The organism is Candidatus Poriferisodalis sp. (assembly GCF_965208555.1).
GTDB lineage: Bacteria > Actinomycetota > Acidimicrobiia > Acidimicrobiales > Poriferisodalaceae > Poriferisodalis.
The window spans coordinates 1,029,989-1,086,540 of record NZ_OZ242342.1 but is presented as its reverse complement, the minus strand read 5'-3'; the positions used below and the strand labels follow the sequence as shown (position 1 = coordinate 1,086,540).

Genomic DNA, 56,552 nt, shown 5'->3' with positions numbered 1-56,552 from the left:
CCAGCCCGGCACCGGCGGCAATGCCGAGCAGGTAGGGATCGGCGAGGGGATTTCGGAATGCCGCCTGATAGGTCGCTCCGCTCATGGCGAGCGTTGCTCCGACGAGCAGTCCCAGCACAACCCGGGGCAGTCGAATGTCGGTGACGATCGCCTTGTGCGCGTCCTTGAGGCCGGACTCGACGGCGACGCCGGGCAGCAGATCGACCAGCTCCATCAGCACTCGATGAGCTGAGATCCCGACCGGGCCAATGGTCAGCCCTGCGACAACCGCGATGATGACGGCAACGAAGCCAGCAACGAGCGCTGGTGCCCGCAATCGCGAAGCCCCCAGCTCAGTGGGCATCGGTCAGCTCGCTGCGCCGATCGAGACGACGGCATCAGAGATCGCCGCGATGAACTCCACGAGCCGTGGTCCCCAGCGCGACACAATGTCGTCATTGAGCTCGACGACCCGGCCGTTCTGGACGGCGCTCAGCAGATCCCAGCCCGGTCGGGCAGCGATCGTCTCGGCGTTCTGACCGCAGCACAGGGTGTCCGCCAGGAAGATCAAGTCGGGGTCTGCGTCCACGATGTACTCGTCGCTGAGCTGCGGATAGCCGTATGAGCTTCCGTCCGAATCGGCAGGATCGGCAATGTTGTGCAGCCCGAACAGCGAGTACACCTGCCCGATGAAGGTGCTGCTGGTCACCGAATACAGACCATCGGTGAGCTCGTGGTAGTAGGTCAGCCCTGAAGCATCGGGAGCGGCGTCGATGAGAGCGGCGATCTCGCTGCTCATCTCCGAGATCACACCAGCGGCTTCGTCGGCCTGTTCGGTGACGTCGCCGAACTGCGCGATCTGCACATAGACCTCGTCGAAGGTGGCGGGAGCGTCGATGGGAAGCACGGCAATCCCCAGCGATTCGAGGTTGGCCTGAATGTCGCCATCGCTGCCCATCACGACGAGATCGGGGTCGTACGACGCAATGGCTTCGACGTTCGGTTGCCAGCCGCTCAGGTCGGTGACCGGGGCCTCGGGCGGGTAGTACGAGAACTCATCGACAGCGACCACACGGTCGCCGGCACCGATCGCGAACAGGATCTCGGTTCCAGTGGGGGAGATGGAAACGATCCGCTGGTAGCGATGCTCGGGCTCTGCGGGCGTCGGCTCAGTGTCCTCGGTCTCTTCGGCGTCCGCAGCCGCTTCTTCAGGTTCGTCCGCTGGCGCAGCGGCTTCGGTCGTGGTCGTCGGAGCCTGTGTCGCTGCTGGCGCTTCGGTGCTGGCAGCGGCGTCCGTGGCCGGCGCAGCTGCCGGGCTGCTAGTGGTGTCGTCACTGCCGCAGGCTGATGCCAGCAGGAGCAGTGCTGCCAGTGCCCACAGCAGGCGCAACGGCAGTGCGGTTCGTCTGGTCGGGGTGCGGTTCATGGTGTTCTCCCTTCTGCTCGAGTTCAGGGCCGAGCAGCGGGAGCACCCACCGCACGAGCCGCTCCTTACCTCGAGGAATCGGTTCGCGTGATGGCGGCCGGGAGGCGACCGGACTCGTCCCCCGGAGGGGCATCACCGTTGCGGGACAGTGCCGGGATCTCACCGGCTTCGCTCACGACAACCGGGCGTGAGTCTAGGAGCTGCCCCGTCGCCGTGTTGCCTGGCGGGCTGCGGCAAACGAGCCGGCCCTGCGCATGCGCCAGTAGCTGACGGTGATCGGCACCGTCAAGGTGACCAGGATCACGAAGTTGACCCGTCCGGTGATGCCCGGCGGGTACACCGGTTCCACGAGGTAGTTCGAGATGAAGCCGGTCTCATAGGGCTCCCGCCCGGCTTGGCGCAGGAACCACTTCTCCCACACCGTCAGGGGACAGTCCGAGCCGGTGATGTTCACCACGGCGGCGGCGCCGATGGCGCCGAGGTGCCACTTCATGAGCTTCGGCCAGCGCTTCGCCATGAAGCCGCCGACCAGCAGGAACGCGATGTAGCTCAGGTGCGAAGCAGCCACAAGATGCGCCAGCCCGACAGCGACCATCGCCGCGACGCTACTGGCGAACAGTCCCTGGTTCGGGCCTGCGCGGACGCTGCGAAGCGGCTGCGGAGCGCAGCCAGAACGCGAACAGGCAAACTTTCGGCATGGGCACGGCGATGATGACCGACCTGTACGAGCTGACCATGCTCGACGCGGCACTGCAGTCGGGGGTCGCGTCGCGTCGATCCTGCTTTGAGGTGTTCGCCCGGCGGCTGCCGCCCGGCCGGGGTTACGGCGTGGTAGCGGGCCCGGGTCGCCTCGCGAAGCTCCTCGCCGACTACCGCTTCGAGGCCGACCATCTGGACTACCTCGCTGGCCAGGGGCGGTTCAGCGACGGCCTGCTGGAACACCTGGCGACGTTCCGCTTCGACGGCGATGCCTGGAGCTACCGCGAGGGCGATTTCTACGTGCCCGGCAGCCCGGTGCTGCGGGTCGATGCCTCGGTCGGCACCGCCCTGCTCGTGGAGACGCTGGTGCTTTCGGTGCTCAACCACGATTGCGCCGTGGCGTCTGCAGCCGCTCGCATGCACGATGTCGCCGAGGGCCGCCACCTCATCGAGATGGGCGGTCGCCGCACCCACGAACTTGCCGCCGTCGCCGCGGCACGCGCCGCTTGGCTGGTGGGCTTCGATGCGACGTCCAACCTGTTGGCCGGCGAGCAATACGGCATTCCGACAGCCGGCACTGCGGCGCACGCTTTCACGCTGGCCCACCACGACGAGGAAGCTGCATTCGAGGCACAAATGCGTGCCCATGGCCTCGAGACCACCTTGCTGATCGACACCTTCGACTTGAGAACTGGGCTCGAACGGGGTCTCGCTGCGGCGAAGCGTCTTGGCGGGGTGCCAGGTGCGGTCCGCATCGACTCGGGAGATCTCACCGTCGAGGTGCCCCGGGTCAGGCAGTGGCTGGATGACGCAGGCGCCGAATCGACCCGCATCGTCGTGTCAGGCGATCTCGACGAGTACCGCATCGCCGACCTGGCCGATCTGCCGGTCGACGGCTACGGCGTGGGCACCCAGCTCGTGGTGGGCTCGGGCCATGCGACTGCCGGCATGGTGTACAAGGCGGTTGCCATCGCTCGGCATTCCGGCACGTTCGAGCCGGTGGTTCCCGTCTACAAGGAATCAGAGGGCAAGGCCACGCGTGGCGGCGTGGTGCGGCCCTACCGGGTGGTGCGCGATGGCGAGGCCAACTCGGAGACACTCGTTGAGCAGGATCGCCCCGGACCCACCAACAGCCGACCGTTGCATGTTCCGCTGCTGCGTTCCGGCGAAGCCGCCTATCCCTACACGCTCGCGCAGGATCGTGTCTTCCATCAGCGGGTCAGAGCCGAATTGCCGGCATCCATGCGGAGCTTGGACGGTGTACCCGCCTTCGAGGCCGAGGTCGTCGCCGAGTCAGGCGGGAACTAGGAGCCCGGCTGCGGCACCAGCCTCAGGTACGGCAGGGGGGCCTCCCAGCCGTCGGGGTACTTCTCGGCGGCGGCCTCGTTGGAGACCGCAGGCACGATGATGACGTTCTCGCCCTGCTGCCAGTTGGCCGGGGTGGCGACCTGCTCGGCCGCCGTGAGCTGTACAGAGTCGAGCAGGCGCAGAATCTCGGCGAAATTGCGACCGGTCGTCATCGGGTAGGTGAGCGACGCCTTGATCTTCTTGTCGGGGCCGATGATGAACACCGTGCGGGCCGTGGCGTTGTCGGCCGCGGTGCGGCCCTGCGAGGTGTCGCCCGCATCGGCGGGCAGCATGTCGTAGAGCTTCACCACGTTCAGCTCGGGATCGCCGATGAGCGGGTAGTTGGCCTCGTGACCGGTGGCAGAGGCGATGTCGGCCTTCCAGGCCACGTGGTCGCTCACGCCGTCCACGCTGATGCCGATGATCTTGCAGTTGCGAGCGGCGAAGTCACCTGCCAAAGCGGCAACAGCGCCCAGCTCGGTGGTGCAGACCGGGGTGAAGTCCTTCGGATGGGAGAAAAGCAGCGCCCAGCCGTCGCCGATCCAGTCGTGGAAGCTGATCTCGCCTTCGGTGGTGTCGGCGGTGAAATCGGGGGCGGTGTCGTTGAGGCGGAGTGCCATGTGTGTCCTCCGGGGAGAAGCTGTGCCAGCGCTGGCACGGATCGTCGGGGCGAGCCTAGCGCCCTTTGATGATAAATCCGACCGGATTAGTCAGGAATTAGGCGAACACGCCGGCCGCAGCACCCAGCTCCAGCGCCCGATCCACGTCGACGACGCGAGGCCCGTCCCGCTGCACGACTGCCGTGGCGGTCTCGGTTTCGCCGATCGTGCGCTCCCGGTCGCCATCGAACGACAGCACCGTCGGCCCGCCCAGCTCCACGGGGGCGCCCAGATCGATGCTGCAGTGACTGAGCACCGGCACCGTCCGGTACAGCCCGGGCGCCAACGCGACTTGCATCGGCTGACCACCCGGCCCGCACTCCACGAGCACGCCGGCGTCCTCGTCGAACGGGCACGGCCGCAGCAGGCCAGCCAGCGAGCTAAGTCCGATGCTGGCGGGATGGGCGCGCGACACCAGCACCTGGCGCATCCGGTCGCCGTCGGCGGGCATGCGGTTGCCGACGAAGTCGTCAGCCAACGTGACGGCGTCGATGAGCGCTATGTCGGTGCTGCCGTCGAGGGTGACGTGGATCATCTTCGAGCGGGGCGCACACACCGCCGGATCGACGACGCCGCTGGCCACCAGCCCTGCTGCGGCACCTGCAACGGTGGGCTCGGTCAGGCTGGGGAAGACGTTGTTGGTGCCGGTGGACATCGGTATCAGCGTGGCTTCGGGCCAAACCCCGGCGATCGTGCGGTTGGTCCCATCCCCGCCCAGCGTGACCAGCACGCTGATCTCGCGGGCCCGCATGGCCTCGACTGCACGGATGGTGTCGGACGGCGAAACGGTTGCCCCCACGTCAATGATCTCGACCTCGGCGTCGATGCGCAGGTCGGCTAGGGCTCCCGTGGCGATGCCGAATGGCTCTGCCATTGCCACGATCCGGGTGGCACCTGCCGTCACGGCGCCGATCACCGCCCTGGCGATGCGGTTGCGCTTGTCCTCGGTGGTGGACACGGCGCCCCGTGCCGCAACCCGCCGAACGTCGCGCCCCGAGACGGGGTTGGCGATGATGCCGACGGTGCCGCCGAGGGCATTGCGGTCGCTGCGGGTGTCACCAAGTCTCGAGTGCTCAAGTCCCGGCGCGGATCCTGCCATCGCCCGCCGACGCTAACCAAGCGGTCTGGTGACTGCCGCGCGGCGTTTCGAACTGTTGTACTTGGGACGTGACCGGTGGAACCAGCAGCGAGCATCTCGATGCGCCCGGACAGCACGCGTGGGCGCCCACGGCGCTGACCATCGCAGGCGCCGATTCCTCGGGAGCCGCGGGCCTTGCTGCGGACCTGCGAGCGTTTGCGGCGGCCGGCGTCCACGGGACCTTCGCGCTGACGCTCGTCTCGGCGCAGAACACCGTCGAGTTCCGCGAGGCGCAGCCCGTGGATGCCGAGTTGGTGACAGCGCAGATTCACGCCGTGCTCGACGATATGCCCGTTGCGGCTTCCAAGACTGGACTGCTGCTCACCGCAGAGACCGTCGCAGCCGTTGCATCGGTGGCTGCCCGCCGCCTGCCCCAATTGGTCGTGGATCCGGTGCTGGTCAACGGGGCCGGCGAGCCCATGCTCAGCGCGGAAGCTGAGCGAGCCGTTGCGACGCGTCTGCTGCCGGGCGCCCGCGTGGTGACGCCCAACCATCTCGAGGCAGGCCGACTGGTGGGCAGAGACCTCGGCGACGAGGTCGAGGCATGGATCGAGGCGGCGCGCGAGCTCGCTGCCACCGGTCCCGACGCCGTTGTCGTCACCGGCGGCCGGCTTCGGACGGGCACCACCATCACCGACGTCGTGGTCCGGGGCGGCGCCGTCCGGTTGCTGTCGGCGCCGCGCATCGAGACCCGCAACGTCCGAGGATCTGGCGACGTCTTCTCGGCCGCCATCTGCGCCGAGCTGGCGAAGGGCACGGAGATTGATGCTGCGATCGACGCTGCCCGCGAGTTGACGACGCGCGCCATTTCGGCGGGGGCGACTCGCCGTCTCGGCAGTGGGCAAGGACCCGTCGACCCGCTCACCGGATAGAGGCTCATCGCGCAGCCCGGCGATTTGCAACGCATGGTGACGGCAGCCGCGGCCTGCGGCCCGGTGCGTGCCTACACTGCGAGCGCGAATGCGACACGGGTGCCGAGATCGGATCAGCACCGACGAGGCTCCCCAGGACAGGAGACGCCTGGTGACACGCGAGCGCTGGCAAGCGGAGTTCGACGCCAACCCGGTGCGCGACGCCGATTTCGAGACGATGAGCGGTCTCGAGCTCGATCCGCTGTACGCGCCCGACGACGCAGAGCCCGGCTCCGATGTCAGCTGGCCCGGCCAGTTCCCCTACACGCGTGGCGTGCACGCCAGCGGCTACCGCGGGCGCCTGTGGACGATGCGGATGTTCGCCGGCTTCGGGACGCCGGAGGACACCAACAAGCGCTTCCACGAGATCCTTGAGGCTGGCGGCGGCGGCCTGTCGACGGCATTCGACATGCCCACGCTCATGGGCCTCGATTCCGACGACGTCATGTCACTGGGCGAGGTGGGCCGCTGCGGTGTCGCCGTCGACTCGATCGAGGACATGGCGACGCTGTACGACGGCATCGACCTCGAAGCGACCACGACATCCATGACCATCAACGCGCCTGCGGCGACCATCTGGGCCATGTTTGTCGCCAACGCCGAAGAGCACGGCGCACACCGCAGCAACCTCGGCGGCACCCTGCAGAACGACATCCTCAAGGAGTACCAAGCCCAGAAGGAATGGGTGTACCCGCCGCGTCCGTCGATGCGCTTGGTCGCCGACACCATCGAGTTCGCCACCCAGGAAATGCCCCGGTGGAACTCGGTGTCGATCAGCGGTTACCACATTCGCGAAGCCGGCTCGACGGCTGCACAGGAGCTGGCCTTCACGCTGGCGAACGGGTTCGCCTACGTCGAAGCCGCGGCCCAGCGGGGACTGTCCACCGACGAATTCGCACCGCGCCTGAGCTTCTTCTTCAATGCCCACATCGATTTCTTCGAGGAAATCGCCAAGTACCGGGCGGCACGGCGCATCTGGGCGCGATGGATGCGCGACCGGTACGGCGCACAGAGCGAGCGGTCGATGATGCTGCGCTTCCACACGCAGACCGCCGGGGTATCGCTCACCGCGCAGCAGCCCGAGATCAATATCGCCCGCACCGCCATCGAAGCGCTCGCCGGCGTGCTGGGGGGCACCCAGAGCTTGCACACCAACTCCATGGACGAGGCTTTGGCGCTGCCGACCGACAAGGCAGCCCGGATCGCCCTGCGGACGCAGCAGATCATCGCTCACGAGACCGGGGCGGCCAACGTCATCGATCCGCTCGGAGGCAGCTGGTTCATCGAGGAGCTGACCGACAAGCTCGAAGCCGAGGCAACCGAGATGTTCGCCCACATCGACGCAGCCGGTGACGGCTCGATGCTCGAGGGGGCTTTCCGGCTGATCGACGACGGCTGGTACCAGTCCGGCATCGCCGATGCGGCGTATGAGTTCGAGAAGAAGGTGAACGCGGGCCGCCGGGTTGTGGTGGGCGCCAGCGCCTTCACCGAGGGCAGCGAAGACGACGACATCGACCTGCTGAAGATCACCAACGACGATGAGCAGCGCCAGATCAAGCGACTGCAGCAGGTCCGCGCCGATCGCAGTCAGGCTGCCGTTGACGAGGCACTGCTGTCGCTTCGCCGGGCGGCCGAGACCGACGCCAACCTCATGCCGCACCTCATCGACACCGTCCGGACCCGGGCGACCGTGGGCGAGGTGACCAACGCCTTGGCCGACGTGTTCGGCCGCTACCAGGAGCGACCTTTCATCTGAGCGAGGGTTCGCCTAGGTTCGGCAGAACAAGGGCTAATGTCCCGTCAGCCCCACCTGGAGGTCGCTGAATTGATTGGACCGCCCGCGTCGGAGCCGACCTGCGTGCGCGGGCGTTCGTTCAGGTTGCAGCGATGCAGGAGCGGGTTGTCGCTGGTCGCGCTGGCCGTGTCTGCGGCGGCTGTGCTGGCGGCTTGCGGCGGCGGTGCCGATCAGTCGCAGGTCGAGCGCGAGGTGCAGGACTACCTGCAGAGCGTGGTGGCGCCGGCCGAGATCGTCGACATCGACTGCCCTGAGGATGCGCCCATCAGGCCGGGTTCAACGTTCCTGTGCGACGGACTCGTGGAGGGGGCGTTCTACGAGGCACAAGTGACGATCATCGACGAGCAGGGCCGCCGGGAGATCCGGCCGCGGCAAGCAGTGATGCAGGTCAACGCCACCGAGACGGCGCTGGGCGCCGAAGCGGCGACCGCGTTGGGCTTCGGCGTCCAGGCCGACTGCGGCGACGACCAGTATCTGGTGGTGTCAGTGGGGCATACCTTCCTGTGCACGCTCGAGCGCTCCGACACGGGAGCGACACAGGACATCGAAGTCGAGGTCCAGAACGAGATCGGTGCCATCGAGTGGAGGCTGAAGGGCTGAAGCTCGGTCATGGGCAGACACTGATATGACGCGGCATCGATACGACGCGGCGGGAAACCTGCGCCCGTTGCGCCAGCGCAGCCCCGGACTGTGGTGGACAGCGGTGCTCGTGGTGGCCGCGATGCTGCTGACCGGTTTCGCGGCGATTGCCTCGGTGCTCTAGCCCGGCGCCCCGTCAGACGCGCACATCGACAGACGCGGCGTCAGGCGCGCACGTCGACAACAGTGCGCCCCTGTACCTCACCGGCCAGGATCTTCGGCCCGAGAGCGGCCAGGTCGCCGAGACCCACCGTCGTCGCCATCGACGCCAGCAAGTCTCGATCCACGAGTTCGTCCAACCGCTGCCATGCCGCCGCGCGCGGCTCGTAGGGGCACATCACTGAGTCGATGCCCAGCAGGTTCACACCCCGCAGCAAGAAGGGGATCACCGTGGTGTCGAGCCCATTGCCCCCGGCAAGGCCGCACGCAGCCACGCTCGAGCCGTACGACATCTGCGTCAGCACATTCGCCAGCGTGGTCCCGCCCACCGCGTCCACGCAGCCGCCGAATCGCTCGCTGCCGAGCGGCCGCTGCGGCGGGTCGGACAGCTCCGTCCGGTCGATGATCTCAGAGGCACCGAGGTTGCGCAGGTAATCAGCGGTCTGCGGCCTGCCGGTGCTCGCGGCGACCTCATGGCCGGCCGCCGAGAGCAGGTGCACCGCGACGCTGCCGACCCCGCCGGCGGCGCCCGTGACCAGCACCGGGCCCGATCCGATGCCGTGGTTCTCCAGCGCTTGGGCGGCCAGCATCGAGGTGAACCCGGCAGTACCGATGGTCATCGCGTCGAAGGTCGACAGCCCATCGGGCAGCCGCACCAGCCAGTCACCGTCCACACGGGCCCGCTCGGCGTACCCGCCCCAGTGGGTCTCGCCGACTCGCCAGCCGGTCAGCGCCACCCGATCGCCCGCCGTGAAGCGACTGTCGTCTGACGACTCCACAACGCCGGCGAAGTCGATGCCCCCCACATGCGGATACGTGCGCACCAGCCTGCCGATCCCGCCGAGGATCATCCCGTCCTTGTAGTTCAGGGTGCTGTGCTCCACGGCGACCGTGACGTTGCCGTCGGGCAGCTCGCTGTCGTCGACGTCGGCCAGTTCGGCTGAGACGGTTCGATCCTGTTCATGCAGCATCAGCGCTCGGAATGACATGGGGTCCCCTTGGTGCGTGTTGCCCCGCGCCGGCGGGGCCCGAACCCGCGGGACACTACCGCCCTTCGCGAATTCACGGCTGAGAGCGCCCACGGCGACGTCCGATGCCGTCAGTAGGCTGCCAACATGGCCCTGAGTGACCAGATGGCTCCCGCTGATGCGATGCGCGAATCGATGATGGAGACCCGCAGGGAGACCTTTTCGGTCACCCCTGCGGCCCTGGAGAAGATCCTCGAGCTGCGTGCGAGCGAAGTCGACGGCGAGCAGCTGGCGCTTCGCATCGAGGTGACCGGCGCTCAGGGCGTCGATTACACCTACGACCTCGCCTTCGAGCTGCTGGCCGAAGCCGATGCGTCGGACGTGCCGTTCGCGGTCGGGGAGGGCCTGACGGTGCTCATTCCTGATCGGGACGTCGCCAAGCTCGACGCTGCCTCGCTGGACCTGCCGTCCAATGCGAACCAACCGGGTCTGGTGCTGCGCAACCCGAACCGTCCCGATCTCGGACCCAATGCACAGCTCGACCTCGACGGCACCGTGGAAGACAACGTCCGCGAGGTGCTGACCAAGCGCATCAACCCCTCGATTGCCGCTCACGGGGGCTTCGCGGAACTGGTATCAGTCGAGGGCGACACCGTCGTCGTCAAGCTGGGCGGCGGCTGCCAGGGCTGCGGCATGGCCAACGCAACGGTCACCGCCGGCATCGAGCGCACGTTGCGTGAGCTGATTCCCGAAGTCGAGCGGGTGGTCGACCTCACCGACCACGCCTCAGGCGAGAACCCCTACTTCACCTAGGCACTGCGTCCCAGCAACGGCATCGCATCGCAGCAACCCCTCAAGCGTCAAAGGCAGTGGCTGTGGGCACGATCCTCACCGATCAGGGCGACATCGAAGCGCCCGAACGGGCCTTGATCATCGTGGCTCATCCCGATGACATCGACTTCGGCATGGCGGGAACCGTCGCCGCACTGACCTCGGCCGGATGTCACGTGGCGTACTGCCTGACCACCAGCGGCGAGGCGGGCGACGACGACCTGTCGCACACGCCCGCCGAGCTGGCCGCCATGCGCCAAGCTGAGCAGACTGCGGCGGCAGCGCAAGTGGGCGTCAGCGATCTGCACTGGCTCGGCCATCCCGACGGCATGGTCGTGGCCGACCTGGGCTTGCGCCGCGACATCGCACGGGTGATCCGCATCCAGCGACCCGAGGTTGTGCTGTGCCAGACCACCATCCCCAACTGGGACCACATCTACATCTCCCACCCGGATCACTTGGCTACTGCCACGGCGGCGCTGGCGGCCGTGTACCCCGACAGTCGCAACCCGCGTGCCTTCCCCGAACTCCTCGACGAGGGCCACAAGCCCCACAACGTCAGCGAGATCTGGCTCATCGGCACGGAACCGAATCGTTACGTCGACATCACCGACACCTTCGAGAACAAGGTTGCAGCGCTGCGCGAGCACCGCAGCCAGACCGAGCACATGGAAGACCTTGACGGCCGGTTGCGCGAATGGTCCAGCGAGACGGCCCGCGCCGGCGGCTTGCCCGAGGGCCGGCTTGCCGAGGCCTTCCGCGTCGTCGCTGCCGGCTGACTCAACACCCGACGGCGCATCCTCGTAGGCTCCTGCGCTGGCTGGGGTGAGCCAGACGGCCGTATGTGCCGGCCGCATCGGAGCCCGGCTGAGGATTCGCATCGGGGAGAGACAACATGGCGGAACGAGGGATCATCGGGTACGGCACCTACGTGCCCTACTGGCGGCTCGACCGGTCGAGGATCACCGCGGCCATGGGTGCCGGCGGCGGCCGTGGTCACCGTGCCGTGGCCAGCTACGACGAGGACACCACCACGCTGGGCGTCGAGGCGGCGCGCAACTGCCTGCGGGGCGGCAGCGGCGACGCCGCTGTCGACCGCGTGATCTTCTCGACTTCGAATCCGGCCTACCTCGACAAGACCAACGCCACTGCCATCCACGCGGCGCTCAACCTGCCGTCTTCGGTCACGGCTCTCGACCTCAACGGCGCCCCCCGTTCGATTGAGGCCGCCCTGGGGCTGGCGCTGAACGCCCCAGGCGACAACTTGATGGTCCTGTCCGACATTCGCACCGGTCGGCCGACCAGCGGCGACGAAGCCAGCGGCGGCGACGGCGCGGCCGCCTTTCTGATCGGCGACGGAAGCTCGGCGCCGATCATCGCTCACGAACTCGGTTCGGCAACCGAAGTCGCTGAATTCCTCGATCGCTACCGCCAACCCGGCGACGACTTCTCACGCGTGTGGGAAGAACGCTTCGGCGAGCAGGCCTACCTGCCGCTTGCGCAGCGCGCCGTCGAACGTGCCCTGGCCGCTGCTGGTCTCACCATGGACGACATCGACGGGGTCTCGGTGACCGGCATGCACGCTCGGGCGGCGCGAGGCGTGTCGCGACTGGCCGGCGACAAGCTGGTGAACGACCTCACGTCCCAGATCGGCAACGCCGGCGGGGCACAAACAGGCCTGGTGGTGGCATCGATCCTTGACGACGCTGAGCCCAACCAGAACTACCTCATCATCCGGCTGGCAGACGGCGCTACTGCAACGGTGATGCACACCACCGATGCCATCGCCGACTACGAGCCGTTCCGCACCGTTGGGTCCCAGATCGAGGGTGGCAACGACGCGCTCGACTACAACCAGTACCTGACGTGGCGCGGGTTCCTGGATCGTGAGCCGCCCCGGCGTCCCGACCCGGAACGGCCAGGCGCACCCCCCGCATTCCGATCAGAGGACTGGAAGTACGCCCTGATCGGTTCGCGTGACCGCAGCTCGGGCGCCATCCACATGCCCCCCATGCGAGTGTCCATGGAAGGCGGCGCCGTCGACGATATGGAGCCGGTCCGCATGGCAGACATCCCGGCCACCATTGCAACCTTCACCGTCGACCGGCTGGCGTTCTCGCTGTCGCCGCCCATGGTGGCCGTGGTCATCGACTACGACGGCGGCGGCCGCTTCCAGGCCGAGATGACCGACGTCGACCCTGAAGAGGTGCGCATCGGCGACCGCGTCGAGATGACCTTCCGCCGGCTGTACACAGCTGAGGGAATCCACAACTACTTCTGGAAGGCTCGCCCGGCTGCGGGTTGACGCAGCACGAACTGGCTGCCAGCGGCCATAATGTCAAGTACCCACAACTCACCACAAGGCAGGCACACATGAGTTCACATGGCATTCGCGACAAGGTCGCGATCGTCGGGATGGGTTGCACCCAATTCGGCGAGCACTGGGATCGCAGCGTCGATGACATGCTCACCGACGCTGCGCACGATGCGTATGCATCCGCTGGCGTCACCCAGGACGACATCGACGCCTTCTGGCTCGGCACGATGGGCTCGGGCGTCTCCGGCCTGACACTGTCGAAGCCGCTGCAGCTCGACTACAAGCCGGTCACCCGGCTCGAGAACATGTGCGCCACCGGCTCTGAGGCGTTCCGCAACGCTGCCTATGCAGTCGCTTCGGGTGCCTACGACATGGTGATGGCCATCGGTGTAGAGAAGCTGAAGGACTCGGGCTACTCGGGTCTGACAGGCGCTCGCCCGCCGAGCGACGGCACCGATTCCACCATCACGGCACCGGCCACGTTCAGCCTGCTGGCACCGGCCTACGCCCACAAGTACGGGCTCGACGAGGACACCATGAAGGAAGTCCTCACCCGTATCGCCTGGAAGAACCACCGCAACGGCTCGCTGAACCCGCGGGCGCAGTTTCGCAAGGAAGTGGCCAAGGAAACCATCGCCGGCTCGCCGCTGATCGCTGGTCCGCTGGGCATCTTCGACTGCTCGGGCGTCAGCGACGGCTCGGCCGCCGCGGTCCTGGTCCGGGCTGAGGACGCCCACAAGTACTGCGACAATCCGCTGTACATCAAGGCGCTCAGCTTCGCTTCGGGTCCGGCAACCGGTGCGCTCGACAGCACCTACGACTACACGACGTTCCGTGAGGTTGTGGCATCGGCGGCCGAGGCCTACAAGCAGGCCGGCATCACCGACCCGCGCTCGCAGATCGCGATGGCCGAGGTGCACGACTGCTTCACGCCCACCGAGCTGGTGCTGATGGAGGACCTCGGCTTTGCCGAGCGAGGCCTGGGCTGGAAGGAAGCCATGGCCGGCACGTTCGACCTCGACGGCGACCTCCCGGTCAATCCCGACGGCGGTTTGAAGAGCTTCGGCCACCCGATCGGCGCATCCGGCCTGCGGATGCTGTTCGAGTGCTGGTTGCAGCTGCGCGGTCAGGCCCCGCCTGAGCGGCAGATCCCCTCGGTGACCGAGCAGGGCAAGACGCTGGGGCTGACGCACAACCTGGGCGGGCAGCCTGGGGCCGCGGTGAGCTTCGTCTCGGTTGTTGGTTCCGAGCTGGGCTAGCTCTCACAACTCAACGCTTGACGGCCCGGGGCACCTGCTCCGGGCCGTTTCGCGTGCCTAGGCGGTGATGCGGGCGAGGGTCTTGGTTACTGCGGCAGCGATGCCCTCGGCGTCGAGGCCGAGTTCGGCGTGCAGTTCGGCGGCCGTGCCGTGGGGGAGGTATGCGTCGGGTGCTCCCAGCTGGGTGATGCGCGGGACGGTCGGGGCGTCGAGTTGTTGGAGCGCATCGTTGACGAGGCTGCCGAAGCCGCCCACGCGTACACCGTCCTCCACAGTCGCCACCAGCGGGTGTGCGGCGGCGTCCAGCAGCATGGCGCGGTCGAGCGGCTTGAGGACTCTCGGGTCCCACAGTGAGACATCCACGCCTTCAGCACTGAGCAATTCGGTGGCTTCGATCGCTGCGTTGAGAGTCTGGCCGGCGGCCAGGAGGCAGGCATCCGGTCCTGAGCGGTGTTGGCGGGCCTGTGCGCGCATGCCGCTCGTCGCGGCATCCTGCTGCTGGACTGTTCCGGCCACCGGGCCCTTGCCGCGGGGCCAGCGAATTGCTACAGGGCCGTCGGTGATCTCCAGAGCCTGCGCGAATGCGATGGGCAGCTCGTCGGGTCCTGACGGCGCGAACACCGTCATGCCCGGAATCCGCGTGAGCATGGCTATGTCGTAGAGGCCGTGATGGGATGCGCCGTCCGGACCCGTGATGCCGGCGCGGTCGATGCAGAGGATGACAGGGAGGCGGTGCAGGCCGATGTCGTACAGCGCCTGGTCGAAGGCCCGTGCCAGGAAAGTCGAGTACACCGCTACGACCGGTCGGAGCCCGGCGCGCGCCATGCCCGCGGCTGAGGTCAACGCGTGCTGCTCGGCTATGCCGACGTCATAGAAGCGATCGGGAAACTCGCGCTGGAACGGCAGCAGTCCGGTGGAACCAGGCATGGCTGCGGTGATCGCGACGAGATCACGGTTGCGTCGCGCTGCCGCGATGAGCGTCTCGGTGAAGACAGCGGTGTAGTCGCGCACAACCGGTTCGGCTTGCCGAACCGGTTCATTGGGCACGGTCGGTTCGGCTTGCCGAACCGGTTCACCGGGCACAGTCGGTTCGGCTTGCCGAACCGGTTCATCGGGCACAGTCGGTGCGGCGGGGGCCGCTGCAGGCGAGGCTCCGGTGACAGGGTCGAACAGGCCGATGTCGTGCAGGTGCTTCTCGGTGTCGTGCTCGGCGGGCGCATAGCCGCGCCCTTTCTGGGTGACGACATGAACCACGATGGGTCCGTCTGCGTAGGCAGCGGCGTCGCGGAATGCCGATTCCATGGCCGTGATGTCGTGCCCGTCGACCGGACCGACGTAGCGCACCCCCAGCGTCTCGAAGAATGCCGGGGGTTCCCACATCTCGCGCATTGCGGCGGCGGCGCTGTCGAGGCTCCGCCGCACGCCGTCACCCAACGGCACTCGCTCCAGCAGGTGGTCCACCGCTCGGCGGCCCTGCACGTAGTGGGGCGACTGCCGCAGCCGAGACATCACCGTGGAGAGCCGGCTGACCGTCGGTGCGTACGAGCGGCCGTTGTCGTTGAGCACGATCAACGCTCGCTGGGCGTAGTGGCCGAGGTTGTTCAGCGCCTCGAAGGCCATGCCGCCGGTCATGGAGCCGTCGCCGATCACGGCAACAACACGCCGGTGCTCATGACCGGTGAGCTGAAAGCCCGTGGCGAGACCGGACGCCCAGCTCAGCGACGTCGACGCATGGCTGTTCTCGACCACATCGTGGGGAGACTCAGACGTGCTGGGGTATCCCGACAGGCCGTGCCGCTGTCGCAGCTTCTCGAAGCCATCGCGCCTGCCGGTGATGAGCTTGTGCACGTACGCCTGATGGCCGGTGTCCCAGACGATGACATCACGTGGTGATTCAAAGACCCGGTGCAGCGCCACCGTGAGCTCTACGGCGCCGAGGTTTGACCCCAGATGCCCACCGGTGCGCGAGACAGCCTGCACGATGAAGTGCCGTATCTCTGCGCAGAGCTCGTCAAGCTGTGCAGAGCTGAGCGCTCGCAGGTCGGCCGGACTGGTGAGCTTGGCGAGGTGCATTCGCGGCCCAAGGGTACTCAGGGCCTGAGCGGTACTTCCGCGGTCGCCTTGCCGCGCTTTCGACGCCCGCCCAGCGCCAGCGCTGGGGCCCCCGTCAGGCTCACCAGCAGCGTCAGCGCGTACACCAGCAAGCCCAGCAGCACGGCTTCGCCCTCGTTGACGCCGTGGGCATCGAGGAACAGCACGAGAGCACCCTCGCGCACGCCTAGACCGCCGACTGCGCTCAGATTCTGCACGATCAAGACCATCGGCGCGAAGGCCAGCCAGGCCCGAAGACCTGGATTCACCCCGATGGCGGCGCCCGCGAGGGCGGTGGCCACCACCAGGAGGAACTGGTAGGCCAGACCGATGCCGAGCAGCCGGAGAGCGGCTTGGGGTTGTCGCCGGAACACGCTCAGGCCCGTGTGCACTGCGCCAAGACCTTCCCGTATGCGGGTGCCGCCCGCGAGTCGGCCGAGTCCTCGAGGATGTTCTGCCACCCAGACGATGAAGGCGAGCACCACCAGCGTCCCCAGCGCTAGCCCGCCGGCGATCTGCCCCCCGGAGTGCCGCAGCAGGCTCGGCTGCGATACCAGCGCAGCCAGCGTGAGCAGCGGCAAGACGACCCACCCCGTCAGCCGTTCGATGATGACGGTGGCGAATGCGTTGGCTCTGCTGCCGCAGATGCGACCCAAGCGGTTGACGCGCAGCACGTCGCCGCCGATGGTGGTGGGCAGGAAGTTGCCCACGAACAACGCGGCGAGGTAGATGGACAGCGCCGAGCGGCCCGACACCGCGACATCGAGCGTGTCGGCCACCTGCCACCAGCGCACGGCCGCCATGACAAATGCAGCTGCGATGACGAGCGCAGCGGCAGTCAGCCAAGCAGCAGCAGCACTCTTGGAATCGAGGTTGAGCGCCGACAGCTCATCTCGGCTGACGATCAGCAGCCACGTGAGAAGGCCTGCGCTTGCGCCGACGCGGAGCACCGTGACGAGGCCGTGCGGGATGCGCACTCAGGCTGCTCTCCCACGAAGCCCGCTCACTGCGGCACTGGATACAGCCCCGCGGCGCACTTCCCTCACGAAGCGTCTCACGTGGCTTCGCACAATAGTGTGGCGATGGTGCGGTCCACGTGCGACCGCAGCGCGGTCGCAGTTCGGGTCCGTGCCGATTCTCAGACTCTTGGCAGCGATATGACACAGACAGCAGACACGCCGACCACCGCGAGTGTCACGGCGGAGCCGCTCGTTGACCTCGATGTCGTGGATGCGACGTTGCGAGCGGCACTGGACGCAGGCGGCGAGTGGGCTGAGCTGTTTGCCGAGGACCGATCCTCGACGGGCGTGCTGTTCGACGAAGGCCGCGTTGAGGAGATGAACTCGGGCCGGGACCGCGGTGTGGGCATCCGGGTCACCGCCGGCGACATCACGGGCTATGCACACACCTCCGACCTGACGCCCGAGGGACTCGCGGATGCGGCGCGAACCGCGGCGGCGGTGGCGACCCGCTCACCGGCCGGCGGGACGGTCGACATGGCGTCCTTCCGCGGCGACGGCGTGGCGGAGCCTCGCGTCGAGGTGCTGCCGGCAGCCATCGGCACCGAGCACAAGGTGGCGCTGCTCAAGGCGGCGGACGAGGCCGCTCGCTCGACCCATGAGGCGATCACCCAGGTCACCGCCCGCTACGGCGACAGCCGGCGGCGGATCCTGGTGGCCAACACCAACGGCATCTGCGCGGCGGATGATCAGGTTCGCACGCTGTTTTCGGTGAGCTGCGTGGCGAGCGGAGACGGCGGTCTGCAGACCGGTCGTGAGACCGTCGGCTACACGGTCGGGTGGGAGCTGTTCGACGGCTGCGATCCGGCAGAGCTGGCCGAGCGAGCGGCACAGCGCGCCGTCACGAAGCTGGCGGCCCGCCCGGCGCCCAGCGGCGAGGTGCCCGTGGTGATCGCCCGGGGCGGCGGCGGCGTGCTGTTCCACGAGGCCTGCGGCCACGGTCTGGAGGCCGACTTGGTGCGCAAGGGCGCGTCGGTGTTCCGGGATCGGGTGGGCTCGGCAGTGGCGGCCGAGGGCGTGACGCTGGTGGATGACGGCACGATGGGACCCGAGTGGGGAGCGTTGCGCATCGACGACGAGGGCCATATGACGCAGCGGAATGAGCTGATCTCCGACGGTGTGCTGACCGATTACATGTGGGACTGGCTGCGCAGCCGCGATGATGGGCGTGCACCGTCGGGCAACGGTCGTCGCCAGAGCTACACGCACTTGCCGATGGTCCGCATGACCAACACGTTCGTCACGAACGGCGACATCGACCCCGACGACATCATCTCTGACACACCCCAGGGCGTGTACGTGGCCCAGCTCGGCGGCGGTCAGGTGAACACGGCGACCGGCGACTTCGTGTTCGGCATGACCGAGGCCTACCTCATCGAGGACGGCAAGATCACCGAGCCGTTGCGCGAGGGCAACCTGATCGGCAACGGTCCCCAGGTGCTCCTCGACATCGACGCCCTCGGCAATGACTTCGCCATGGGGCATCCGGGAACGTGCGGCAAGGACGGCCAGGGCGTCCCGGTGGGCGACGGCCAGCCCACCCTGCGGGTGCGAGCCCTGACCGTCGGGGGCACCGCCGCGTGAGCGGCGGAGTGTGACTGTGCGTGAGCGGCGGGGTGTGACTGTGCGTGAGCGGCGGGGTGTGATCGCGCGTGAACCCTGATGAGTTGGCCCGGCTCGCGCAGCGAGTGTGCGAGCGGGCCGCCGGCGACGAGCAGATCGAGGTGTGCGTCTCGACGGGGCGCTCCACCACGGTGCGGGCGTACAACGGCGAGGTGGAATCGCTGCGTTCGGGCGTGACCGCGGCCATCGGCGTGCGAGTCGTCGACGACGGGCGCCAGGGATTCGCGTCCGCCGGCTCGCTGGATCCCGACGTCGTGTCGGACACGCTGGAGGCGGCCCGCCGCAATGTCGCCTTCGCAGAGTCCGATCCGCACCAGCGGCTTGCCGAACCCGACGGCATGGAGCCGCCCGGACTGGAACTCGACGACCCGGCAGTCCTCGGCGTTTCCGATGCCGACAAGATCGCCGCGGCGATCGATCTCGAGCGTCGCTGCCTGGAAGCCGATCCGCGTATCTCCGGCGTGCGTGTCGCCGCGTGGAGCGACGGCTGGTCGCAGTCGGCCCTGGCGTCGAGCACGGGCATCTGCGTGCAGACCTCGGCGGGAAGCTGCTCGATCGGCGCCCAGCCGCTCGCCACCGACGGCGACGAGACCCAGATCGGCTACGCCGGCGATGCAGCCCGGCGACCCGATCAGCTCGACATCGAACGGGTCGTGAGCGAGTCGACGGCGTTGGCCACCGGACAGCTCGGCGCGACCAAGCCGCCCAGCGAGCGGCTGCCGGTTGTGCTCGCCCCGTCGGTCGCTGCCGCCTTCATTGGTGTGGTCGCGAGCGTGCTCGCCGCGGACAGCGTGCTCAAGGGGCGCTCGCCGTTCGCCGACCGCGTCGGCGAGCAGATTGCCGATGAGCGATTGAGCCTGTTCGATGACCCGACCGATCCGGCGACGCTGGGCGCCACGAACTTCGACGGCGAGGGGCTTGCAGCGCGGCGCAATGCGCTGATCACCGCAGGCGTGCTCGGCGGTTTCCTGCACAACGCATATACCGCCCGCCGATCGAACACGGCCTCGACCGGGTCGGCGGTGCGCGGCACCCGGTCGGTTCCGGGAGTGGGGATCCACGCGCCGGTCGTCAGCGCCGGCGAGATACCCAATGACATGCTGAACGCGTCGGTCTCCGACGGCGTGCTGGTGAGGGGCGTCAGCGGCCTGCACAGCGGGGTCAATCCCACCAGCGGCGATTTCTCGGTCGGCGCCTGGGGACATCGCATCGCAGGCGGCGAGCTGGCCGAGCCGTTCAGGGAGGCCACCATCGCGTCCACGCTGCAACGGATGCTGCTGGGGATCTGCGGTATCGGAGCGACGGCCGAGCCGCTCGCCGGAGGGATGTCGATGCCCCCGCTGGTGGTCGCCGATGTCGCGCTGTCGGGAGTGTGAGCCGTGCCTCGACCACCCGCTCCCGCCGCCGTCGAGCGGCACCCGCATCTGGCAGATGATTGCCCGTCGGGCTGGGTGCGGGCGGATTTCCACACGCACACCATGTGGTCGGGCGATTCGACGACGACGCCGGAGGAGTTCGCGCAGTGCCTCGCCGAGAGCGGCATCGACGTGGTGTGCATCACCGATCACAATGCCGTTCGAGGTGCTCAGCAGCTGCAGGGCGAGCTGGATGCCCGGGTGGTGGTGGGCGAGGAGATGAAGACCCATGCCGGTGAGATCATCGGCCTATTCCTGACCGAACGGGTGCCGCAGGGGCTGGCACCGGTGGCCGCAGCCGAAGCGGTGAAGGCACAAGGCGGGCTCGTCTACATCCCGCACCCGTTCGATCCGCTGCGCAACAACCTCCGTCACGACGTGCTCGATGAGCTGGTCGCCGAAGGCCTCGTCGACGGCATGGAGGTGTTGAACTCCAAGACCAGCCTCAACAGCCTCAACTCGCGAGCGGCGCGTTATGCGGGCGAGCACGGCTTGGCACCGGGAGCCGGCAGCGACGCCCACGTGGCAGAGGCACTCGGGGGCGCGTATCTCGAGATGCCCGACTTCGACGACAACGATCCGGCCAGTTTCCTGGCGTCGATGCGCCAGGGCTGGGCGGTCGGCCACCACTACGACCCGCCCCGCCGCTGGAGACCGCGCATCGTTCCATCGGTGGGGAGCGACGACTAGAGGCTCTTGCGTTGGGTGATCTCGTCACGGTCGCAGAGGTCGCCAGAGCGATCGTGCTCGGCCTGCTGCAAGGCCTGACCGAGTTCTTCCCCGTCTCGTCGAGCGCTCACCTCGAAGTTGTGCCCTGGCTGGCCGGCTGGGACCTCTTCGATGGGCACACCGAGCTGGAGAACGCCTTCGACGTGGCCCTGCATGTCGGCACGCTGGCCGGAGCCACGTGGTACCTGCGCACGGACATCGCGCGTTACGCCGCAGCGCTCTGGCGCGGCATCACCGGCCGCGCTGAGCGCGACACCCAGGTTGCCGTGAGCTTGGCCGTCTCGGCAGTTCCCGCCGCCGCGGTCGGCCTCGCGCTGGAGGACCGGCTGCTCGATCTCGCCGAGCAGCCGCTGCTGATCGCCGCGCTGCTGGCCGGTTTCGGCTGGCTGCTGTGGCGGTCCGACGTAGCCGCGCACGCGCGCGGCGCGCAGCGATCCCAGGACTCCTACCGGCTGCGCGACGCAGCCGGCATGGGGCTCGCGCAGGCAGCCGCACTGCTTCCAGGTGTCAGCCGCTCGGGTGTGACCATCACGGCGGGCCGCTGGCTGGGCTTCGACAGAGCCGCAGCAGCACGACTGGCCTTTCTCATGAGCCTGCCGCTCATTGCAGGTGCGGGCGTGTACCGCTTCGCAACCCTGGGGGATGCTGCGCCCAGCGACGCACAGATGCAGCTGTTCATCGTCGGTGGCGTCGCCGCCGCGGTGTCGTCGTGGGCTGGGGTGGCTGCCATGGTGTGGCTGCTGGACAGAACCGGCCGTCGTCCGCAGCGATCGCCGTTCGCGCTGTTCGCCGGCTACCGCCTGGCACTCGCAGCCGCCGTGGCCGTGGCGGCCATCAGCGGTCTGCGCTGAGCACGACAGGAACCACAACGCCCGTAGCGCTGGCTCGCGCCACTGGGTCGAGGTGCACAGGCTCGATCTCGACAAGCCATCGGTCCCGGGATGAGGCCAGGACGAAGGCGGGCACGCGGGCGACATCTGCATGGCTCGCGTCGGGATCGAACGGATCGATGTCGGCGAACAGCATCAGTTCGACGGGCGTGCCGGGATTCACATCGGGCGCATGGTGGACGACGCTGATGCCGATGCCCCGGCGTCCCGGGCTGACCCCGGAGGCGGGGCTGAAGTCCAACTCAGTCAGCAACGCGCCCCGCGGCACGGCACGGGTCAGCTCGCTGAGACCGATTGCACTGGTGAGCGCTCCGGCAGGAACGAGATGAGCCGGCACTTCCACCAGATCGACGTGCTCGGCCGGTGAGCTCCCCACCGCCAAGGAGGTCTGCGCGGCCAGCACTCGCACCGACGTGCCCCATGCGGCAGCGGCCGAGCGTGCCCGGCCGGCCATGCCAGCCACGAGCACCAGGGCCACGAGCGCCACGACGCCCACTGCGGCCCAGTGCACCGTATTGGGGCGACGTCGCCAGAGGTCGCCGAGCTGTGAGATGAGCGCCATGAGAGCCTCCGTCGCGAAGCCATCGCAGCGGCCGGGCCGCTGCGGGCTTGTCTCGATGCTGGAGGCGTCAGCCTGACGCCGAGGCGGCCCCGACCGTTGAGCTCGACGTGCCGTTCGAGGAGCTGCTGTCCGAAGAGGCCGATGCTTTGCTTGCTGAGTCGCTTGTTGAATCGCTTGATGACGTTGAGCTCGACGACGAGCCCGAAGAGGACCGGCTGTCGTTGCGGTAGAAGCCGCTGCCCTTGAAGCTGATGCCGACGTTGGAGAAGATCTTGCGGACCTCGCCACCGCACGCCGGTGCTGTTCCGTTGCCGTCCGCCCCGTTCACCTGGGCCCCATTGACCGCTGCGCTGTCGTCAGGCGGCCCGGCGTCGGGCAGCGGGCCGGCAGGCAGGGGGCACACCGTGATGGGATCGTCGGAGAAGCTCTGGTAGCGCTCGAAGGACTGACCGCAGTCCGTGCAGCGGTACTGGTAGGTCGGCATGAGGCCTCCGCGTGCCTGAGCTTGAGCCGCCGAGCAGTGTAGCCACTGACTGCATGCGGGTGCCTCAGAGAATCGACGGCGAGAGGGCTCGCCGGTCCGGTCATCCTCTAGCTTCAGACGCCATGGGCGTCGTTGAGCTCGTCGAGCGCTACGGCATCGACCGGAGCGCCGCCGAGACGCTCGCCGCCTACGGTTTCGACGCCGAACGCTTCGATCTGTTGCGTGGCCGGCTCACCGGAGCGCAGCACGCGGGAGGGGACGCGAATCGGGTCCTCGGCCACATTGAGCCGCCCGCAGACGACGACCTCACCAGGTTGCCGCCGTCGGGAACGGCCGAGCGAGACCGGCTGGCCGAAGTCGGCCGCGAGGCGATCGCCGCCGGGCAGGTGGGCGTTTTGCTGCTGGCCGGAGGCATGGCCACCCGCTTCGGCGGCGGTGTGAAGGCGCTGGCCGAGGCGCTTCCGGGCCTGACATTTGCCGCTGCCAAGCTGGCCGACCTGCGGCGCCTGGCCGATGAGCTGGGCTGCGCCATTCCCCTGTGGCTCATGACCAGCTTCCAATCCGACGACGTGCTGCGCGACTGGGCGGCCGCGTCGGCTTCAGCCGCGGTTCGGGTCGGCATCGCTCCCCAAGGCGTGTCGATACGCCTCACCCCCGGCGGCGAGCTGTTCCGCAACGCCGACGGCGCCGTCTCGCTGTACGCGCCGGGGCACGGCGACGCTCCCTGGGCCATGCAGCAGTGCGGACTGCTGGACGAATTCGCCCGCAGCGGCGGGCGGCACCTGTTCGTCACGAACGTGGACAACGCTGCGGCCACGCTGGACCCCGCAGTGATCGGGGCGCATCTGGCGAGCGCGGCAACGCTCACCTGCGAAGTCGTCGAGGGGCACGCACCGGGCGGTTCCCCCTGGCGCGTGGACGGGCAGCTGCAGATCGTCGAGACGTTCCGCCTGCCGCCCGGAATCGATCCGCTGGCGACGGGTGCTGCGAACACCAACTCCCTGATCGGCGACATCGAGGTGTTCGAGGCAAGTTGGCCGCTGACGTGGTTCGAGGTGCGCAAGCAGGTCGACGGTGTTGAGATCGTGCAGTTCGAGCGCCTGATCGGAGAGCTGTCGGCCTTCACGGACACCTCCATGCTGCTCGTGCCCGCCAACGGTCCCGACGGGCGCTTCCAGCCGGTGAAAGATCCGGCGGAACTCGAGGCACGCCGTCCTGAGATCGCTCGGATCCTGTCCGGCCGGGGCATCTTGCGAGATCGGTAGCCACACGCAGGTACATTGCGCCCTGTGCTGCCGCTCGAGACCGCTCGCGAGTTCGTCCTGGACCGATGCGAGGCGCGCAAGCCGACCCATGTGCCCATCGCTGACGCATTGGGCTTGGTGACGGCCAGCGAGATCGTTTCCGCAGAGGCCATTCCGCAGTTCGCCAACACCGCCATGGACGGATTCGCCGTCCGGTCCGTCGACGTCGCCGACGCCCCGTGCGAGCTGCGGGTCGTCGAAACGATCCCAGCGGGTCATGCCCCGCAGGTCACCGTGGGTCCCGGCGAAGCCAGTCGCATCATGACCGGTGCGACGATCCCGCCGGGCGCTGATGCCGTAGTCATGGTGGAGCGCACGGCCGTCGTCGACAGCCCGAGCGCGGATGGCGAGGTCGTTCGCATCGAGGTGAGCGTTCCGCCGGGCAACCATGTGCGGCCGATTGGCGATGACCTGCACGCTGGCGCCCACGTGTTTGGTACCGGAACGGAGCTCACTGCGGGCCATCTCGGCGTGCTGTGCAGCCTCGGGCTGACTGAGGTGGAGGTGTTCCCGCGGCTGCGAGTCGGCGTGCTGTCCACGGGCGATGAGCTCGTCGATGACGGCAGCCCGCTCCAGCCTGGTCAGATCCGCGATTCGAACCGCCGGACCCTGCTGGCGTTGGCGCAGCGGGCTGACGTCACCTGCGTCGACTTGGGACTTGCCCGGGACGATCCCGACGAGATCGAAACTGCGATCACGACAGGTGTTCAGACATGCGACGCCATCGTCACCTCGGGTGGCGTCAGCATGGGGGACTTCGACTACGTGAAGGCCGTGCTCGACCGCATCGGCGACATGCGCTGGATGCAAGTGGCGATCAAGCCGGCGAAGCCGCTGGCGTTCGGAACGGTGGGCGATGTTCCGGTCTTCGGCTTGCCGGGCAATCCGGTTTCGTCGATGGTGTCGTTCGAACTCTTCGCGCGTCCGGGTCTGCGCTCGATGATGGGCCATCCCGATCCCATCCGGCCGGCCGTTGCGGCCACGGCCACCGAGGACTTGCCGCGGCGTGCCGACGGCAAGACGCACTTCATGCGGGTGCTGGCGACGCCGAACGGCGGCGGCATCGAGGTCCGCTCCGCCGGGGGGCAGGGCTCGCACATGCTGTGGGCCATGGCGAAGGCCAACGCGCTGGCGGTCGTGCCCGACGGCGGCGGGGTCCGTGCAGGCGAACCAGTCGACGTGCTGCTGTTGGACTGAACAACTTCCCGTCGCCTCGAAGAGCTCTTGCTCCGCTGGGTACGCTCAGGCCAGTGAAGAGTGCAGCAGGTGTCGTTGCTCCGGCGCGGGCGGAGGATCTCATCGATCCGTTCGGCCGGACCGTAGGCGACTTGCGCATTTCGGTCACCGATCGCTGCAACTTCCGCTGCCAGTACTGCATGCCCGCCGAAGGCATGACGTGGCTGCCCCGATCGGAGATCCTGAGCTTCGAGGAGATCGAGCGATTCGCCAAGGTGTGCGTCGAACGGTTCGGCTTCGAGAGCATCCGTCTGACCGGCGGCGAGCCCTTGGTGCGCGCACATCTGCCGCGCCTGGTTGAGCGCCTTGCCGCGCTCGGCGTCGACGTCGCCCTGACCACCAACGGGGCCACGCTGCGCCTGCACGCCAAGCCGCTGGCTTCCGCCGGTCTGTCGCGCATCAACATCAGCCTCGATTCGCTGCAGCGCGACCGGTTCTTTGAGCTGACCCGCCGCGACGAGCTGGACCGGGTGCTCGACGGCATCGACGCCGCCATCGACGCCGGTCTCGCTCCGGTGAAGATCAACACGGTGATGATGCGAGGGATCAACGACGACGAGGTGGTGGAATTCGCCCGGTACGGCCGTGAGCGCGGTGTCGAGGTCCGCTTCATCGAGTTCATGCCGCTCGAGGCGGGGGACGTGTGGAACGCGGACGTCGTCGTGCCCGCCGATGAGATCCTGGCGGCAATATCGGCCGAGTTCCCGACCGAGCCCGTGGTGCGCGCCCATGAGCCCGCCGAGCGCTACCGCTACCTGGACGGAGGCGGCCACGTCGGTGTCATCGCGAGCGTCACCAAGCCGTTCTGCGGCAACTGCGACCGGGTGCGACTTACTGCCGAAGGTCAGTTCCGCACCTGCCTGTTCGCGCTGGACGAGTTCGACATGCGGTCGATCCTGCGCGGTGGTGCAACTGGCAACGAACTGGATGGTCTGCTGGCAGCAGCAGTCCGCGATGCAGTGGGCACAAAATGGGCCGGCCACTCCATCGGTCAGGTCAATTTCATCAAACCCAAGCGAACGATGAGTCAGATCGGCGGCTGAGGCCGCCGATCCGTCAATACAGTGGCGGCTGAGGCCGCCGATCCGTCAATACAGTGGCGGCTGAGGCCGCCGATCCATCAAACACAGAGGCGGTTGACGTCGTGGCCGAGTCACCCTTCACCCATTTGGATCCGATGGGCCGGGCACGCATGGTGGATGTGACGCCCAAGGAGACATCCCACCGGCGCGCCATCGCTCGCTGCCGTGTGCACATGGCAGCCGAGACAGCATCGCTGGTCGCCCGCGGGGCCATCGCCAAGGGCGACGTCATCGCGGTTGCCCGGGTGGCCGGCATCCAGGCCGCCAAGCGCACCCCGGATCTCATCCCGCTCTGCCACCCGCTGCTGGTCGGTGCCGTCTATGTGAACTTCGAGATCGCTGATACGTGGATCGAGATCGAGGCCCAAGTCGAGACGGTGGACCGAACCGGCGTCGAGATGGAGGCCATGACGGCCTGTTCGATCGCTGCGCTCACCATCTACGACATGTGCAAGTCGGCCGATCGGTCCATGGTCATCGGCGACCTCACGCTGTGGGAGAAGACCGGCGGCAAGTCAGGCACGTACCGGCGGGAAGAGCACTAGTCTTCGGCAAATTCCCTCATCAGCGATGCGCTGCGTGCGCATCGCGAGATGGCACCCTGTGTGGGCAGGCCCGCCGGCGAGGCAGGTGATGCGTGACACAACTGGTCCTGGTGCTGCTGGCCATCCTCTGGATCGTTGTCTTGGCGCCTGACGTTGCGCGCCTGTTCCGGCCCCGCCGACGGGCGACGTCGTCGGTCGACCAGTTCCGCCAGCAACTCGATTCACTCGGCCGCTCAGCACCGGCCGCCGCGCAGATCTCCCAGGAATATGCGCTGAGACACTCCGGCGGACCGCAACGACGATGGACGAGCCCATCCACGTCGATGCCGACCACGCCGAAGCAGGCGGCAGTGCGCCGGCGAGACATCGGCACGCTGCTGATGCTGTGCACGCTGGTGACGCTCGCAGGCACGCTGGCCACCGGATCGATCTGGGCGCTCGCCGCCTTCGGCACGCTGCTCGCGGTGTCGGCTGCATTCGTCATGCTCGTCGTGCGCCGGCGCCGCGCGGCGCCGACGGCCGAGGTGCACTACCTGCCGTTGCGAGACCACGCCACCGCGTCGACCGTCAGGATGATTCGCCGTCAGGCGAACGAATAGGCACGGTGCCGTCAGGCGAACGAATAGGCACGGTGCCGTCAGGCGAACGAATAGGCACGGCGCCGTCAGGCGAACGAGTAGTCACCGCTGCGCAGGTATATTCGACGGCCGCCCGCCTCGGGGGTGTAGCTCAGTTGGTAGAGCGCTTCGGTCGCATCGAAGAGGCCAGGGGTTCGATTCCCCTCACCTCCACAGCTCCAACGCGGCGGGAGCGAGGCACGGCATGGAACTGATCGGCGCTGGACTGCGACGCCTCGGTGCAGGCGCCGCCGCGGTGCTGCTGGTGGCGGGCTGCAGCTCTGGCGGTCCCACCGGCGCAGATGCGCCGACGACGCGCGCGCAGCCCGTGCCGGTCGAAGCGACTCAGGACGTGGATCTGCTTGAGACGGTGCGATCCCGAGGGGTCCTCAATTGCGGTGTGTACGGCGCTGCGGTGGCGTTCTCTGAGACGCAGCCCGATGGCAGCACCACCGGCTTCGATGCCGACTACTGCCGCGCGCTGGCCATCGTGATGCTCGGCGACGCGGACGCGGTCGATTTCGTGCCGTTGACATCGGCGGAACGGTTCACGGCGCTGCAGACCGGCGTCATCGACGTGCTGGTGCGCACCACGACGTGGACGCAGAGCCGCGACGGCGACCTGGGCTTCGACTTCGCGCCGGTCACCTTCTATGACGGTCAGCAGCTCATGGGGCGAGCCAGCGACGGGTTCGACGCCGGGTCCACCGTGGCAGACATCGCGGGGGCGACGGTCTGCGCCACCGCGGGCACCACCACCGAGAAGAACATCGCCGACGCCGTCGACGCGGCGGGCGTCGAGATCAAGCTGGCCACCTTCGAGGATCTCGACATCATCACCGACAGCTTCATCAACGGCTCGTGCGACCTGATGACCACCGACGGATCGGGACTCGTCGGCCGCAAGGCGAGGCAGGAGGGCGACCAGGAGTGGGTGATCTTCCCCGCAGCGCCGTTCTCCAAGGAGCCGCTGGCACCGCTGTACCTGCCGAACCAGTCGACGTTCGGCGACATCGTCAACTGGACCGTGTTCGCCACGATCATCTTCGACGAGAAGGGCGTCACCTCTGCCAATGTCGACGACCTGCTGGGAAGCGGTCAGCTCGATGCTGAAGCGGTCCGGCTGCTCGGCGGTGAGGGCGAGCTGCAATCCAAGATGGGCCTGGAGCCCGATGCCTTCTACCAGGTGGTCCGCCAGATCGGGAACTACGACGAGATCTACACCCGCAACCTTGAGCCGGTCGGCTTGCGACGGGCCGGCACGCCGAACGCTCGCTGGACCGAGGGCGGGCTGATCTATGCACCGCCGGCGCGCTGAGTTCGTGGCTCATCGCGTGCACCGCCGCTCGGGGGCGAACCGATCGACCGCTGCCGGTTGTCCACAGACCCCGTACCACCCTGTGGAAAAGTGCCGACAGGCGACGGCATCGTTCCTTCGTCGGCATGTCGCGGCAGCAGCGGTTGTTGTGCTGGCAGCGGCCGCGTGCGGCAGCGGCGCGGAGGGCGAGTCGCGATACGAAGGACTGGCGGTGCCCGCATCCGAACTGCGGCAGGTGCCTGAGATGGTGTTCTCCGACACTGACGGCAACGACTTTCACCTGGCAGCCGATACCCAGGGACAAGTGCGGCTCGTCTACCAGATGTTCACGAACTGTCCCGATATCTGCGGCGTGCAGCTCGCACAGCTCGCCAGCGTGCTCAACCGTCCGGGTGCCCCGCCGAACGTGGCCGTGCTGGCCGTGACGGTGGATCCCTCCCGGGACACGCCGGAGGTGCTGCGCGCCTATCTCGACCAGTTCAGCGATGACTTCGTCGGGCTCATTCCCGACAGCGAGCAGCAGTTGACCGAGCTGCAGAATGCGCTGGGAGCGCTGGCGTCGATCAAGATCTTCGATACCACTACGACCAGCGCGCATCAGATGGCGTCAGAGGCCGACGATCATGATCACATGGAAATGGGCGACATGGAACACGGCGACGTCGACTACGACATCGCTCACGATGCCCGGGTGTTCGCCTACGCCCCGAACGGCTACGGCTACGCGCAGTACCCGCATCCGACGCGGCAGACCCAGTTCGACCACGACCTGCCGATCCTCGCCGGCATAGAACCCGACGAACCGGCTGAGGCAGGCTTGTAGCGATGCGATTCTGGTGCTCTGCGCTCGAGGTGCCGTGGAGCTGGTCCTGGCGTGCCTATCCGGGCGTCTGGGCGGCGTCGGGGGCCATCGCTGTCCCGTACCTGGTGGCTCGTCGCCGCGCTCGTGCGGCGCGCCCGCATCGGCTCGAGCCCGCAGATGCTGCGACCGAACGCCGCCAGACGTGGCTGTTCCTGGCCGGCGTGCTGGCGTTCTGGGTGGCGTCGGATTGGCCGCTCGGCGTTCTGGGCGCGGGATACCTGGCTTCGGCCCACATGGTGCAATTCATGCTCTACACGCTCGTGGCAGCACCGCTGTTGGTGCTGGGCACCCCCGAGCCGATGGCCCGCAGGATCCTGGCGAAGCTGCGCCTCTACCGTGTGATGACTCGCCTCACTCAGCCGGTGTTCGCCGGGCTGGTGTTCAACGGATGTCTCGTCGCGACGCACTCGCCATGGGCCGTGGACACGTTGCGGGCAAACCAGTTCGGCTCGTTCGTCATGGACGCGGTGTGGCTGGTCTCAGGCGTGCTCGTGTGGCTGCCGATCTGCTCGCCGCTGGTCGAGCACCGGCTGCGCGCCTACCCCGGCAAGATGGTGTACCTGTTCCTGGCGCTCGGTGTCGTTCCGGCAGTGCCGGCAGGATTCCTGACCTTCGCCGGCTTTCCCCTCTATGCCACCTACGAGCTGGCGCCCCGGTTCTACGGTCTCGACGCGGCGACGGATCAGCAGACGGCCGGGCTGATCATGAAGCTCGGGGGCATCCCCATCGTGTGGGGAACCATCATCGCGATGATGCTGCGGTGGGCCGACGAGTCGAAGATGCCCAGCCCATCAGCGCTCCCGCCTAGTCCACGATGACCAGCGCCCAGTAGATCACCACGGCGGTCAGCGCTGCGGCCGCGGCCAGTGCGCGCAGTGACAGCCACAGCTCGTCGTCCGGCCGCATCGGCCGTCGAGGCGGGCGCCCGAACATCAGCCGATGCCGGCGCCCTCGCGCTCGCGCAGTCGCACGTTGACCCACATCTTCTCGATGTGCTGGGCCACCGTGAGCGCCCCCTGCGGCACCTCGTGCTCTGAGAAGAAGGCCTCCACCTCCCGCGCCAGCTCACGGGTGTGCAGTGCGCGTATCCCGCCGACCATCCGGGAGATGGAGTTCTGGGGGAACCGATCGGTCAGCTCGCTCCACCGGTTGCGAATGAACGCCCACGCCACCGGACCGTGGTCGAGATGCGTCATCGCAGCGCCGAGCAGGTACGGAGCGTTCTGCGTGCGGACTTCGGCGGCGAACAGTTCGAGCGTCCGCTTGAAGAGCTCAAGGTCTTCGAACAGCAGCAGCGACTGCAGGTAGCGCAGCTCGCTCTGCGGTGTGTCAGCCGACCGGTACAGCTCGGTCATCTGCTCGTAGTCGGTTTCGTCGCCTGCGGCTGCTGCGACCTGCACTGCTGCAGCGGCCAGGTTCGGCTCGACAGCGGCACTGTTGGAGATCGCGGCCTCGAAGATCTCCCGCGAGCGGGCTCGCACCAGCTCGTCGCGTCCACGGCCGCCTGCCGCCTCGAACAGCACGCCCCTCAGCTCGCGCTCGAGATCGGGTTCGCCGGGCTGGGGCTCGAATCCCAGCACGCCCAGGGCCGTGGTGGCCAGGTCCCGGATGAGCACGGCCAGTGTCTCGCGCCCGCCCGGCTCGGCGATTGCGTGCAGGCCCTTGAGTCCCCAGATCATCCGCTGCCATACATGCAGGTCGGTCTCGGAACCCAAGTCGGTCACGAGCCCGATGAACTCCGCGGCGGTGGCATCGCCCGCGACGACGGCCGCGTAGGTGTCGTCCACGAGGCCGTAGCGCTCGATGGGCTCGAGCACTTCGAGGGCCTGCCGCGACACGGCGGCGAGCAGGTCAGCGCTGTAGCGCACGCGGTAGTAGCCGTGCCCACCCGAGTTGACTACGGCCCACTCCACCGGTCCGCCCAGATCCACGACCGCCGAGTCGTCCGTCAGCAAGAGCCGCCGCTCGACGGTGCTTCCGCCAGCGAGGCGGGCGCGCACCATCACCGGCACGCTCCAGATCTCTGCCTCGGACCCATCGGCATCGGCTGAGGGGCCGCCTCCGTAGAGGAAGCGGTGCTGCGTGACTCTCAGCCCGTCGCGATGCGGTTCGACCGACACGATCGGGTAACCGCCGGTGAAGATCCAGCCGTCCATGACCGACCGCACCGGCTCGCCGCTGGAGGTCTCCAAGGCGTCCCACAGGTCGGTCGTGGTGGTGTTCGCGTAGCTGTGCTGCTCCAGGTAGTGCTGCACGCCCGCCGCGAACCGGTCGGGGCCCAGGTATTGCTCGAGCATCCGCACGACGGCAGCGCCCTTCTCATAGGTCAGCACGTCGTACATGCCCTCGGCATCGGCAGGGGACACCACCTCGTACTCGACGGGTCGGGTGGTGCTCAGGGCGTCCACATCGAACGCCGCCCCCCGCTCGATGGAGAATTCGTCCCAGCGCTTCCACTCTGGCCGGAAGGCGTCGGTGGTGGCCACCTGCATGAAGGTGGCGAAGGCCTCCTTCAGCCAGATGCCGTTCCACCAGTCCATGGTCACGAGATTGCCGAACCACATGTGCGCCAGCTCGTGCGCGATCACATCGACGATGCGCAGCAGCTCGGCGGTGGTGGCCTTCTGCGGGTCCGCCAGCAGCAGCGTCTCGCGGAAGGTGATGGCACCCATGTTCTCCATGGCGCCGAACGCGAAGTCCGGCACGGCGATGAGGTCCACCTTGGTGCCCGGGTAGGGAATGCCGTAGTAGTCGACCAGCCAGGCGAGAGCGAACGCGCCGGCCTCCAGACCGAACCCGGTCAGCGCCGACCGGCCCCGCACATGCACGATCCGCAGCGGTACGCCGCCGACGTCGGTTGGCTCAGTCGCCTCGAGGTCGCCGACGATGAACGCCATCAGGTAGGTCGACATCTGCATGGTGTCGGCGAACGTGTCGCGGCGGCGGCCATCGGCGAGGATCTCTGATGACACCAGCTCACCGCAGCTCACCGCCATGAGATCGGCAGGCACGATCATGGTGACGCCGAAGACGGCCTTGAAATCGGGCTCGTCGAAGCACGGGAACGCTCGCCGGGCGTTGGTGGACTCGAACTGGGTGGTGGCGATGGTGCGTGCATCGCCGGCGTCGTCGACGAACGTGGACCGGTAGAAGCCGCGGAGCTGGTCGTTCAGCTCGCCGGCAAACTCGCAGCGAATCTGGAGGTCGCCGACCTCCACAACGCTGCCGTCGACGGGGCGCAGCGTCACCCGTTCGGTCTCCGGATGGAACGTCACTTCGGCGTCGACGGCGGACCCGTTCTGCCGCAGCGTTGCCTCGCTGCACTCCAAGTCGGCAGCGTTCAGCATCACGCTGTCGACGGCTGCCTGCACCGTTGCCGAGATCACGACTTCGCCGACGAAGCGGGCCTCGTCGATGTCAGGCTCGATGACGATGTCGTAGCGAATCGGCAGCACGTCTCGGGGCAGCCGGTACGGGTTGGCGTCGGGCGAGCTGTCAGTCAGAAGCGTCACGGCGCGCACACTACCGACGCCCTGCGAAACGCGGCAGATGGGTGCGCCGAGGTGCTAAGCCCGCGGGCGTGAGCTTGGGGGAGCCGCTTGATGTGGTCGGCATCGGGAATGCGATGGTGGACGTGCTGCTGCGCGCCGATGATGCCGTCGTAGACGGCTTGGGCATCGTCAAGGGGGCGATGACGCTGGTGGACACCCAGCGTGCGACGGAGCTCGCCGCAATGGTGGAACTGCTCGGCGGCGCCGACGAGATGACTCCCGGGGGCTCGGTCGCCAACACCATGCTCGGCATTGCTGCGCTCGGCGGCCGGGCCGGCTACATGGGGCGTGTCTGCGCAGACGGGCTCGGCGATCTGTTCATCGCCGATATGGCTGCACACGGGGTCACGCAAGCCACTGCGAGGGCACCGCGTGATGACCCGACCGGGCGCTGCACGGTAGTGATCACGCCCGACGGCGAACGGACGATGAGCACCTACCTGGGAGCATCGGCGGGTTTCGCTCCTGCGGATGTGGACTGGGACATGGTGGACCGTGCCCGCACGGTGCTGCTGGAGGGGTACCTGTGGGACCCCACGGCGGCCCGGGCCGCGCTGCGAGAAGTGGCCGAGCACTGTGCTGCGCCCGGCAACGACTGCCGGGTCGCACTCAGCCTGTCGGATTCATTCTGCGTGGAACGTCACCGGCGCGAGTTCATCGACATGGTCGACCGATGCACCAACGTGCTGTTCGCCAATTCAGCCGAGCTCAAGGCTCTGTACCAGACCGACGACCTCGACGAAGCGCTGGCCGCGGTGCAGGGCCAGGTGGACATTGCATCGGTCACGCTGTCGGCCTCGGGCGCTGTGTTGGTGACACCCGACGAGATCGTGGAGATCCCTGTCGAACCGGTCGACGAGGTGGTCGACCGCACCGGTGCAGGCGACCTGTATGCGGCGGGTGTGCTGTACGGCCTCGCCAATGGTTACGACCTGGAGCACTGCGGGCGCCTGGGCTCGGTGGCCGCCGCCGAAGTCATCTCTCACGTGGGCACCCGGCCGGCCGTGCCGCTCGACGAGTTGGCCGCCGGCCTTCTCTAGAAGCCAGCCGCCGTCTCACTCGGGGCTGAAGAACAAAGCCACGGTCTGCTCGGCGGTGGCGTCGAGCAAGGCCTGCAGGCGACGGCGCTCGGTGCTGACGTCACCTGGGTGCGGCATCGTCGCTTCGAGGTAGATCTTCGCCTTGGGCTCGGTGCCGCTCGGCCGGATGCAGATGCGCAGGCGGGCCTCAGGTTCATCGCCGGGACCGTCCGTCGTGGTCGGAGCCAACTCCAACTCGATGAGGTCTGCCCGTTGCGCGGCATCACCGTCGAGCCAATCCGTGAACTTCACGATGGAACGACCGGCGATCGTGCGGGGCGGATGTGCCCGCGCGCGGGCCATGGCCGCGGCGATCTCCTCGTTGCCGGCACGCACCGACATTGCGGCGGTGACATGAAGCCCGACCTCGGCGGCCAGCTCGTCCAGCCGCTCGAGCGGGCCGATGCCACGAGCAGCCAAAGTGCTGGCCAGCCGCGCGAATTCCACCGCGGCCGAGATGCCGTCCTTGTCGAGCACGGCGTCGGTGACCGAGTAGCCCAGGGCCTCCTCGTAGCCGAACACCCAGCGTGCATCAGGCTGGCTGAGCCGGGGCTCCATGATCCACTTGAATCCGGTGAGTGTGCGGTGGTGAGCCACGCCGCGAGCCGCGCACAGCGCCTCGACCATCCGTCCCGATACCACCGACGACGCCGAGATGAGCGGTTTCGCGGGCAGCCGGTCACGCTGCAGCTCGATCAGCCAGTCGCACAGCAGCACACCCAGTTCGTCGCCGCTCAGGCGATGCCACGAGCCGGCCTGATCCCGAACCGCCACCGCCAGCCGATCAGCATCGGGATCGTTGGCGAGAACGAGATCGACATCCCGATGCTCAGCGAGGGCTATCGCGTCGTCGAGCGTGCCCGGTTCCTCCGGGTTCGGGAACGGCAGTCCCGGGAACGACCCGTCGGGATGCCGTTGGTGCTCCACATAGATCGGGGGCGGCAGGCCCGCCGTCGCAAACGCATGGTTCAGGGTCTGGGAGCCCACGCCGCACAGTGCCGTGTAGACGATCGGCGGCACGTTCCCAGCGTCGGGTGGCCGACCGTCCGGGTCAACCGCAGGACGGCGCACAGCAGCGCCGACGTACTCGGCGATCGCCGCCCGCACGTCGAGCATTTCGACCTCATGACGGGCCACCAGGTCTCTGTCGTCGGGAAGCGACGACAGATCCATGCGATCTTCGATGCGCCGGTCGAGCGGCGGCCGGATCTGCGTGCCGTCGGACCAGTACACCTTCAGGCCGTTGTCGTCGCGAGGGTTGTGACTGGCGGTGACCATGAGTCCCGCCCCTGCGGAACGGGCGAGCAGCTGCCGTGCCAGCAGGGGCGTCGGCGCCGCTCCGTCGATGATGGCTGCCGGGATGCCCATGCCAGCGAGCAGCCGAGCGGCATCGAATGCCATCTCCGCGGAGCCAGGGCGCGCATCGAATCCCACCACCGCGCCGCGGTCGCCCAGCCCGCTGGCCACAAGCTCTGCACCGACAGCGCGCGCGGCCACCCGAGCCATGACACGGTTCATGCGAGCCGGCCCCGGACCCCACGTCGCCCTCATCCCGGCCGTGCCGAACCGGATGACGCTGCCGAAGTGGGCCTGCACCCATTCGGGACGGTGGCGCTCGGCTTCGATCGAGCGGCGCATCGCAGCGTCGGGTTCGACCGTCAGCCAGTCATCTGCGAGCGCTTCAGGGGTTGTCATACGCGAACGCCTCAGGTCACCGCTGTCGGTGCTCACAACGGGCTCGCAAGTATGTTCGGCTGCGCATGCTGTTCCCGACGTTCGTCTTCGGAGCATTCTTCGTCGTCGTTTTCGTCGTCAACTGGCTGACACGGCCGCATCCGGCCCTGTGGAAGCCGCTCATGCTCGCGGCCAGCATCGTGTTCTACGGCTGGTGGAGCTGGCGCTTCGTCTTCCTGCTGCTCACCACCATCGTCATCAACTGGGTTGCGGGGCATTTCGCTTCCATGAGCGCCACGGAGGGGAGACGCTGGTGGGTCGGGCTCGGCGTCGCCGCCAACCTCGTGATCCTCGGCGTGTTCAAGTACTGGGACTTCTTTGCCGTCGAGATGTCCAACCTGCTCGAGGGCTTCGGCATCACGGGCAGCTTGCCGGTGCTCGAGTACACGCTGCCGGTCGGCATCTCCTTCTACACGTTCCAAGCGATGAGCTACATCATCGACATCGGCCGGGGACGCATCCGGGAGATGGCGCCGCTGGACTTCGCGGTGTACCTGTCGTTCTTCCCGCAGCTGGTGGCCGGTCCGATCGTGCGGGCGTCGGAGATGGCGCCGCAGCTCGCGGCCCGGCCCGACCCCCGGTACGTGCCCGCGGCGGAGGCATTCGGGCTGATCCTGAACGGTCTGTTCAAGAAGGTGGTGATCTCCAGCTTCCTGGCCAGCGAGATCGTGGACGGCGTGTTCGCCGATCCGAGCGCCCACAGCGGCCCCGAAGTGGTGCTGGCGGTGTATGCCTACGCGGTCCAGATCTATGCGGACTTCTCCGGCTACACCGACATCGCCATCGGCGTGGCGCTGCTGCTCGGCTTCCGCTTCCCGCAGAACTTCGACAATCCTTACCGGGCGCTGACCCTGCAGGACTTCTGGCGGCGCTGGCATATGACCCTGTCCCGCTGGCTGCGCGACTACCTGTATGTGCCGCTGGGCGGCAACAGGAAGGGCCGCGCCAACACCTACCGCAACCTCATGATCGTCATGCTGCTTGGCGGTCTGTGGCATGGCAGCACCTGGAACTTCGTCATCTGGGGCGGCATCCACGGCGTCGTTCTGGCCGTGGAGCGGCTGGTGCGCGAGCAGCGGGAGCGCAGCGGTGCGCCGCCCGTCTTGCCGGGGGGCCTCGGTGAGATGGCGCGCTGGCTGGTCACGTTCCACGTGGTGTGCCTGGCGTGGGTGTTCTTCCGTTCCGAGTCGCTGACGGCGGCGATGGAGATGCTCGGTGCGATGGCCAGCTTCGACAACTACGCCGGCACTGCCACGCCGCTGGTGATCGCGGTCACGTTCGGTGCTCTCGCGTTCCAGTTCATGCCCACCGACTGGTTCGACCAGCTGCGGGACGGCTTCGCCAGCCTCGGCTGGGCGGCCCAGGGCGCCGTGGTGGGCATCTCGCTGGTGGCGATCGACGTTCTCGGTCCGACGGGTGTCGCCCCGTTCATCTACTTCCAGTTCTGAGCCATGCAGGTATCGCACGCTCCGCCCGATTCCCCGGCCTCCACCGTCGGAACCCTTGCGCGCCTGGGTGCCACCGACCGTCGCAGCGGCATGCCGGCCGGCAAGGTCTTGCTGGCGGGCGCGCTGGCGCTGGCGCTGGCGATCGTGCTCAACTCGCAGCAACTGCTGCGCGAGGCTCAGCAGAAGCCATTCGGCGCCGAGCGCGACGTGTCGGTAGCAGTGTGGGAACCGGTCGAGGGTGCGTCCAGCGCCGTCGGGCTGCACCTGCCGCGCTTGTGGGTCGATGAGGCCTTCGGTCGATCGGTCACCGATCCCGGTGCGACGGCTGATTCGTTCAGTGCTGACGCCGGAGGCGGGACGGTCGAGGAGACCCGCGGAGATGCCGCGGCGGCCGATCCGGACAGTGCCGGCGTCGTCGTTGCCTCCGCGGCGGTGAGCTCGCAAGGCGCGGACCAAGCAGTGTCCGCCGACGGCCCGGCGACCATCGCGCCGGTCACGACCGTGGCGTGGTTCCCGACGCCTGCCGAACCGCTGAGGCTGCACATCATGGGCGACTCCATGGTGCAGTTCTTCGGCCACGTCATGGTGGGGCTGGCCAACGACACCGGCGTGATCGAGGCCTCCACAGAGCACCAGCTCTCCAGCGGTCTGAGCCGTCCCGACTTCTATGACTGGCCGACCCGCATCGTCGAGGTCATGGCGGCTGAAGACCCCGATGCGGTCGTGCTGATGTTCGGCGGCAATGACGCGCAGGCAATCGTGGTGGACGGCCAGATCGCACGCCGCTTCTCCGATGCCTGGGTGGCGGAGTATTCGGCACGAGTCGGGCATGTCATGGACCTGGTGACAACCGACCCCGACCGCGTCCTGATCTGGGTCGGCCAGCCGATCATGGAGGACCCGACGTACGACTCGCGGATGCAGCAGGTAAACGAGATTTTCCGTGCCGAAGCCGCCAAGCGGGATCGTGTGCACTACGTGGACACGCGCAACCTGTTCCGAGGGCCGAATGGCGGCTTCAGCCGCTATGTGGCCGATGCTGACGGTCAGCTTGCCGATGTGCGGCTCACTGACGGCGTCCACCTCAGCACCCTCGGCGGGCGCTGGCTGTCGCAGGTGCTGCTGGACGAGCTTGGCCTCTTCGTCGACTTGTCGTCGGGCGCGCCTTCCTGACGCGCCGCCGGCCGGGGCGACATGACAGCACCCCCAGCCGTGGCGGAGTGCGCTAGCGGCACAGCGGCTTGAACTCGAGTCCGCTGTCCGAGAGCCGTTCGAGGGCCATGTCGAGTCCGCGAACCGTTGCCGAGCGGGGACCGCCGCCGTCGTGCAGCAGGATGACTGCGCCGGGAGACGTTCTGGCGACAACGCGGTTGGCAATCGTCTTGGCCGGCGGCCGTTCCCAGTCGCTCGGGGAGTAGGTCCAGCCGACCAGCTTCAGACCCAAGTCGTTCGACCATTCCTCGGTGAAGCGGCCCACATCCCAATAGGGAGGCCGGAGGCACGGGGTGGCGAGCGGTCCCAAGACCTCTTGAGTGCGCTCGACGGAGCGGTCGAATGCAGCCCTCGAGACTCGGGCAAGGGAGTGGTGGTCCCAGGAGTGGTTGGCGAGGGTGTGGCCTTCGTGCGCGATCCGCTGCACGATCAGCGGGTAGCGCTCCGCCAGGTAGCCCACGACGAAGAATGTCGCCTTGGCCCCGTGGCGCGCCAGCACGTCGAGGATTTGCGGCGTGTAGACGGGATGAGGACCGTCGTCGAACGTGAGATAGACGACAGGGCCCTCGTCCGGCAGCGCTGGCGGCGACATGTGGGAGCTGGACCAGAAATCGTCGGGGCCGCGGATGTCGACGTGGTCGGCGAGCCCCGGCGGGAACACCTCGACCGAGAGCCGGTAGTCCGCCGGCTCGGGGAGAGCAGATGCGACGGTGACGCTCCACGCGCCGCTGTCCGGCACGCGGACGGCGAATCTCTGGGTGCGCTCGGCCATGGGCACCAATGCGGCGGAGGCGCCGAGGCGCGCCTCCAGCCAGACGCCCGCCGGCGCCACGAGCGTCGCCACCATCACCTCGTCCTGGGCGGCATGAATGACATACCGGTGCCGTTCGCGCAGTCCGATCCGGTCGGTCAAGACGGCGCCGATGCCATCGAGGTCGAACGCCACCGCGATGGCCGGCCGGGCGATGTGGAGCGTCGGCGCACGGTCGATCGGCTCGACACGGGTGACGGTGACGTCCCAACCTGCTGAGCCAGCGCTGCCGTGGCTGATCGACAGGGTGGTTCGTCTCGTGATCAGCGTCAGCGGCTCGCCCGGCGAGCGCTCGAAAAACGACACCTCGATCTCGCCGTCGTGGATGCCGAGGGTGTCGACGATGATGCGACGGCCCAATGCCACCGACGGCCCCACGTCGAAGGTCCCGCCGGTGTCGATCACCGGCACCAGCAGGTGCGGCTGCGGCGAGTCGGCGGATCGAGGCTCGAGGTGCACAGCGAGGTCCTCGCTGCTGTCGGCGTTCAGATCGCCCCGTGCCGCCTCGGTGTGCAACGCGGGTGCGGAATCCGGAAACGACTCACGCAGCACTGCCTCGAGACCTGGCGGCAGCCGGTCCGGATCGGCCGCATCGACCTGGTTGACATCCGGTTCGGGCTCCTGCTCGACTGCGGGCTGATCGTCGATGCCTTCCTCGGACGTCTCAGGATCGTCCGTCAGCCCGGTATCGCCGGACGGCTCGCTCGATGTCGGTCCGTCCTCGGGATCAGCTGCGCGCGCCGGCAAGGTCGGCGAGGGAAATCCGGACGTCGCCGTTGCGCGGTCCGAGGTCTCGGGCGGCTCGACGACGGCTGGCTCGGCTTCGACCGGAGTCGTGTCGGCGTCTGGTTGGACTTGGCACGCGCCGCCCATCATGGCGGTCAGGACCAGCGCATTCACCAACGCTCGTGTGCCGAACTTACGCACCGTGCAAATGATGGCCGGTCCACCGGGGTTCGCAGTGGCAGCCGAGCCGATGCGCCAAGAGGTGAGCCCTCACGCCGACCGCTGCAGCGGTCGGCGACAGCGCGTCAGCCGCGGCCGCAGTTGGGCCGCTTGCCGTGGTTGGCCTTGCTGCGGCGCGCCCGGAGCTTTCGCTTGTTGGTGCGCTTCGACATAGGCGTCTCAGGCTATCGACACGATCCGGCTCAGCCCCTGCGGCTCAGCCGACTGCGCCTACCTCGTGGAGTTTTTCGATGTCGTCTGCGTCGAAGCCCCAGTCGGCCAGCACCTCGTCGGTGTTCTCGCCCGGCGAGGCCGGCGGCCGGGCGACGGCACCCGGTGTGCGGCTGAACCGCGGTGCCGGTGCCGGCTGCATCACGCCTTCGACCTCCACAAAGCTGCCGCGAGCCACGTTGTGCGGGTGGTGGGGGGCCTCCGACAGGTCCAGCACTGGCGCATAGCAGACATCGGAACCGCTCATGATCTCGTCCCACTCGTCGCGGGTCTTGGTCTTGATGACCTCGGCCAGGCGAGCCCGCTTGTCGGCCCATGCGTCCCGGTCGTTGCGGTCCACCGTCGGTGCATCGGCCAGCCCGGTCAGCTCGAGCAGCTCGTCGTGGAACTTGCCTTCGATCGAACCGACCGAGACGAACTTGCCGTCGGAGGTCTCGTACACGCCGTAGTAGTAGGCGCCGCCGTCGAGGAAATTGGACTCCCGCTCGTCAGCCCAGCCGCCCGAGCCGTAGATGCCGTAGATGGCAGCCATCAGCGATGCAGCGCCCTCGGTCATGGCGGCGTCCACGACCTGGCCCTGCCCCGAGTCGCGAGCCTCGAGCAGCGCAGCACACACGCCGAAGGCCAAGTACATGCCGCCGCCGCCGAAGTCGCCTACCAGGTTGAGCGGCGGGCTCGGTGCTTCGGCCGGTCCGATGGCATGCAGCGCGCCGGTCAGCGCGATGTAGTTGATGTCGTGGCCGGCGGCGTGCGACATCGGCCCTTCCTGGCCCCAGCCGGTCATGCGGCCGTAGACCAGCTTGGGATTGCGAGCGAAGCACTCGTCCGGTCCGAGTCCCAGTCGCTCGGTCACGCCGGGGCGGAACCCTTCGATCAGTGCGTCAGCCTGTTCGACCAGCTTGAGGACGGTCTCGACGCCGTCGGGCGATTTGAGGTCGACCGCGACCGAACGCCGGCCCCGGTTGAGCACGTTGAACCTGCGGCCCCGGTCGATGCCGAGGTCTTCGGGTGTCATGCGATCGATGCGGATCACATCCGCGCCCAGATCTGCGAGCAGCATGGCGCAGAACGGCCCTGGGCCGATGCCGGCCAGCTCGATCACCTTGAGTCCCTGCAGCGGTCCCATGGGTTCCTCCCCGTCAGTGGATGTCTCGGGTGCGCACCCGACCCGGCGAAGTCTTGCACGCTGCGATTCGCATCGCCCGACCGCTCGGCCTCTCACTAGCCTCGCCCGGCGATGGAGCGCTTTGGGTTCGTGGGCCTGCCCAATGCGGGGAAGTCGTCGCTGTTCAATTCCCTGGCCGGCGGCGGGGCGCTCGCCGCTCCCTACGCGTTCGCAACCACTGATCCGAATATCGGCGTGGCTCGGGTGCCTGACGCCCGGCTGGACGCGCTCGCCGACATGAGCGCCAGCCGCCGCGTGGTGCCCACGACCACCGAGTTCATCGACATCGGGGGACTCGTGGAGGGCGCCAGCAAGGGCGAGGGACTGGGCAACCGGTTCCTGGCGGGGATCCGCGAGGTGGATGCGATCGCCTTCGTCCTGCGGGCCTTCTCCGACGCCGATGTGCCCGGTCCCGCCGACCCGCTTGAGCACCTGGGCATCGTGGAGACGGAGCTGACGCTGGCCGACCTTGAGACGGTCGAGTCTCGGATCGACCGCCGGCGCAAGGCGGCGCGCAGCCGGCCGTCGGACACCGCGCTCGGCGCCGAGGCAGCCGCGCTCGAAGCGGCGCTGGCTCATCTCGAAGCGGGCACGCCGCTGTTCCGCGCTTGGCCGCTGACCGCGACATGCGATGGGACCGGTGAGCACCCCCACCGCGCCGCACTGCGGAGCCATTTCTTGCTGACTGACAAACCGGTCATGGCGGTGCTGAACCTCGGCGAGGATCAGCTCGACGCCGCGGCGGAGCTCGCAGCCCCCATCGAAGCCGAGCTGCCGGGCGCCACGGTGCTGCCGCTGTGCGTGCAGCTCGAGGCCGAGGCCGCGCAACTCGACTCGGCGGGGCGCGCCGAGCTGCTGGAGGGACTCGGATTGGGCGTGGGGGCGCTGGAGCGGTTTGTCACGGCCGCCCACGGACTGCTGGGCCTGCGCACGTTCCTGACCACCGGCGAGAAGGAGTCCCGCGCGTGGACCTTCCGGGCCGGCTGGCGTGCACCGCAGTGCGCTGGGCGGATCCACACCGACTTCGAACGCGGCTTCATCCGGGCCGAGGTGATCGACTGGGCTGAACTGCTCGATTTAGGCTCGTGGTCTGCCGCACGGGATGCCGGCCGCCTGCGGATCGAGGGGAAGGACTATCCGATGCGCGATGGCGACGTCGTGGAGTTCCGCTTCAACGTGTAGCCATGCCGTGGTTGGCATGTGGCGACAGGGTGGTGGCGAGCCTCGAGGTTGCTCGTGCCCGTTCGGAGCGCCGGCGGGGCCTGCTGGGGCGTGACGAGCTGACCGGGGCGTTGCTGATCGAACGATGCCGCGCCGTGCACACCATCGGGATGAGCTTCGACATCGACGTGGCCTTCCTGGATGCGCGCGGATGCGTGATCGATGTGGTGACGATGCCGCCGGGACGGATCGGCCGCCCCCGGCTCGCGGCCCGGTCGGTGATCGAAGCCCAAGCGGGCGCCTTCGAGCGGTGGGGCATTGCTGCCGGCGACACGCTTGACGTGCGGCTCGACACATGAGCGCGCCCGAACCTCGGCTGTGGCTTGTGGCGACGCCCATCGGCAACCTGGCCGACATCGCTCCCCGGGCAGTCGAGGTGCTGCGCGATGTCTCGTTCGTGGCGTGTGAGGACACCCGCCGCACCGGCCTGCTGCTCCAGCGGCTGGGCATCGGGGGGCGTCGGTTGGTCGCCCTGCACGAGCACAACGAGGCCGCCGCGACGCCGGACATCGTCGAGCGGCTCGCGGCGGGGGAGACCGCCGCGTACGTCACCGATGCAGGCATGCCCACTGTGTCCGATCCGGGGCAGCGCTTGGTGGCTGCCGCCGCAGCAGCGGGTTTCGGCGTCAGCGTGGTGCCGGGCCCGTCGGCGCCGGTTGCGGCATTGGCGGTGTCGGGCCTGCCCGCGCAGCGCTGGGTGATGGAGGGCTTCCTGCCTCGCAGCGGGAGTGCCCGCATGACGCGCCTTGCGGAAATTGCCGCTGAGCAGCGAACGACGGTGCTGTTCGAATCACCGAAGCGTCTCGGCGCAACGCTGGCCGATCTGGCTGCATCGTGCGGGGCCGACCGGCCCGCAGCGGTTGTACGCGAGCTCACCAAGCTGCACGAGGAAGTGGTGCGCGGCACCCTCGCCGATCTGGCGGCCAGATATGCCGAGCCGCCCAAGGGCGAGATCGTGGTCGTGGTCGGACCGCCGCCACCGCCGGCCGTCAGCGACGCCCGGATCTGCGCCGAATTGAACGCCGAGCTTGACACCGGCGCCAGCGCGCGCGATGCAGCTGTCGCAGTGGCGCAGCGTCTCGGCGTGAGCCGCAACCGCGTGTACCCGCTGGCCACCGAGCTCGCCCGCGAACGCAGCTAAGCAGCTCTGCCGGCAGACACAGATGCCTCCGCAGCGGGCGCAGTTGTTGCCCGTCACTACCCTGCAGGCGTGGCCTCCTACTACGTCACGACGCCGATCTACTACGTGAACGACGCCCCCCACATCGGGCACGCGTACACGACCATCACCGCCGACGCGATCGCCCGCTGGAAGCGGCTGTGCGGAGACGACGTGATGTTCCTGACCGGCACTGACGAGCACGGTCTCAAGGTGCAGCGGGCGGCAGAGCAGAACGGCTGCACGCCCATCGAGTGGGCGGATCGCACCGTGGTGCGCTTCCAGGAGGCGTGGCAGCAGCTCGACATCGCCAACGACGACTTCATTCGCACCAGCGAGCCCCGCCATCACCACTCGGTGCAGCAGCTGCTGCAAGCCTGCTACGACAACGGCGACATCACGCTGCAGACCTACGAGGGTCTCTACTGCGTGAGCTGCGAGGCCTACTTCACCGAGGACGATCTCGACGACGGCAACTGCCGCATCCACGGACGCCCCGTCGAGCACGTCACCGAGGAGAACTACTTCTTCTCGCTCAGCCGCTATACCCAACCGCTGCTGGACTGGTACGAAGCCCATCCGGACTTCGTTGTTCCGGCGACCAAGCGCAACGAGGCACTGGGATTCATCCGCGGCGGCCTGCAGGATTTCTCGATCAGCCGAACATCGCTGGACTGGGGCATCCCCATCCCTTGGGATCCCGACCATGTCACCTACGTCTGGTTCGACGCTCTCACCAACTACATCACTGCGGCGGGCTACGCCAGCGAAGAGGCTCAGTTCGCCCATCGCTGGCCCGGTGTGCACCTCATCGGCAAGGACATCCTGCGCTTTCATTGCGTGTATTGGCCGGCGATGCTGATGAGCGGCGGGCTGCTGCCGCCACGCCGGGTACACGTGCACGGCTTCCTGCTGGTGGGCGGCGAGAAGATGTCCAAGACGGCGCTCAACCAGATTGCGCCGGGCGATTTGGTGGACGACTTTGGCAGCGACGGCGTGCGGCACCACTTCCTGCACGATCAGGCCTTCGGCCCCGACGGGGATTTCTCCTATGAAGGCATGGTGGCCCGCTACAACGCCGACCTGGCCAACAACCTGGGCAACCTGATGAGCCGGGTGGCCACCGTGATCGGCCGCAAGTGCGGCGGCATCGGGCCGGCGCCGCGTCCCGACAGCCCGCTGGCTGAGGCGGTGGCAAGCTGCGTCGCGGAGACCGCCGGTGCCTGGGAGCGCCTGGCGCCCTCGGAAGCACTCGACGCCACCTGGCGGATCATCCGCGAGACGAATGCCCTGCTCGAGTCGACCGAGCCGTGGAAGGCAGAGCCGGGTCCCGACGTGGACGCCGTGCTGGGCGACGCGCTCGAAGCGCTGCGCATCGTGGCGATCTTGGCGTCGGTGGCGACGCCGCGGGGCTGCGAGGAGGTGTGGCGGCGCATCGGCATGGAAGGCTCAGTCGCCGGCCAGCGTCTGCCTGAGGCCGCCGCGTGGGGCGGCTACCCAGGCGGCCTGCCGGTGTCGACCGGCGAGCCGCTGTACCCGCGCGTCAAGTGACCCGCTCGTCATGAACACCGGAGCCGACGCCGACGTCTGGATCGACAGCCATTGCCACCTGTGGGACAACGGCGACGAGCTCGTCGCGGAGGCACGCCGGGAGGGCGTGGCGTGGGTCGTGGACATCGGCACCGATGTCGAGCGCAGCATCGCGGCACTGGAACGAGCGCGGACGCTGCCGGGCGTCGCTGCCACGATCGGGCTGCACCCCCACGACGCGGACGAGGGGCCGGCGGCCCTCGATGCGCTCGAGCAGCTGATCGCCGCCGGCGAGACGCCGGTCGCGATCGGCGAATGCGGGTTGGACTACTACTACGAGCATTCTGATCGGGCCAGCCAGCGCGAGGCGTTCGGCGCCCAGATCGCGCTGGCGCACCGCTACGGGCTGGCGCTGGTGATCCACAGCCGGGATGCGTGGGAGGACACCTTCGATGTGCTCGACGCCGAGGGCGTGCCCGAGCGCACCGTGTTCCATTGCTTCACCGGGGGCCCCGACGAGGCCCGTGCAGCGCTGGACCGGGGCGCGTCGGTGTCGTTCAGCGGCATCGTGTCGTTCCGCAACGCGTCGGAGATCCGGGATGCGGCAGCGCTCGTTCCTGCCGACAGCTATCTCATCGAGACCGACGCGCCGTACCTCGCACCTGTGCCCAAGCGGGGAAAGAAAAACCGGCCGAGCTGGGTGCGCTTCGTGGGTGAGGCAGTGGCGGCGGCACGAGGTGTACCAGCCGGCCAGGTGGCTGCGGAGACGACCGCCAATGCTGTGCGCGTCTTCGGGCTGGACGAGCCTGCGGCTCCGTGACGGACCGGCTGCTGAGGTTGCCCGCCGTCAAGGAACTGCTAGAGCGGGCGGGCACAGCGCCACGCCGCAGTCTCGGCCAGAACTTCGTGATCGATCCGAACACTGTTCGCCGCATTGCCCGCTTGGCGGGCATCGGGCCCGGCGACCGGGTCGTCGAGATCGGTGCCGGGCTCGGCTCGCTGACCGTGGCGCTGGCAGCGACCGGTGCCGAGGTCGTCGCAGTGGAAACCGACGGTCACCTCGTGCCGCTCCTGCATGAGGTGGTGGGATCGATCACGGCTGATGGAGAGTCGGGCGGCGCCGCGGCGGGCCCCGTACAGGTCGTACACGCCGACGCCCGGCGCATGGACTGGGAGGCTCTGCTGCCAGGGACCGGGTGGCATCTGGTGGCGAACCTGCCGTACAACATTGCGACATCGGTGGTGCTGACCGTGCTGGACGAGGTACCGGCCGTCACCCGGCTGTTCGTCATGTGCCAGCGCGAGGCCGCCGAGCGGCTGGCTGCTGCGCCCGGCAGCGGCGCCTACGGCGCCGTGTCGGTGCGGGTCGCGGTCCACGCTGATGCCGAGCTGGCTGGGGCAGTGCCGGCCACGGTCTTCTATCCCCGGCCGGAAGTGGAATCGGCGCTGGTGCGCATCGTTCGCCGTGTCCCATCCATGCAGCCCGATCTGCGCGCAGAGGTCAACCGGCTCGTGACTGCAGCCTTCGCGCATCGTCGCCAGATGCTGCGCCGGACCCTGCGCAGCGCCTTCGATGACGCGGACAGAGCACTGGTCGCAGCGGGTGTGAATCCGACCGATCGCCCCGAGCGTCTCGGGCTCGCCGAATGGGTACGACTCGCCGAGGCCTCGCTGGCAACCGCGGCAGAGAGCTGAGTCCGCGGTGGCAACCGACACCCAGGCGGTCCGGCTGCTGGCGCCGGCGAAGCTGACGGTCCGGCTGCGGATCACCGGCATCCGGTCCGACGGCTACCACCTCATCGATGCCGAGATGGTGACACTCGATCTATGCGATGAAATCATCGTGCACCACAGCTCGGCATCGTCGGTCGAGATCGTGCCGGCGCCCGCCACGCGCGACGGCACGGGCGCGGTGCTCGACTGGGATGTTCCCACCGATCGTTCGAACCTGGTGATCCGGGCGCTGGAGCTCGCCGGCCGCGCCGCCCACGTCGAGGTCCGCAAGCGCATCCCGCCCGGCGCGGGACTCGGCGGGGGGTCAGCCGACGCAGCCGCCGTGCTCCGCTGGGCGAACCGGATGACTGCCGCGCACACCGCCGGCGCCGCCACAACCGGCGCAGGGCCTCGCCCGCACCCGCCCGCCATCGTCACCCCGCAGCAGGCAGCGGTGCTTGGCGCAGATGTGCCGTTTTGCCTCGTCGGCGGCCGTGCTCGCGTGACAGGAGTCGGCGAGATCGTCGAGCCGCTCGGTTTCCGGCATCAGTCCTTCGTGCTGTGGACACCGCCGATCGAAGCCGACACGGCGACCGTGTACCGCAAGTGGGATGAGCTGGGCGGCCCGAGCGGCGACACCAACGACCTCGAGCCCGCCGCGCTCGCCGCCTATCCCGAGCTTGCCGCCTGGCGCGATGAGATCGCTGCCCGCACCGGGAGAGTGCCGCAACTGGCTGGCAGCGGCGCCACCTGGTTCATCCCCGCGCCCTTCGGCACCGGCGCAGAGCTGCCGAGAATCCGTGACACCAGTGCGACCGAGGCACAGGCCGTCGGCCGGCTCTAGCTGGTGCAGGCTGGCCCGGCAGCGGCAGGGTCAGCGGTTGCGACGTTGGTAGCGCGTGCGCCGCAGCATCTTGCGGTGCTTCTTCTTGCGCATCCGCTTGCGGCGCTTCTTGACCAGCGATCCCATGGAGAGCCGAACGCTACCGCCTCAGAGCGGCCCTGCGACGAGTCAAATCCGTGACGATGGCGCCGAAGCCGGTCGCTACCCTCGACCTGCAGGCAACCGCCTGCGGCGACAGGCGCTATCGGGGATCGTTCAATTGGTAGGACATCGGGTTTTGGTCCCGGCAATGGAGGTTCGAGTCCTCCTCCCCGAACCCAGCGGTTCCCGCATCAGACCGGCACGATGCCCTCAGACGTGATGACGCCTCCTTGTGCAGCCATCGTGTTGGCGGCTGGGGCCGGCACCCGCATGGACTCTGACCTGCCGAAGCCGCTGCATTCCGTCGCCGGCCGTGCCATAGTGCTGCGCGTCCTCGATGCCCTGGTCGGTGTCGACGCTGCGCCGATCGTGGTGGTAGTCGGGCACGGCGAAGCCCAGGTTCGCGCGGCGGTTCGGGCCGAGGCCCCCCAAGCCGACCGGCTGGTGTTCGCGACCCAGCACATCCAGCTCGGCACCGGCGATGCGGCAAGCGTGGGACTGTCGGCCTTGGGGCAGAGCCCTGAGCCGGGCGATGTCCTGGTGCTGCCGGGCGACACACCGTTGCTTCGAGCAGTGACACTGCGTCAGGTCGTTTCCGAGCGCCGCCGCGTCGACGCGGCGGCCAGCGTGCTGACGGCTCACGTCGGTGACCCCGCCGGGTACGGGCGAATCGTGCGCGCCGACGGGTTGATCAAGATCGTGGAGCACCGCGACGCCTCGCCATCGCAACTGCGCATCAGCGAGATCAATGCAGGCGTCTACTGCTTTCGCACCCCGCTGCTGCGTGAGGCGTTGTCGGGGCTGAGCCCGCAGAACGCTCAGTCGGAATACAACCTGCCCGATGCCATCGGCGTGCTCGCCCGAGGAGGTGAGACGATCTCGGCGGTGACGGCCTTAGACCCGGTCGAAGCGCTGGGCGTGAACGATGCCGACCAACTCGTCGCCTGCGAGGCAGCGCTGGCTGCACGAACGGGCTGCTGAGCACCCGCTGGGCACCGATATGGGTTGAAACTCCGGGGTTCCGCTCGTGCGGTCGGGTAGCCTCAAAACTGTCGCCGGACTGCTGAACATGCCGCCACAACCCATTGCCGAGCGTTCCGCCCAGCCTTCAGGTGCTGCTGCGTCGAGCACGGCGCCCAGGGGACTGCTGCGAAGGGAACACGCAATGGAGCTGGTCACCAAGAAGCGCCTGCACCTGTTCAGCGGACGGGCGAATCCTGAACTGGCTACCGAGATTGCAGATCAGCTGGGCGTGGAGCTCGGCGACCCCGGGCTCATCGACTTCGCCAACGGCGAGATCAAGTGCAAGTTCGCCGAGTCGATCCGCGGCGGCGATGTGTTCGTCATCCAGAGCCATGCCGCCTGCGAGACCATGAGCACCAACGACGCGATCATGGAGCAGCTCATCATGGTCGATGCCGCGCGGCGTGCTTCGGCCAAGCGCATCACAGCTGTGGCGCCGTTGTACGGGTACGCCCGCCAGGATCGCAAGGCGGCCGGCCGCGAGCCGATCACCGCGCGCCTGCTGGCCGACTTGTTCACCGTGGCCGGGGCCGAGCGCCTCGTGTCGATCGACCTGCACAGCGGCCAGATCCAGGGCTTCTTCGACGGTCCGGTGGATCATCTGACCGCTGCGCCCGTGCTCATCGACTACCTGTCCGGCGTCATGGGCCCTGACTCGGTGATCGTGTCCCCTGACACCGGCCGCGTGAAGGTGGCAGAGCGCTACGCGACCCGGCTCGGCTGCGATGTCGCGTCCATCTACAAGCGTCGCGCAACCGACAACGCCAACGAATCGGAGGCCCTCGGCATCATGGGCGAGGTGGCGGGTCGCACCTGCGTGATCATCGACGACATGATCGACACGGCCGGCACCATCTGCTCGGCCACCGAGACGCTGGTGGCCAACGGCGCCGCCGACGTGATGTGTGCGAGCACGCACGGCTTGTTCTCCGAACCCGCTGTCGACCGCTTGAAGAACTCCTCGCTGAGCCAGGTCATCGTGACCAACACGGTGCCGATTCCCAGCTCCAAGCAGTTCGACAAGCTGGTGGTGCTCAGCGTCGCGGGCATATTTGCCGACGCCCTTGAGTCGGTGTTCGAGGATGCGTCGGTGTCGGAGATCTTCGACGGCCAGAACCTGTTCTGAGACCCGTAGGCTTGCCTGCCGCTCGCGCGGCAGGCATCCGAACGGTGAGGGATTCGCGATGGAACAGCTGAAGCTCATTGCTGAGACCCGTCATGCAACCGGCTCGGGGCCGTCACGGCGCCTGCGCGCTGAGGGCAAGATTCCGGCGGTGATCTACGGCCACGGCAGCGAGCCCGTGTCGATCACGCTGGACCGCCTGCGGTTCAGGGCTGCGCTGAACGCCGCCGGTCCCAACGCGATCATCACCCTCGAAGTCGACGGCGCGAACCATCTCACCATCGTCAAGGACATGCAGCGCGATTCCATCGCCAACCGCGTCACGCATGTCGATTTCCTGCTCATCTCGCTCGACGAGCGCCTCGTGGTGGATGTGCCGGTCCGGCTTGTCGGCGAAGCGGTACAAGCCGGCCGCGAAGGTGCGGTGGTGCAGCAGCAGCTGATGTCGCTGCACGTCGAGTCGCCCGCTGGGGTGATCCCCCCGGCCCTTGACGTGAGCGTGGAGTCGCTCTCGCTGGAGAACCCGATCCGTGTCAGCGATCTCGCCCTGCCCGTGGGCATGGAGAGCCTGCTCGACGGCGACACGCTGGTGGCGATCGCCCAACGGACGCGGGCTGCCGTCGCAGCCGAGCAGCTCGACGACGAGGGCGAGGTTGTCGAGGCCGAAGAGGGCGACGACGCCGACGCCGACGACGAGGACTGAACGTCCGCGTGTCCGTGTTCCGCCGGGCGGCCGCGCGGCGGGGAACAGCCGCAGACTGGCTGGTGGTAGGTCTCGGTAACCCTCCCGAGCGCTTCGCAGGAACCCGTCACAATGTCGGTGTCGAGGCCACCGAGCGCTGGGCTTCGGTGCTCCGGTGCGAGTTGGCCGCTCAGCGGCGAGAGCAGGCTCGCGTCGGGGCGGCGACGGTCGGCACGCTCCGTGTCACGCTTGCGTGCCCCACCACCTTCATGAATGAGAGCGGTCGCAGCGTCGGCGTGCTGGTCAAGCGCCATGGCATCACCGATCCGTCACGACTTGTCGTGATCCACGACGAGCTCGACCTCGAGCCCGGCCAGGCGCGGCTCAAGGCTGGTGGGGGCACCGCCGGTCACAACGGCCTGGCGTCGATCGCCAACCAGCTCGGTACGCGGGACTTCACGCGGCTGCGTATCGGCATCGGCAAGCCCCCACGGCCCGAAGCCGGCAGGAAGTGGGTGCTGCAGCGACCCACGCGCCACGAGGAACCCATGATCGATGCAGCACTGGACCTCGCGGTGACGGGACTCGACGTGCTCGTGCGCGAGGGCATCGAAGCGGCCATGAACATCACGAATGCCCGTCGGCGCAGACCGGAATCCCCAGCGCAGTGACATCGACGCATGCGGCACCGCTGCGGGCACTGACCGAACGCCTCGGCAACGACCAGGGTTTCGTGTCGATGCTGGGGCGGTCGTCTGGCTCGATTGCCGTCGCCCCCGGAGCCCGCCCATTTGTCACTGCGGGCCTGGCGACCTTGGGATCGAGGACGCCCGTGGTCGTCGTGACGGCGACAGCTCACGAGGCCGAGCGCTACGCCGAGGATCTGGGCACGTGGCTGGGGGAGCAGCACGTAGCGCTGTTCGCGGCGTGGGAGACGCTGCCCTTCGAGCGCGTCAGCCCGGCGACCGAGACCATGGGTCGTCGGCTGGAGGTGCTGGAAGCGCTGAAGGCGGGAACCGGCACCGGCGGGGTTGCGCCCGAGGCGCCGATTCCCGAGGTGCCGGTTCCAGAAGTGATTGTGGCCCCGATTCGAGCGTTGCTGCAGCGGCTCAGCCCCGACGCGTGTGCTCCGGCGGCATCGGTGATGAGCGTGACACGAGGCGACCGGTGCGACCTCGGCAAGGTCGTGTCGCAGCTCGTGGCGTGGGGCTATCGGCGGGAGCATCAAGTCGAGCACCGCGGCGAGATTGCGGTGCGCGGCGGGATCGTGGACGTCTTCTGCCCGACGGCTGACGCACCGGTGCGCATCGATCTCTGGGGCGACGAGGTGGACCGTCTCACGCAGTTCTCGGTGGCCGATCAACGTTCGGTGGCGGAGCTGGATGGGGTTCGGCTGTATCCAGCACGCGAGATGCGTCCCAATGCCGTGATGCGAGAGCGGGCCGCGGCGCTGGCTGTCGACGAACCGTGGTGCTCCGAGCACATGGAGCGCCTGGCCAGGGGCGAGCTCTTCGACGGGATGGAGTCGTGGCTGCCGTGGCTCAGCCCGGATGAGATCGTGCTGCCGGATCTGCTTGGCCCCGACGCGCTGGTGTTGCTGTGTGAGCCGCGGCGGCTCGCTGACCGCGCTGCTGACATCACTGCGGAAACCGATGATCTCACCCGCTCGCTGGCAGTGACGTGGGGTCTGCGGAGCCCGGGTGGTGCAGACGCGGACGACGACAGTGCTGATGACTGGGCCCCGTTCCCGTCGCTGCATGTCGCATTCGACCGGGTGCTGGCCCGCTGCCGCGCAGCGGTCTGGTCGGTGGATACCACGGCGGCGCCCACTGCGGACGGTCACCCTGGACCGCAGGTCGCCACTGAGCCGTGGGTGCCCGCTGCGGGTGATCCCCTGCGCCTCGTGGCGCAGCTGCGGCGCTTGGTACTGGGAGCGGAGCGACCAGGTGTGGCAGCAGCGGAGCGACCAGGTGTGGCAGCAGCGGAGCGACCAGGTGTGGCAGCAGCGGAGCGGCCAGGTGTGGCAGCAGCGGAGCGGCCAGGTGTGGCAGCAGCGGAGCGACCGATTGTTGTCGTGGCCGCCGACGGGGACGGCTCGGCTGTCCGGCTCGCTGACACGCTCAGCGCGCACGAGGTCCCGCTGCGCCTGCATTCGGGGCCCGGCAGCTTCAGGCCGGCACCAGGCGGTCATGTCGTGACGGCACCGGTCGAGGGTGGCTTCATAGCGCCTGTTGCCGGTGTGGCGGTCTTGCCCGAGGCAGAGTTCACCGGGCGCCGCCGCGTGCACCGTGCAGCCCGGCGGCGGACGGGCGTGGTGCCGTCATTCGAAGATCTGAGCATCGGCGACTTCGTGGTCCACCACCATCACGGCATCGCCCGATATGCAGGGCTCGTCCGGCGGGCCTTCGGCGACGATGAACGTGACTACCTCGAGCTGGAGTTCCGGGGAACGGATCGGCTCTACCTGCCCACCGAGCAGATCGACTTCATCCGCCCGTACATCGGCGGGGAGACGCCCCGGCTCAGCCGCATGGGCGGCAGCGACTTCCAGCGCCAGAAGGCCAAGGTGCGCGCGGCCGTGGCCGAGATCGCCCAAGAGCTGGTGGTGCTGTACCAGCGGCGCATCACCACGCTGGGCAACACGTTCGACCCCGAGGGCCTCGGCATGGCCGAGCTGGCCGAGAGCTTCGCCTACATGCCCACTCCCGATCAGCGCCGCACGATCGACGAGGTGCTGGCGGACATGTCCGAGCCCACGCCTATGGATCGGCTCGTGTGCGGCGATGTCGGCTTCGGCAAGACGGAGGTGGCTGTACGGGCGGCGTTCTGCGCGGTGAGCGCCGGCAAGCAAGCAGCGGTGCTGGTGCCGACCACGCTGCTGGCCCAGCAGCACCACCAGACGTTCGCTGAGCGCTACGCCGATCACCCCGTCCGGGTCGAGGTGCTCAGCCGCTTTCTCACACCCGCCGAGCAGCGCGCGGTGGTGGCCGGGGTCGCCGACGGCACCGTCGATGTGGTGATCGGCACGCACCGGCTGCTGTCGGGCGACGTCAAGTTCAAGAACCTGGGTCTGCTGGTGGTCGACGAGGAACAGCGCTTCGGCGTGAGCCACAAGGAGGCGATCAAGCACCTGCGCGCCGAGGTCGATGTGCTGACGCTGACGGCCACCCCCATTCCCCGCACGCTCGAGATGGCCCTCACCGGTATCCGGGACCTGTCGCTGCTGCAGACGCCCCCAGCCGAGCGTCAGCCCATCCTCACCCACGTCGGCCCCTACGACGAGCGTGCCGTGAGCGAGGCCATCCGACGGGAGCTCCTGCGCGAGGGCCAGGTGTTCTTCGTGCACAACCGGGTCGCCGACATCGATGTGGTTGCTGCGGGCCTGGCAGAACTGGTGCCCGAGGCGCGCATCGCCGTGGCGCACGGCCAGATGGACGAGGGCACGCTCGAGCAGATCGTGATCGACTTCTGGGCGGGCGCCTACGACGTGCTGGTCTGCACGACCATCATCGAGTCGGGCATCGACATGCCGAGCGTGAACACGCTGGTCGTGGACCGGGCTGACCTGCTGGGGCTCGGACAGCTTCACCAGATCCGTGGACGCGTGGGTCGGTCGGGACAGCGCGCGTACGCGTACCTGTTCCACCCCGAGGGCCGTTCGCTGTCCGAGGAGGCGTACGAGCGGCTGCGCACGATCGGCGAGTCCACCGAGCTGGGCTCGGGTTATCGCATCGCCATGCGCGACCTCCAGCTGCGTGGCGCCGGCAACCTGCTCAGCGGCGTGCAGTCGGGGCACATTGCGGCAGTCGGCTACGACCTCTACTGCGAACTGGTCAGCGAGGCCGTCGCCTCCTTGAACGGCGAGACACCCCCCCAGCCAGCCGAGATCGTCATCGATCTGCCGCTCGTGGCGCACCTTCCCGAGGACTATGTGGCTGACGAGACGGGACGTCTGGAGGCGTATCGCCGTCTCGGAGCCGTGGCCGAGCTGGTCGAGGTGGCCGACATCGAAGCCGAGTGGATCGACCGCTACGGGCCCATCCCGGAGGCTGCGCAGACGCTGTTGCACATAGCGCTGCTGCGTGCCGAGTGCCACCGGCTCGACATGCGAACCGTGGCCTTCGCTCCCGGCCACGACGGCGGGCGGGTTCGCTTGGGGCCGCTGACGCTGACGGCGAGTGAGGAACTGCGCATGCAGCGCATCTGCGCGGGCACGCCGTTCAGTGCAGCGCGGTACAAGGCCGACGTGGGCGAAGTTCAGCTGTCGGTGCGGGCGCTGAAGCCGGCCGCGATCGGGCATCTGTTCGCGTTCTGCCAGCAGTTGCGGCCGCCGGCCGCCTCGGGGTGCGGCACCGCCGACGCGGCAAGCACCTAGCCTGCCTCCAGTGCGTGCCCAGAGGAGTCCCATGTCCCGACGAGCTGTGTTGTTGGCTCCACTGGTGCTCGTGGCGCTGCTGTCGCTCGCATGCGCCGATGACGGCAACGTCGTCACCATCCACACAGGGCTGGACCCCGAAGTCGTCGCCACGACCGGTCAAACCGGCTTGGACCCCGAAGTCGCCGAGGTACTCGACACCGACGACGACGGCGTGGTGTCACGGGAGCGGGCTGAACGCGACGCGGCACGAGTCGCGCAGGAACTCGCGTACCAAGCGGTGTTCGCCGACGATGCTGCTGTGGCGGCAAGCTTCCCGGGCGGGCAGCTGCTCATCGGCGATGTGCGCGCCAACATCTTGGATTCGCCCATCACGCTCATGGACGACCCGGAGAACCCGACACACGAGGAGTTCGTGTCCCGGCTCACGTCGATGATCCAGCTGCGTCTGGCCGGAGTGGCACTGGACGAATTGGGCTTCCCGGTCGACATCTCGGTCGCCGACGCCGAGATCAATGCACAGGTGCAGGCGCACCTCGAGGGTGCCTTCGAGGAGTACGCGCAGCAGCGCAGTATCGAAGAAGACCCGAGCATCGAACGGTTGGCGACGCCTCACTGCGTGGGCGCATTGGCCGTGACATCCGAAGTCGACGCCGCAGCT

General features: G+C 68.2%; 54 protein-coding genes, 2 tRNA genes and 1 riboswitch (2 of these 57 running past the window's edge). Of the genes, 39 read left to right on the top strand and 17 right to left on the bottom strand.

Features of this window, described 5'->3' with window-relative positions; translation table 11 throughout:
- The 3 genes from ACOGXE_RS05050 to ACOGXE_RS05040 form a co-directional block, all read right to left on the bottom strand.
- Positions 1–343, bottom strand: the 5' portion of a protein-coding gene (locus tag ACOGXE_RS05050) for a FecCD family ABC transporter permease (RefSeq protein WP_419932860.1). Its footprint begins 701 nt before the window's first position; only the first 343 of its 1,044 coding nucleotides appear in the window; the start codon lies at positions 341–343; the stop codon falls past the left edge of the window.
- 3 nt (positions 344–346) lie between these two features.
- A complete protein-coding gene (locus ACOGXE_RS05045) occupies positions 347–1,405 on the bottom strand; it encodes an ABC transporter substrate-binding protein (protein ID WP_419932859.1) in 1,059 nt (352 codons plus the stop codon).
- Positions 1,406–1,457: 52 nt separating this feature from the next.
- Positions 1,458–1,602: riboswitch (adenosylcobalamin (AdoCbl) riboswitch) on the bottom strand.
- Complete coding sequence (locus tag ACOGXE_RS05040) at positions 1,599–2,000, bottom strand: DUF2784 domain-containing protein (protein ID WP_419932858.1); 402 nt, start codon at positions 1,998–2,000, stop codon at positions 1,599–1,601. Its footprint overlaps the riboswitch before it by 4 nt.
- 101 nt (positions 2,001–2,101) lie before the next feature.
- Here ACOGXE_RS05040 and pncB point away from each other — a divergent pair, with 101 nt between their 5' ends.
- Entirely contained in the window at positions 2,102–3,412 is a 1,311-nt protein-coding gene (gene pncB, locus ACOGXE_RS05035) for a nicotinate phosphoribosyltransferase (protein WP_419932856.1), read from the top strand.
- Here the strand turns inward: pncB and ACOGXE_RS05030 are convergent.
- The gene (locus tag ACOGXE_RS05030) at positions 3,409–4,071 is read right to left on the bottom strand and encodes a peroxiredoxin (RefSeq protein WP_419932855.1); all 663 of its coding nucleotides are present in this window, start codon (positions 4,069–4,071) and stop codon (positions 3,409–3,411) included. The two genes, pncB and ACOGXE_RS05030, sit on opposite strands and share 4 nt — an antisense overlap.
- 97 nt (positions 4,072–4,168) lie before the next feature.
- On the bottom strand, positions 4,169–5,209 hold the full coding sequence (locus ACOGXE_RS05025) for an NAD(+)/NADH kinase (protein WP_419932853.1): 1,041 nt from the start codon (positions 5,207–5,209) through the stop codon (positions 4,169–4,171).
- A gap of 68 nt (positions 5,210–5,277) precedes the next feature.
- Here ACOGXE_RS05025 and thiD point away from each other — a divergent pair, with 68 nt between their 5' ends.
- The 4 genes from thiD to ACOGXE_RS05005 all read left to right on the top strand — a co-directional run bounded on the left by thiD (position 5,278) and on the right by ACOGXE_RS05005 (position 8,717).
- A complete protein-coding gene (thiD, locus tag ACOGXE_RS05020; protein ID WP_419932852.1) occupies positions 5,278–6,120 on the top strand; it encodes a bifunctional hydroxymethylpyrimidine kinase/phosphomethylpyrimidine kinase in 843 nt (280 codons plus the stop codon).
- Positions 6,121–6,271: 151 nt separating this feature from the next.
- Positions 6,272–7,915: an acyl-CoA mutase large subunit family protein gene (locus ACOGXE_RS05015; protein ID WP_419932851.1), complete on the top strand. Its 1,644-nt coding sequence runs from the start codon at positions 6,272–6,274 to the stop codon at positions 7,913–7,915.
- A gap of 144 nt (positions 7,916–8,059) precedes the next feature.
- The gene (locus tag ACOGXE_RS05010) at positions 8,060–8,554 is read left to right on the top strand and encodes a DUF4333 domain-containing protein (protein WP_419932850.1); all 495 of its coding nucleotides are present in this window, start codon (positions 8,060–8,062) and stop codon (positions 8,552–8,554) included.
- A 25-nt stretch (positions 8,555–8,579) separates the two neighbouring features.
- Entirely contained in the window at positions 8,580–8,717 is a 138-nt protein-coding gene (locus ACOGXE_RS05005) for a hypothetical protein (protein WP_419840199.1), read from the top strand.
- Positions 8,718–8,757: 40 nt separating this feature from the next.
- Here the strand turns inward: ACOGXE_RS05005 and ACOGXE_RS05000 are convergent, their stop codons facing one another.
- The gene (locus ACOGXE_RS05000; protein WP_419932849.1) at positions 8,758–9,741 is read right to left on the bottom strand and encodes an MDR family oxidoreductase; all 984 of its coding nucleotides are present in this window, start codon (positions 9,739–9,741) and stop codon (positions 8,758–8,760) included.
- 126 nt (positions 9,742–9,867) lie between these two features.
- Between ACOGXE_RS05000 and ACOGXE_RS04995 the strand changes: the two genes are divergently transcribed.
- The 4 genes from ACOGXE_RS04995 to ACOGXE_RS04980 all read left to right on the top strand — a co-directional run bounded on the left by ACOGXE_RS04995 (position 9,868) and on the right by ACOGXE_RS04980 (position 14,127).
- Positions 9,868–10,533, top strand: a complete 666-nt coding sequence (locus tag ACOGXE_RS04995; RefSeq protein ID WP_419932848.1) for a NifU family protein — start codon at positions 9,868–9,870, stop codon at positions 10,531–10,533.
- 56 nt (positions 10,534–10,589) lie between these two features.
- Positions 10,590–11,330, top strand: coding sequence for a PIG-L deacetylase family protein (locus ACOGXE_RS04990; RefSeq protein WP_419932847.1), 741 nt, complete (start codon positions 10,590–10,592; stop codon positions 11,328–11,330).
- Positions 11,331–11,446: 116 nt separating this feature from the next.
- A complete protein-coding gene (locus tag ACOGXE_RS04985; protein WP_419932846.1) occupies positions 11,447–12,856 on the top strand; it encodes an OB-fold domain-containing protein in 1,410 nt (469 codons plus the stop codon).
- Between the two features lie 68 nt (positions 12,857–12,924).
- Complete coding sequence (locus tag ACOGXE_RS04980) at positions 12,925–14,127, top strand: acetyl-CoA acetyltransferase (RefSeq protein ID WP_419862696.1); 1,203 nt, start codon at positions 12,925–12,927, stop codon at positions 14,125–14,127.
- A gap of 57 nt (positions 14,128–14,184) precedes the next feature.
- Here ACOGXE_RS04980 and ACOGXE_RS04975 read toward each other — a convergent pair whose 3' ends face one another.
- Together ACOGXE_RS04975 and ACOGXE_RS04970 are read right to left on the bottom strand one after the other, a co-directional pair.
- On the bottom strand, positions 14,185–16,200 hold the full coding sequence (locus tag ACOGXE_RS04975; RefSeq protein WP_419932845.1) for a 1-deoxy-D-xylulose-5-phosphate synthase: 2,016 nt from the start codon (positions 16,198–16,200) through the stop codon (positions 14,185–14,187).
- A 17-nt stretch (positions 16,201–16,217) separates the two neighbouring features.
- Positions 16,218–17,195 (bottom strand): lysylphosphatidylglycerol synthase transmembrane domain-containing protein, encoded by a 978-nt coding sequence (locus ACOGXE_RS04970; protein WP_419932844.1) that lies wholly within the window; start codon positions 17,193–17,195, stop codon positions 16,218–16,220.
- A gap of 180 nt (positions 17,196–17,375) precedes the next feature.
- Here ACOGXE_RS04970 and ACOGXE_RS04965 point away from each other — a divergent pair, with 180 nt between their 5' ends.
- The 4 genes from ACOGXE_RS04965 to ACOGXE_RS04950 all read left to right on the top strand — a co-directional run bounded on the left by ACOGXE_RS04965 (position 17,376) and on the right by ACOGXE_RS04950 (position 21,855).
- Positions 17,376–18,821 (top strand): TldD/PmbA family protein, encoded by a 1,446-nt coding sequence (locus tag ACOGXE_RS04965; RefSeq protein ID WP_419932843.1) that lies wholly within the window; start codon positions 17,376–17,378, stop codon positions 18,819–18,821.
- A 68-nt stretch (positions 18,822–18,889) separates the two neighbouring features.
- Complete coding sequence (locus tag ACOGXE_RS04960) at positions 18,890–20,236, top strand: TldD/PmbA family protein (protein WP_419932842.1); 1,347 nt, start codon at positions 18,890–18,892, stop codon at positions 20,234–20,236.
- A 3-nt stretch (positions 20,237–20,239) separates the two neighbouring features.
- Positions 20,240–20,965, top strand: a complete 726-nt coding sequence (locus ACOGXE_RS04955; RefSeq protein WP_419932841.1) for a PHP-associated domain-containing protein — start codon at positions 20,240–20,242, stop codon at positions 20,963–20,965.
- An 11-nt stretch (positions 20,966–20,976) separates the two neighbouring features.
- The gene (locus tag ACOGXE_RS04950; RefSeq protein ID WP_419932840.1) at positions 20,977–21,855 is read left to right on the top strand and encodes an undecaprenyl-diphosphate phosphatase; all 879 of its coding nucleotides are present in this window, start codon (positions 20,977–20,979) and stop codon (positions 21,853–21,855) included.
- Here the strand turns inward: ACOGXE_RS04950 and ACOGXE_RS04945 are convergent.
- Positions 21,839–22,456: a hypothetical protein gene (locus ACOGXE_RS04945; protein WP_419932839.1), complete on the bottom strand. Its 618-nt coding sequence runs from the start codon at positions 22,454–22,456 to the stop codon at positions 21,839–21,841. The two genes, ACOGXE_RS04950 and ACOGXE_RS04945, sit on opposite strands and share 17 nt — an antisense overlap.
- A gap of 67 nt (positions 22,457–22,523) precedes the next feature.
- Positions 22,524–22,940, bottom strand: a complete 417-nt coding sequence (locus tag ACOGXE_RS04940) for an FmdB family zinc ribbon protein (protein ID WP_419932838.1) — start codon at positions 22,938–22,940, stop codon at positions 22,524–22,526.
- A 122-nt stretch (positions 22,941–23,062) separates the two neighbouring features.
- Between ACOGXE_RS04940 and ACOGXE_RS04935 the strand changes: the two genes are divergently transcribed.
- From ACOGXE_RS04935 to ACOGXE_RS04895, 9 genes are all read left to right on the top strand, one after another.
- Entirely contained in the window at positions 23,063–24,205 is a 1,143-nt protein-coding gene (locus ACOGXE_RS04935; RefSeq protein ID WP_419932837.1) for a UTP--glucose-1-phosphate uridylyltransferase, read from the top strand.
- A gap of 24 nt (positions 24,206–24,229) precedes the next feature.
- Positions 24,230–25,441 (top strand): gephyrin-like molybdotransferase Glp, encoded by a 1,212-nt coding sequence (gene glp, locus ACOGXE_RS04930; protein WP_419932836.1) that lies wholly within the window; start codon positions 24,230–24,232, stop codon positions 25,439–25,441.
- Positions 25,442–25,494: 53 nt separating this feature from the next.
- The gene (gene moaA, locus ACOGXE_RS04925) at positions 25,495–26,523 is read left to right on the top strand and encodes a GTP 3',8-cyclase MoaA (RefSeq protein WP_419932835.1); all 1,029 of its coding nucleotides are present in this window, start codon (positions 25,495–25,497) and stop codon (positions 26,521–26,523) included.
- A 101-nt stretch (positions 26,524–26,624) separates the two neighbouring features.
- A complete protein-coding gene (moaC, locus tag ACOGXE_RS04920) occupies positions 26,625–27,107 on the top strand; it encodes a cyclic pyranopterin monophosphate synthase MoaC (protein ID WP_419932834.1) in 483 nt (160 codons plus the stop codon).
- A gap of 92 nt (positions 27,108–27,199) precedes the next feature.
- On the top strand, positions 27,200–27,706 hold the full coding sequence (locus ACOGXE_RS04915; protein ID WP_419932833.1) for a hypothetical protein: 507 nt from the start codon (positions 27,200–27,202) through the stop codon (positions 27,704–27,706).
- A gap of 119 nt (positions 27,707–27,825) precedes the next feature.
- Positions 27,826–27,898 (top strand) — tRNA-Ala (locus tag ACOGXE_RS04910).
- A gap of 31 nt (positions 27,899–27,929) precedes the next feature.
- Positions 27,930–29,042 (top strand): amino acid ABC transporter substrate-binding protein, encoded by a 1,113-nt coding sequence (locus ACOGXE_RS04905; RefSeq protein ID WP_419932832.1) that lies wholly within the window; start codon positions 27,930–27,932, stop codon positions 29,040–29,042.
- Positions 29,043–29,253: 211 nt separating this feature from the next.
- Positions 29,254–29,865, top strand: coding sequence for an SCO family protein (locus tag ACOGXE_RS04900; protein WP_419932831.1), 612 nt, complete (start codon positions 29,254–29,256; stop codon positions 29,863–29,865).
- Positions 29,866–29,867: 2 nt separating this feature from the next.
- On the top strand, positions 29,868–30,722 hold the full coding sequence (locus ACOGXE_RS04895) for a cytochrome c oxidase assembly protein (RefSeq protein ID WP_419932830.1): 855 nt from the start codon (positions 29,868–29,870) through the stop codon (positions 30,720–30,722).
- Here the strand turns inward: ACOGXE_RS04895 and ACOGXE_RS04890 are convergent.
- Both ACOGXE_RS04890 and ACOGXE_RS04885 read right to left on the bottom strand, forming a co-directional pair.
- Positions 30,709–30,837, bottom strand: coding sequence for a hypothetical protein (locus tag ACOGXE_RS04890; protein WP_419932829.1), 129 nt, complete (start codon positions 30,835–30,837; stop codon positions 30,709–30,711). The genes ACOGXE_RS04895 and ACOGXE_RS04890 overlap by 14 nt on opposite strands.
- A complete protein-coding gene (locus ACOGXE_RS04885) occupies positions 30,837–33,416 on the bottom strand; it encodes a M1 family metallopeptidase (RefSeq protein ID WP_419932828.1) in 2,580 nt (859 codons plus the stop codon). Before ACOGXE_RS04885 ends, ACOGXE_RS04890 begins: the two co-directional genes overlap by 1 nt.
- 68 nt (positions 33,417–33,484) lie before the next feature.
- Here ACOGXE_RS04885 and ACOGXE_RS04880 point away from each other — a divergent pair, with 68 nt between their 5' ends.
- Positions 33,485–34,495, top strand: a complete 1,011-nt coding sequence (locus ACOGXE_RS04880) for an adenosine kinase (RefSeq protein WP_419932827.1) — start codon at positions 33,485–33,487, stop codon at positions 34,493–34,495.
- A gap of 15 nt (positions 34,496–34,510) precedes the next feature.
- Here ACOGXE_RS04880 and ACOGXE_RS04875 read toward each other — a convergent pair whose 3' ends face one another.
- Positions 34,511–36,229 (bottom strand): phospho-sugar mutase, encoded by a 1,719-nt coding sequence (locus tag ACOGXE_RS04875; protein WP_419932826.1) that lies wholly within the window; start codon positions 36,227–36,229, stop codon positions 34,511–34,513.
- A 65-nt stretch (positions 36,230–36,294) separates the two neighbouring features.
- On the opposite strand from ACOGXE_RS04875, the gene ACOGXE_RS04870 reads away from it, so the two are divergent.
- Both ACOGXE_RS04870 and ACOGXE_RS04865 read left to right on the top strand, forming a co-directional pair.
- Entirely contained in the window at positions 36,295–37,716 is a 1,422-nt protein-coding gene (locus ACOGXE_RS04870; RefSeq protein WP_419932825.1) for an MBOAT family O-acyltransferase, read from the top strand.
- A gap of 3 nt (positions 37,717–37,719) precedes the next feature.
- Positions 37,720–38,889: a DUF459 domain-containing protein gene (locus tag ACOGXE_RS04865; RefSeq protein WP_419932824.1), complete on the top strand. Its 1,170-nt coding sequence runs from the start codon at positions 37,720–37,722 to the stop codon at positions 38,887–38,889.
- A gap of 52 nt (positions 38,890–38,941) precedes the next feature.
- On the opposite strand, the gene ACOGXE_RS04860 is transcribed toward ACOGXE_RS04865, so the two are convergent.
- The 3 genes from ACOGXE_RS04860 to ACOGXE_RS04850 all read right to left on the bottom strand — a co-directional run bounded on the left by ACOGXE_RS04860 (position 38,942) and on the right by ACOGXE_RS04850 (position 42,041).
- Positions 38,942–40,666 carry a polysaccharide deacetylase family protein gene (locus ACOGXE_RS04860; protein WP_419932823.1) on the bottom strand — a complete coding sequence of 575 codons (1,725 nt, stop codon included), beginning with the start codon at positions 40,664–40,666 and terminating at the stop codon, positions 38,942–38,944.
- Positions 40,667–40,770: 104 nt separating this feature from the next.
- Positions 40,771–40,857 (bottom strand): 50S ribosomal protein bL37, encoded by an 87-nt coding sequence (locus ACOGXE_RS04855; protein ID WP_416246623.1) that lies wholly within the window; start codon positions 40,855–40,857, stop codon positions 40,771–40,773.
- A 44-nt stretch (positions 40,858–40,901) separates the two neighbouring features.
- A complete protein-coding gene (locus ACOGXE_RS04850) occupies positions 40,902–42,041 on the bottom strand; it encodes a CaiB/BaiF CoA transferase family protein (RefSeq protein ID WP_419932822.1) in 1,140 nt (379 codons plus the stop codon).
- A 111-nt stretch (positions 42,042–42,152) separates the two neighbouring features.
- Between ACOGXE_RS04850 and ychF the strand changes: the two genes are divergently transcribed.
- From ychF to ACOGXE_RS04815, 7 genes are all read left to right on the top strand, one after another.
- Positions 42,153–43,262: a redox-regulated ATPase YchF gene (gene ychF / locus ACOGXE_RS04845; RefSeq protein ID WP_419932821.1), complete on the top strand. Its 1,110-nt coding sequence runs from the start codon at positions 42,153–42,155 to the stop codon at positions 43,260–43,262.
- 2 nt (positions 43,263–43,264) lie between these two features.
- Entirely contained in the window at positions 43,265–43,600 is a 336-nt protein-coding gene (locus ACOGXE_RS04840; RefSeq protein WP_419932820.1) for a DUF192 domain-containing protein, read from the top strand.
- Positions 43,597–44,442: a 16S rRNA (cytidine(1402)-2'-O)-methyltransferase gene (rsmI, locus tag ACOGXE_RS04835; protein WP_419932819.1), complete on the top strand. Its 846-nt coding sequence runs from the start codon at positions 43,597–43,599 to the stop codon at positions 44,440–44,442. Before ACOGXE_RS04840 ends, rsmI begins: the two co-directional genes overlap by 4 nt.
- A gap of 69 nt (positions 44,443–44,511) precedes the next feature.
- Positions 44,512–46,011, top strand: coding sequence for a class I tRNA ligase family protein (locus ACOGXE_RS04830; protein WP_419932818.1), 1,500 nt, complete (start codon positions 44,512–44,514; stop codon positions 46,009–46,011).
- A gap of 10 nt (positions 46,012–46,021) precedes the next feature.
- The gene (locus ACOGXE_RS04825) at positions 46,022–46,810 is read left to right on the top strand and encodes a TatD family hydrolase (RefSeq protein ID WP_419932817.1); all 789 of its coding nucleotides are present in this window, start codon (positions 46,022–46,024) and stop codon (positions 46,808–46,810) included.
- Positions 46,807–47,685 (top strand): 16S rRNA (adenine(1518)-N(6)/adenine(1519)-N(6))-dimethyltransferase RsmA, encoded by an 879-nt coding sequence (rsmA, locus tag ACOGXE_RS04820; protein ID WP_419932816.1) that lies wholly within the window; start codon positions 46,807–46,809, stop codon positions 47,683–47,685. Before ACOGXE_RS04825 ends, rsmA begins: the two co-directional genes overlap by 4 nt.
- 7 nt (positions 47,686–47,692) lie before the next feature.
- Positions 47,693–48,547, top strand: coding sequence for a 4-(cytidine 5'-diphospho)-2-C-methyl-D-erythritol kinase (locus ACOGXE_RS04815; RefSeq protein ID WP_419932815.1), 855 nt, complete (start codon positions 47,693–47,695; stop codon positions 48,545–48,547).
- 30 nt (positions 48,548–48,577) lie between these two features.
- Here ACOGXE_RS04815 and ACOGXE_RS04810 read toward each other — a convergent pair whose 3' ends face one another.
- A complete protein-coding gene (locus ACOGXE_RS04810; RefSeq protein WP_323671112.1) occupies positions 48,578–48,673 on the bottom strand; it encodes a 30S ribosomal protein bS22 in 96 nt (31 codons plus the stop codon).
- Positions 48,674–48,791: 118 nt separating this feature from the next.
- Between ACOGXE_RS04810 and ACOGXE_RS04805 the strand changes: the two genes are divergently transcribed.
- The 7 genes from ACOGXE_RS04805 to ACOGXE_RS04775 all read left to right on the top strand — a co-directional run.
- Positions 48,792–48,863 (top strand) — tRNA-Gln (locus tag ACOGXE_RS04805).
- A 29-nt stretch (positions 48,864–48,892) separates the two neighbouring features.
- Positions 48,893–49,669, top strand: a complete 777-nt coding sequence (locus tag ACOGXE_RS04800) for an NTP transferase domain-containing protein (RefSeq protein ID WP_419932814.1) — start codon at positions 48,893–48,895, stop codon at positions 49,667–49,669.
- 184 nt (positions 49,670–49,853) lie between these two features.
- Complete coding sequence (locus ACOGXE_RS04795; RefSeq protein WP_419932813.1) at positions 49,854–50,837, top strand: ribose-phosphate diphosphokinase; 984 nt, start codon at positions 49,854–49,856, stop codon at positions 50,835–50,837.
- 58 nt (positions 50,838–50,895) lie between these two features.
- Positions 50,896–51,537, top strand: a complete 642-nt coding sequence (locus ACOGXE_RS04790) for a 50S ribosomal protein L25 (RefSeq protein WP_419932812.1) — start codon at positions 50,896–50,898, stop codon at positions 51,535–51,537.
- Between the two features lie 62 nt (positions 51,538–51,599).
- The gene (gene pth / locus ACOGXE_RS04785) at positions 51,600–52,187 is read left to right on the top strand and encodes an aminoacyl-tRNA hydrolase (protein ID WP_419932811.1); all 588 of its coding nucleotides are present in this window, start codon (positions 51,600–51,602) and stop codon (positions 52,185–52,187) included.
- Entirely contained in the window at positions 52,184–55,891 is a 3,708-nt protein-coding gene (gene mfd, locus ACOGXE_RS04780; protein WP_419932810.1) for a transcription-repair coupling factor, read from the top strand. Before pth ends, mfd begins: the two co-directional genes overlap by 4 nt.
- Before the next feature lie 31 nt (positions 55,892–55,922).
- Positions 55,923–56,552, top strand: partial view of a hypothetical protein gene (locus tag ACOGXE_RS04775; protein WP_419932809.1) — the 5' portion only. The gene runs 393 nt beyond the window's last position; only the first 630 of its 1,023 coding nucleotides appear in the window; its start codon is at positions 55,923–55,925; the stop codon falls past the right edge of the window.

What these genes read in the sequence shown, in the direction of transcription:
- ACOGXE_RS05005 (WP_419840199.1), top strand. Translation starts at nt 8,580, where the DNA reads ATGACGCGGCATCGATACGACGCGGCGGGAAACCTGCGCCCGTTGCGC.
- ACOGXE_RS04935 (WP_419932837.1), top strand. Translation starts at nt 23,063, where the DNA reads ATGGGCGTCGTTGAGCTCGTCGAGCGCTACGGCATCGACCGGAGCGCC.
- ychF (WP_419932821.1), top strand. Translation starts at nt 42,153, where the DNA reads ATGGAGCGCTTTGGGTTCGTGGGCCTGCCCAATGCGGGGAAGTCGTCG.
- ACOGXE_RS04985 (WP_419932846.1), top strand. Translation starts at nt 11,447, where the DNA reads ATGGCGGAACGAGGGATCATCGGGTACGGCACCTACGTGCCCTACTGG.
- ACOGXE_RS04850 (WP_419932822.1), bottom strand. Translation starts at nt 42,041, where the DNA reads ATGGGACCGCTGCAGGGACTCAAGGTGATCGAGCTGGCCGGCATCGGC.
- ACOGXE_RS04905 (WP_419932832.1), top strand. Translation starts at nt 27,930, where the DNA reads ATGGAACTGATCGGCGCTGGACTGCGACGCCTCGGTGCAGGCGCCGCC.
- ACOGXE_RS04840 (WP_419932820.1), top strand. Translation starts at nt 43,265, where the DNA reads ATGCCGTGGTTGGCATGTGGCGACAGGGTGGTGGCGAGCCTCGAGGTT.
- ACOGXE_RS05045 (WP_419932859.1), bottom strand. Translation starts at nt 1,405, where the DNA reads ATGAACCGCACCCCGACCAGACGAACCGCACTGCCGTTGCGCCTGCTG.
- ACOGXE_RS04870 (WP_419932825.1), top strand. Translation starts at nt 36,295, where the DNA reads ATGCTGTTCCCGACGTTCGTCTTCGGAGCATTCTTCGTCGTCGTTTTC.
- ACOGXE_RS04875 (WP_419932826.1), bottom strand. Translation starts at nt 36,229, where the DNA reads ATGACAACCCCTGAAGCGCTCGCAGATGACTGGCTGACGGTCGAACCC.
- ACOGXE_RS04975 (WP_419932845.1), bottom strand. Translation starts at nt 16,200, where the DNA reads ATGCACCTCGCCAAGCTCACCAGTCCGGCCGACCTGCGAGCGCTCAGC.
- ACOGXE_RS04855 (WP_416246623.1), bottom strand. Translation starts at nt 40,857, where the DNA reads ATGTCGAAGCGCACCAACAAGCGAAAGCTCCGGGCGCGCCGCAGCAAG.
- ACOGXE_RS05025 (WP_419932853.1), bottom strand. Translation starts at nt 5,209, where the DNA reads ATGGCAGGATCCGCGCCGGGACTTGAGCACTCGAGACTTGGTGACACC.
- ACOGXE_RS04995 (WP_419932848.1), top strand. Translation starts at nt 9,868, where the DNA reads ATGGCCCTGAGTGACCAGATGGCTCCCGCTGATGCGATGCGCGAATCG.
- ACOGXE_RS04980 (WP_419862696.1), top strand. Translation starts at nt 12,925, where the DNA reads ATGAGTTCACATGGCATTCGCGACAAGGTCGCGATCGTCGGGATGGGT.
- ACOGXE_RS04810 (WP_323671112.1), bottom strand. Translation starts at nt 48,673, where the DNA reads ATGGGATCGCTGGTCAAGAAGCGCCGCAAGCGGATGCGCAAGAAGAAG.
- ACOGXE_RS04895 (WP_419932830.1), top strand. Translation starts at nt 29,868, where the DNA reads ATGCGATTCTGGTGCTCTGCGCTCGAGGTGCCGTGGAGCTGGTCCTGG.
- pncB (WP_419932856.1), top strand. Translation starts at nt 2,102, where the DNA reads ATGGGCACGGCGATGATGACCGACCTGTACGAGCTGACCATGCTCGAC.
- ACOGXE_RS04890 (WP_419932829.1), bottom strand. Translation starts at nt 30,837, where the DNA reads ATGTTCGGGCGCCCGCCTCGACGGCCGATGCGGCCGGACGACGAGCTG.
- ACOGXE_RS04800 (WP_419932814.1), top strand. Translation starts at nt 48,893, where the DNA reads ATGCCCTCAGACGTGATGACGCCTCCTTGTGCAGCCATCGTGTTGGCG.
- rsmI (WP_419932819.1), top strand. Translation starts at nt 43,597, where the DNA reads ATGAGCGCGCCCGAACCTCGGCTGTGGCTTGTGGCGACGCCCATCGGC.
- ACOGXE_RS05040 (WP_419932858.1), bottom strand. Translation starts at nt 2,000, where the DNA reads ATGGTCGCTGTCGGGCTGGCGCATCTTGTGGCTGCTTCGCACCTGAGC.
- ACOGXE_RS04945 (WP_419932839.1), bottom strand. Translation starts at nt 22,456, where the DNA reads ATGGCGCTCATCTCACAGCTCGGCGACCTCTGGCGACGTCGCCCCAAT.
- ACOGXE_RS04795 (WP_419932813.1), top strand. Translation starts at nt 49,854, where the DNA reads ATGGAGCTGGTCACCAAGAAGCGCCTGCACCTGTTCAGCGGACGGGCG.
- ACOGXE_RS04825 (WP_419932817.1), top strand. Translation starts at nt 46,022, where the DNA reads ATGAACACCGGAGCCGACGCCGACGTCTGGATCGACAGCCATTGCCAC.
- ACOGXE_RS05030 (WP_419932855.1), bottom strand. Translation starts at nt 4,071, where the DNA reads ATGGCACTCCGCCTCAACGACACCGCCCCCGATTTCACCGCCGACACC.
- ACOGXE_RS04865 (WP_419932824.1), top strand. Translation starts at nt 37,720, where the DNA reads ATGCAGGTATCGCACGCTCCGCCCGATTCCCCGGCCTCCACCGTCGGA.
- ACOGXE_RS04965 (WP_419932843.1), top strand. Translation starts at nt 17,376, where the DNA reads ATGACACAGACAGCAGACACGCCGACCACCGCGAGTGTCACGGCGGAG.
- ACOGXE_RS04940 (WP_419932838.1), bottom strand. Translation starts at nt 22,940, where the DNA reads ATGCCGACCTACCAGTACCGCTGCACGGACTGCGGTCAGTCCTTCGAG.
- ACOGXE_RS04790 (WP_419932812.1), top strand. Translation starts at nt 50,896, where the DNA reads ATGGAACAGCTGAAGCTCATTGCTGAGACCCGTCATGCAACCGGCTCG.
- ACOGXE_RS05000 (WP_419932849.1), bottom strand. Translation starts at nt 9,741, where the DNA reads ATGTCATTCCGAGCGCTGATGCTGCATGAACAGGATCGAACCGTCTCA.